This window comes from Silvibacterium sp. (genome assembly GCF_047605705.1).
In the GTDB taxonomy this organism is placed as follows: domain Bacteria; phylum Acidobacteriota; class Terriglobia; order Terriglobales; family Acidobacteriaceae; genus Silvibacterium.
The window spans coordinates 1-57,671 of the sequence record NZ_JASGFD010000032.1 but is presented as its reverse complement, the minus strand read 5'-3'; the positions used below and the strand labels follow the sequence as shown (position 1 = coordinate 57,671).

Annotated in this window: 48 protein-coding genes and 2 pseudogenes (1 of these 50 running past the window's edge); 29 read left to right on the top strand and 21 right to left on the bottom strand. The window is 61.1% G+C overall.

Going from position 1 to position 57,671, the window contains the following annotated elements; all coding sequences use genetic code 11:
- Together QM649_RS12805 and QM649_RS12800 are read left to right on the top strand one after the other, a co-directional pair.
- A protein-coding gene (locus QM649_RS12805) for an efflux RND transporter periplasmic adaptor subunit (RefSeq protein ID WP_415199437.1) crosses the window boundary here: on the top strand, positions 1 to 875 show its 3' portion. The gene continues 232 nt to the left of window position 1, outside the view; only the last 875 of its 1,107 coding nucleotides appear in the window; its start codon lies beyond the left edge, outside the window; its stop codon occupies positions 873 to 875.
- The gene (locus QM649_RS12800) at positions 872 to 4,042 is read left to right on the top strand and encodes an efflux RND transporter permease subunit (RefSeq protein ID WP_415199436.1); all 3,171 of its coding nucleotides are present in this window, start codon (positions 872 to 874) and stop codon (positions 4,040 to 4,042) included. The genes QM649_RS12805 and QM649_RS12800 overlap by 4 nt, the downstream gene beginning before the upstream one ends.
- Before the next feature lie 76 nt (positions 4,043 to 4,118).
- Here QM649_RS12800 and QM649_RS12795 read toward each other — a convergent pair whose 3' ends face one another.
- The 3 genes from QM649_RS12795 to QM649_RS12785 form a co-directional block, all read right to left on the bottom strand.
- Positions 4,119 to 4,673: a DUF1569 domain-containing protein gene (locus tag QM649_RS12795; RefSeq protein WP_415199435.1), complete on the bottom strand. Its 555-nt coding sequence runs from the start codon at positions 4,671 to 4,673 to the stop codon at positions 4,119 to 4,121.
- 19 nt (positions 4,674 to 4,692) lie between these two features.
- The gene (locus tag QM649_RS12790; RefSeq protein WP_415199434.1) at positions 4,693 to 6,096 is read right to left on the bottom strand and encodes an aldehyde dehydrogenase family protein; all 1,404 of its coding nucleotides are present in this window, start codon (positions 6,094 to 6,096) and stop codon (positions 4,693 to 4,695) included.
- A gap of 237 nt (positions 6,097 to 6,333) precedes the next feature.
- On the bottom strand, positions 6,334 to 6,969 hold the full coding sequence (locus tag QM649_RS12785) for a TetR/AcrR family transcriptional regulator (protein ID WP_415199433.1): 636 nt from the start codon (positions 6,967 to 6,969) through the stop codon (positions 6,334 to 6,336).
- Between the two features lie 659 nt (positions 6,970 to 7,628).
- Here QM649_RS12785 and QM649_RS12780 point away from each other — a divergent pair.
- A pseudogene (locus QM649_RS12780) lies at positions 7,629 to 8,019 on the top strand (transposase); the annotation flags it as partial.
- Here QM649_RS12780 and QM649_RS12775 read toward each other — a convergent pair.
- Together QM649_RS12775 and QM649_RS12770 are read right to left on the bottom strand one after the other, a co-directional pair.
- Positions 8,001 to 8,828 carry a TIGR03435 family protein gene (locus QM649_RS12775; RefSeq protein WP_415199432.1) on the bottom strand — a complete coding sequence of 276 codons (828 nt, stop codon included), beginning with the start codon at positions 8,826 to 8,828 and terminating at the stop codon, positions 8,001 to 8,003. The pseudogene QM649_RS12780 and the gene QM649_RS12775 overlap by 19 nt on opposite strands.
- A 166-nt stretch (positions 8,829 to 8,994) precedes the next feature.
- Entirely contained in the window at positions 8,995 to 9,213 is a 219-nt protein-coding gene (locus QM649_RS12770; protein ID WP_415199431.1) for a family 16 glycoside hydrolase, read from the bottom strand.
- A gap of 957 nt (positions 9,214 to 10,170) precedes the next feature.
- Between QM649_RS12770 and QM649_RS12765 the strand changes: the two genes are divergently transcribed.
- From QM649_RS12765 to QM649_RS12710, 12 genes and pseudogenes are all read left to right on the top strand, one after another.
- Positions 10,171 to 13,782, top strand: coding sequence for a carboxypeptidase regulatory-like domain-containing protein (locus QM649_RS12765; RefSeq protein WP_415199430.1), 3,612 nt, complete (start codon positions 10,171 to 10,173; stop codon positions 13,780 to 13,782).
- 739 nt (positions 13,783 to 14,521) lie between these two features.
- Positions 14,522 to 14,764, top strand: coding sequence for a helix-turn-helix transcriptional regulator (locus QM649_RS12760; RefSeq protein WP_415199429.1), 243 nt, complete (start codon positions 14,522 to 14,524; stop codon positions 14,762 to 14,764).
- A gap of 229 nt (positions 14,765 to 14,993) precedes the next feature.
- Positions 14,994 to 15,383, top strand: a pseudogene (locus tag QM649_RS12755) (DUF1738 domain-containing protein); the annotation flags it as partial.
- A 292-nt stretch (positions 15,384 to 15,675) separates the two neighbouring features.
- Positions 15,676 to 16,320 carry a glycerol-3-phosphate 1-O-acyltransferase PlsY gene (gene plsY / locus QM649_RS12750; RefSeq protein WP_415199428.1) on the top strand — a complete coding sequence of 215 codons (645 nt, stop codon included), beginning with the start codon at positions 15,676 to 15,678 and terminating at the stop codon, positions 16,318 to 16,320.
- Positions 16,321 to 17,328 carry an NAD(P)H-dependent glycerol-3-phosphate dehydrogenase gene (locus QM649_RS12745; protein WP_415199427.1) on the top strand — a complete coding sequence of 336 codons (1,008 nt, stop codon included), beginning with the start codon at positions 16,321 to 16,323 and terminating at the stop codon, positions 17,326 to 17,328. It begins immediately after the preceding gene.
- A gap of 171 nt (positions 17,329 to 17,499) precedes the next feature.
- Positions 17,500 to 18,492, top strand: a complete 993-nt coding sequence (locus QM649_RS12740) for an HD-GYP domain-containing protein (protein ID WP_415199439.1) — start codon at positions 17,500 to 17,502, stop codon at positions 18,490 to 18,492.
- Between the two features lie 66 nt (positions 18,493 to 18,558).
- On the top strand, positions 18,559 to 19,512 hold the full coding sequence (gene ftsY / locus QM649_RS12735; protein WP_415199426.1) for a signal recognition particle-docking protein FtsY: 954 nt from the start codon (positions 18,559 to 18,561) through the stop codon (positions 19,510 to 19,512).
- Positions 19,513 to 19,554: 42 nt separating this feature from the next.
- Positions 19,555 to 20,754, top strand: coding sequence for a bifunctional diaminohydroxyphosphoribosylaminopyrimidine deaminase/5-amino-6-(5-phosphoribosylamino)uracil reductase RibD (gene ribD / locus QM649_RS12730; protein WP_415199425.1), 1,200 nt, complete (start codon positions 19,555 to 19,557; stop codon positions 20,752 to 20,754).
- A gap of 4 nt (positions 20,755 to 20,758) precedes the next feature.
- A complete protein-coding gene (locus QM649_RS12725) occupies positions 20,759 to 21,406 on the top strand; it encodes a riboflavin synthase (RefSeq protein ID WP_415199424.1) in 648 nt (215 codons plus the stop codon).
- A 108-nt stretch (positions 21,407 to 21,514) separates the two neighbouring features.
- A complete protein-coding gene (locus QM649_RS12720; protein ID WP_415199423.1) occupies positions 21,515 to 21,874 on the top strand; it encodes a PadR family transcriptional regulator in 360 nt (119 codons plus the stop codon).
- 29 nt (positions 21,875 to 21,903) lie between these two features.
- Entirely contained in the window at positions 21,904 to 24,627 is a 2,724-nt protein-coding gene (locus QM649_RS12715) for an ADOP family duplicated permease (RefSeq protein WP_415199422.1), read from the top strand.
- 23 nt (positions 24,628 to 24,650) lie between these two features.
- Complete coding sequence (locus QM649_RS12710; protein WP_415199421.1) at positions 24,651 to 27,332, top strand: ADOP family duplicated permease; 2,682 nt, start codon at positions 24,651 to 24,653, stop codon at positions 27,330 to 27,332.
- A gap of 76 nt (positions 27,333 to 27,408) precedes the next feature.
- Here the strand turns inward: QM649_RS12710 and QM649_RS12705 are convergent, their stop codons facing one another.
- The 9 genes from QM649_RS12705 to QM649_RS12665 form a co-directional block, all read right to left on the bottom strand.
- On the bottom strand, positions 27,409 to 28,863 hold the full coding sequence (locus tag QM649_RS12705; protein WP_415199420.1) for an ATP-binding protein: 1,455 nt from the start codon (positions 28,861 to 28,863) through the stop codon (positions 27,409 to 27,411).
- A 77-nt stretch (positions 28,864 to 28,940) separates the two neighbouring features.
- Positions 28,941 to 29,441, bottom strand: coding sequence for a DUF4174 domain-containing protein (locus QM649_RS12700; RefSeq protein WP_415199419.1), 501 nt, complete (start codon positions 29,439 to 29,441; stop codon positions 28,941 to 28,943).
- Positions 29,442 to 29,532: 91 nt separating this feature from the next.
- Positions 29,533 to 30,558, bottom strand: coding sequence for a ketol-acid reductoisomerase (gene ilvC, locus QM649_RS12695; protein WP_415199418.1), 1,026 nt, complete (start codon positions 30,556 to 30,558; stop codon positions 29,533 to 29,535).
- 102 nt (positions 30,559 to 30,660) lie between these two features.
- On the bottom strand, positions 30,661 to 31,251 hold the full coding sequence (gene ilvN, locus QM649_RS12690) for an acetolactate synthase small subunit (RefSeq protein ID WP_415199417.1): 591 nt from the start codon (positions 31,249 to 31,251) through the stop codon (positions 30,661 to 30,663).
- A 58-nt stretch (positions 31,252 to 31,309) separates the two neighbouring features.
- Positions 31,310 to 33,052, bottom strand: a complete 1,743-nt coding sequence (ilvB, locus tag QM649_RS12685; protein WP_415199416.1) for a biosynthetic-type acetolactate synthase large subunit — start codon at positions 33,050 to 33,052, stop codon at positions 31,310 to 31,312.
- A 107-nt stretch (positions 33,053 to 33,159) separates the two neighbouring features.
- Entirely contained in the window at positions 33,160 to 33,768 is a 609-nt protein-coding gene (gene leuD, locus QM649_RS12680; RefSeq protein WP_415199415.1) for a 3-isopropylmalate dehydratase small subunit, read from the bottom strand.
- Positions 33,769 to 35,199, bottom strand: coding sequence for a 3-isopropylmalate dehydratase large subunit (gene leuC, locus QM649_RS12675; protein ID WP_415199414.1), 1,431 nt, complete (start codon positions 35,197 to 35,199; stop codon positions 33,769 to 33,771).
- A gap of 79 nt (positions 35,200 to 35,278) precedes the next feature.
- Positions 35,279 to 36,382, bottom strand: coding sequence for a 3-isopropylmalate dehydrogenase (leuB, locus tag QM649_RS12670; protein ID WP_415199413.1), 1,104 nt, complete (start codon positions 36,380 to 36,382; stop codon positions 35,279 to 35,281).
- 76 nt (positions 36,383 to 36,458) lie between these two features.
- Entirely contained in the window at positions 36,459 to 37,658 is a 1,200-nt protein-coding gene (locus QM649_RS12665; protein ID WP_415199412.1) for a 2-isopropylmalate synthase, read from the bottom strand.
- A gap of 124 nt (positions 37,659 to 37,782) precedes the next feature.
- Between QM649_RS12665 and QM649_RS12660 the strand changes: the two genes are divergently transcribed.
- Positions 37,783 to 38,703 carry a LysR family transcriptional regulator gene (locus tag QM649_RS12660; protein WP_415199411.1) on the top strand — a complete coding sequence of 307 codons (921 nt, stop codon included), beginning with the start codon at positions 37,783 to 37,785 and terminating at the stop codon, positions 38,701 to 38,703.
- Between the two features lie 168 nt (positions 38,704 to 38,871).
- On the top strand, positions 38,872 to 39,468 hold the full coding sequence (locus QM649_RS12655; RefSeq protein WP_415199410.1) for an outer membrane protein: 597 nt from the start codon (positions 38,872 to 38,874) through the stop codon (positions 39,466 to 39,468).
- 64 nt (positions 39,469 to 39,532) lie between these two features.
- Here QM649_RS12655 and QM649_RS12650 read toward each other — a convergent pair whose 3' ends face one another.
- The 4 genes from QM649_RS12650 to QM649_RS12635 all read right to left on the bottom strand — a co-directional run bounded on the left by QM649_RS12650 (position 39,533) and on the right by QM649_RS12635 (position 44,065).
- Positions 39,533 to 40,087 (bottom strand): outer membrane beta-barrel protein, encoded by a 555-nt coding sequence (locus tag QM649_RS12650; RefSeq protein WP_415199409.1) that lies wholly within the window; start codon positions 40,085 to 40,087, stop codon positions 39,533 to 39,535.
- Between the two features lie 222 nt (positions 40,088 to 40,309).
- Complete coding sequence (locus QM649_RS12645; protein WP_415199408.1) at positions 40,310 to 40,867, bottom strand: outer membrane beta-barrel protein; 558 nt, start codon at positions 40,865 to 40,867, stop codon at positions 40,310 to 40,312.
- A 145-nt stretch (positions 40,868 to 41,012) separates the two neighbouring features.
- The gene (locus tag QM649_RS12640) at positions 41,013 to 42,815 is read right to left on the bottom strand and encodes a hypothetical protein (RefSeq protein ID WP_415199407.1); all 1,803 of its coding nucleotides are present in this window, start codon (positions 42,813 to 42,815) and stop codon (positions 41,013 to 41,015) included.
- Between the two features lie 176 nt (positions 42,816 to 42,991).
- Positions 42,992 to 44,065 (bottom strand): energy transducer TonB, encoded by a 1,074-nt coding sequence (locus QM649_RS12635; protein ID WP_415199406.1) that lies wholly within the window; start codon positions 44,063 to 44,065, stop codon positions 42,992 to 42,994.
- A gap of 440 nt (positions 44,066 to 44,505) precedes the next feature.
- Here QM649_RS12635 and galE point away from each other — a divergent pair, with 440 nt between their 5' ends.
- On the top strand, positions 44,506 to 45,495 hold the full coding sequence (gene galE / locus QM649_RS12630; protein WP_415199405.1) for a UDP-glucose 4-epimerase GalE: 990 nt from the start codon (positions 44,506 to 44,508) through the stop codon (positions 45,493 to 45,495).
- A gap of 161 nt (positions 45,496 to 45,656) precedes the next feature.
- Positions 45,657 to 45,803: a hypothetical protein gene (locus QM649_RS12625; RefSeq protein ID WP_415199404.1), complete on the top strand. Its 147-nt coding sequence runs from the start codon at positions 45,657 to 45,659 to the stop codon at positions 45,801 to 45,803.
- A 164-nt stretch (positions 45,804 to 45,967) separates the two neighbouring features.
- On the opposite strand, the gene QM649_RS12620 is transcribed toward QM649_RS12625, so the two are convergent.
- Positions 45,968 to 46,987 (bottom strand): lysostaphin resistance A-like protein, encoded by a 1,020-nt coding sequence (locus QM649_RS12620; RefSeq protein ID WP_415199403.1) that lies wholly within the window; start codon positions 46,985 to 46,987, stop codon positions 45,968 to 45,970.
- Positions 46,988 to 47,200: 213 nt separating this feature from the next.
- On the opposite strand from QM649_RS12620, the gene QM649_RS12615 reads away from it, so the two are divergent.
- Complete coding sequence (locus QM649_RS12615) at positions 47,201 to 48,190, top strand: DHH family phosphoesterase (protein WP_415199402.1); 990 nt, start codon at positions 47,201 to 47,203, stop codon at positions 48,188 to 48,190.
- 29 nt (positions 48,191 to 48,219) lie between these two features.
- On the top strand, positions 48,220 to 49,371 hold the full coding sequence (locus QM649_RS12610; RefSeq protein ID WP_415199401.1) for a glycoside hydrolase family 130 protein: 1,152 nt from the start codon (positions 48,220 to 48,222) through the stop codon (positions 49,369 to 49,371).
- Positions 49,372 to 49,443: 72 nt separating this feature from the next.
- On the opposite strand, the gene QM649_RS12605 is transcribed toward QM649_RS12610, so the two are convergent.
- Positions 49,444 to 49,914 carry a metallophosphoesterase family protein gene (locus QM649_RS12605; RefSeq protein WP_415199400.1) on the bottom strand — a complete coding sequence of 157 codons (471 nt, stop codon included), beginning with the start codon at positions 49,912 to 49,914 and terminating at the stop codon, positions 49,444 to 49,446.
- Between the two features lie 4 nt (positions 49,915 to 49,918).
- Positions 49,919 to 50,767: an ABC transporter permease gene (locus QM649_RS12600; protein WP_415199399.1), complete on the bottom strand. Its 849-nt coding sequence runs from the start codon at positions 50,765 to 50,767 to the stop codon at positions 49,919 to 49,921.
- Between the two features lie 195 nt (positions 50,768 to 50,962).
- On the opposite strand from QM649_RS12600, the gene QM649_RS12595 reads away from it, so the two are divergent.
- The 8 genes from QM649_RS12595 to QM649_RS12560 all read left to right on the top strand — a co-directional run.
- The gene (locus QM649_RS12595; protein ID WP_415199398.1) at positions 50,963 to 52,264 is read left to right on the top strand and encodes a glycosyltransferase WbuB; all 1,302 of its coding nucleotides are present in this window, start codon (positions 50,963 to 50,965) and stop codon (positions 52,262 to 52,264) included.
- Between the two features lie 94 nt (positions 52,265 to 52,358).
- A complete protein-coding gene (gene gmd / locus QM649_RS12590; RefSeq protein WP_415199397.1) occupies positions 52,359 to 53,444 on the top strand; it encodes a GDP-mannose 4,6-dehydratase in 1,086 nt (361 codons plus the stop codon).
- A gap of 15 nt (positions 53,445 to 53,459) precedes the next feature.
- The gene (locus tag QM649_RS12585; protein ID WP_415199396.1) at positions 53,460 to 54,428 is read left to right on the top strand and encodes a GDP-L-fucose synthase family protein; all 969 of its coding nucleotides are present in this window, start codon (positions 53,460 to 53,462) and stop codon (positions 54,426 to 54,428) included.
- Between the two features lie 319 nt (positions 54,429 to 54,747).
- Positions 54,748 to 55,425 carry an HAD-IA family hydrolase gene (locus QM649_RS12580; protein ID WP_415199395.1) on the top strand — a complete coding sequence of 226 codons (678 nt, stop codon included), beginning with the start codon at positions 54,748 to 54,750 and terminating at the stop codon, positions 55,423 to 55,425.
- A 78-nt stretch (positions 55,426 to 55,503) separates the two neighbouring features.
- Complete coding sequence (locus QM649_RS12575) at positions 55,504 to 56,067, top strand: glutathione peroxidase (protein WP_415199394.1); 564 nt, start codon at positions 55,504 to 55,506, stop codon at positions 56,065 to 56,067.
- 24 nt (positions 56,068 to 56,091) lie between these two features.
- A complete protein-coding gene (locus tag QM649_RS12570) occupies positions 56,092 to 56,805 on the top strand; it encodes a hypothetical protein (RefSeq protein WP_415199393.1) in 714 nt (237 codons plus the stop codon).
- A gap of 100 nt (positions 56,806 to 56,905) precedes the next feature.
- Positions 56,906 to 57,079 carry a hypothetical protein gene (locus tag QM649_RS12565; protein ID WP_415199392.1) on the top strand — a complete coding sequence of 58 codons (174 nt, stop codon included), beginning with the start codon at positions 56,906 to 56,908 and terminating at the stop codon, positions 57,077 to 57,079.
- Positions 57,080 to 57,247: 168 nt separating this feature from the next.
- On the top strand, positions 57,248 to 57,671 hold a 424-nt coding region (locus tag QM649_RS12560; RefSeq protein ID WP_415199391.1), incomplete at its 3' end, for an ATPase domain-containing protein.

The following is a 57,671-nucleotide window of genomic DNA, read 5'->3' as shown; positions in this document are numbered from 1 at the left end:
TCGATACCGGGCAGTTCGTGCACGCCGGTCAGGTGCTGATGACCATCGACCCGACTGACTACACACACGCGATCACGGCCAGGACGGAGACGGTGGCGGCGGCGAAGGCGAAGGCGGTGCAGGCAGCGGCCGACGAGGCGCGCTATCGCGGGCTGGTGAAGACCGGCGCGATCTCGGCCTCGACCTACGACCAGGTGAAGGCGGCTTCCGATGCCGCGCAGGCGGAGTTGCAGGCCGCCGAGGCGCAGCAGAAGGTGGCCCAGGACGAGGGAGACTATTCCACGCTGACCGCGGATTCGGACGGCATCGTGATGGAGACCTCGGCCGAGCCGGGCCAGGTGGTGGCCGCGGGGCAGACGGTGGTGAAGCTGGCGCATGCGGGTCCGCGCGAGGCCGCCGTAAACCTGCCGGAGACGGTGCGGCCGAAGCTGGGCTCGGTGGCCCAGGCAACGGTCTACGGCGAGAGCGATCCCGTGGTCGCGAAGCTGCGCCAGCTCTCCGATGTGGCCGATCCGCTGACGCGTACCTATGAGGCGCGTTACGTGCTCACGGGCAAGGATGCAAATGCGCCGCTGGGCGCGACGGTCACGATTCGTCTCGACGGCAACAACGCGAGCAGCAATACGGATGACTCCTATGCTGTGCCGATCGCCTCGATCATCGACCTTGGCAAGGGCCCCGGGGTGTGGGCGCTCGACGCGGCGAAGGACACGGTCTCCTTCCATCCGGTGCAGGTGCGCAGCATGACGGAAGAAGACGCGATCCTGACCGGCGGCGTCGAGCCGGGCGAGAAGATCGTGGCACTGGGCGTGCACCTGCTGCATGACGGAGATCGCGTGCGCGTGGAAGAGCAGCACGCGGAGGTGGCGCAATGACCCGGCACGATCACGAGCACAATGAGTTCCATGTCCACGACATCTCCGGCCCCGAGGTGCGGGAGAAGGCGACCGAGACCTTCCTGAATCTCTCAGCAATCGCGGTACGAGAGAAGGCGGTGACGCTCTTCCTACTGCTTGCGGTGCTTGGCGCGGGCGTCTTCGCCTTCTTCAAGCTTGGCCGTGCGGAAGACCCGACCTTCACGGTGAAGGTGTTCACGGTGGTAGCGGTGTGGCCGGGCGCGACCGCGCAGCAGATGCAGGACCTGGTGGCCGAGCCGCTCGAGAAGCGCATGCAGGAGCTGCGCGACTACGACCGCGAGGAGACGTTCACGCGGCCAGGCCTGGCGCTGATGAAGGTCTCGCTCAAAGACAGCATGAGCCCAAAGGACGTGCCCGAGGAGTTCTACCAGGCGCGCAAGAAACTGGGTGACGAGGCGCACAAGCTGCCGCAGGGAGCCTACGGGCCGTTCATCAACGACGAATACTCCGATGTGACCTTTGCGCTCTACTCCGTAGAGGCGCACGGGCTGCCGCTGCGCGTGCTCACGCGCGAGGCCGAGGCGCTGCGGCAGCGGCTGCTACACGTGCCGGGCGTGAAGAAGATCGACATCGTGGGCGAACAGCCGGAGCGCATCTACGTGGAGTTCTCGTATTCGCGGCTGGCGAATTTGGGCGTAAGTCCGCAGCAGATCTTCGATGCGCTGGTGCGCGAGAACGCGGTGACGCCTTCGGGCTCGATCGACACGCAGGATCAGCAGGTTTTCGTGCGCCTCGATGGCGCGCTCAACGATTTACAAAAGGTGCGGGACACGCCGATCGTGGCCGGTGGCCGCACGCTGCGGCTCTCCGACGTGGCGGACGTGAAGCGCGGGTACGAGGATCCGCAGACTTTTCTGATTCGCCACAATGGCGAGAACGCGCTGCTGCTGAGCATCGTGATGCGCGAGGGCTGGAACGGCCTCGACCTCGGCAAGGCGCTCGAGGCGGAGCAGAAGAAGATCTCCTCCGAGCTGCCCGCGGGCATCGTCTTCAGCAAGGTGACCGACCAGGCGGTGAACATCAAGGAAGCCTATGACGAGTTCATGCTGAAGTTCTGCGTGGCGCTCGGCGTGGTGATGATCGTGAGCCTCATCAGCCTGGGCTGGCGCGTGGGCATCGTGGTGGCGGCGGCGGTACCGCTGGTGCTGGCCGCGGTCTTCGTGGTGATGCTAGGCACCGGCCGCGTCTTCGACCGCATCACGCTGGGCGCGCTTATCCTTGCGCTCGGCCTGCTGGTGGACGACGCGATCATCGTGATCGAGAGCATGGTCGTAAAGATGGAAGAGGGCTGGGACCGCATCCAGGCGGCGGGTTATTCATGGGGCCACACCGCCGCGCCGCGACTGGCGGGCGCGCTGGTGACGGCCATCGGCCTGATGCCGGTGGGTTTCGCGAAATCGACGGCCGGCGAGTATGCCGGAAACATCTTCTGGGTGGTGGCCTTCGCGCTGCTGGTTTCCTGGGCGGTGGCGGCGACATTCACGCCGTATCTGGGCGTGCAGCTGCTGCCGAAGATCAAGCCGATCGCCGGCGGACATGAGGCCATTTATGCGACCGCGGGCTACCAACGGCTGCGGCGGCTGGTGCAGGGCGCTGTACGGTGGAAATACCTGGTGGCGGCAGCGGTTGCGGTCATCTTTCTTGCGGCATTTGTCGGCATGGGCTCAGTGCGGCAGCAGTTCTTCCCGGCTTCGGACCGTCCGGAGCTGCTGGTGGAGGTGACGCTACCCCAGGGCAGCAGCATCGAGACGACGAGCCAGGCGAGCGCGAAGGTAGAGGACTGGCTTCGCCATCAGCCGGAGGCAAAGATCGTGACGGCGTACGTGGGCGGAGGCGCGCCGCGCTTCTTCCTCTCCTATAACCCCGAGCTGCCCAACCCGAACTTCGCGAAGATCATCGTGCTGACGCCCAGTCAGGAGCAGCGTGATGCGCTCAAGCTGCGGCTGCGGCAGCAGGTAGCGGCGGGCATTGCGCCCGAGGCGCGCGTGCGCGTCACCCAGCTGGTCTTCGGCCCCTATACCCCGTGGCCGGTGGAGTTCCGCGTGATGGGGCCGGACCTGGAAAAGGTGCGCGTCATCGCCGACCAGGTGCGGCAGGTGATGGTCGCCAATCCGCATACGCGGCAGGCGAATGAGGACTGGGGCGAGAAGGCGCCGACGGTGCACTTCGTGCTCGACCAGGATCGCCTTCATCTCATCGGGCTATCGCCGTCGGAGGCGGGACTGCAGATCCAGTTCCTGCTGACGGGCGTGCCGGTGACGCAGGTGCGCGAGGATATCCGCACGGTCGACCTGGTGGCGCGCAGCGCGGGCTCCGATCGCCTCGATCCGGCGCGGCTCCAGGACATGACGTTAATCAGCCATGATGGCAAGCTGGTGCCGGTGAGCCAGATCGGACATGTGGAGGTGCGGCAGGAGGAGCCTATCCTCAAGCGCCGCGACCGCATGCCGACCATCACGGTGCAGTCGGACATCGAAGAAGGACTACAGCCGCCGCAGGTCTCGGCCGAAATCCTGAAGTCGATCCAGCCGATCGTCGCGGCACTGCCCTCGGGCTACAAGATCGAGGTAGGCGGCAACGTGGAGGAGGCGACCAAGGCGAACGTGGCCCTGCAGGTGGTCTTCCCCATGATGATCGTGCTGATGCTGACGGTGATCATGCTGCAGGTGCGCTCGTTCTCGGCGATGTTCATGGTGGTGCTGACCGCGCCACTGGGGCTCGCGGGCACGGTGCCGACGCTGCTGCTCTTCCACCAGCCCTTCGGCTTCAACGCCATCCTCGGGCTGATCGCGCTGGCCGGCATCATCATGCGCAACACGCTGATCCTGATCGGGCAGATCAAGACCAACCAGGAGGAGGGGCTGGACAGCTACCAGGCGGTGGTGGAGGCCACCGTGCAGCGAGCCCGCCCCGTGCTGCTGACGGCGCTGGCCGCGGTGCTGGCCTTCATCCCACTCACCTACTCGGTCTTCTGGGGTTCGATGGCCTACACGCTGATCGGCGGCACGCTCATCGGCACGGTGCTGACGCTGTTCTTTCTACCGGCGCTCTATGCCATCTGGTACAAGGTAAAGCCCACCGCACAGGCTCCGCGCGAAGAACAGGCAATACTGGTGGAAGCGTAGTCGTGCCGCTTCAAAAAACATGTGGCGGCCCGGATAGCATCCGGACCGCCATTTTTTGTTGAACAGATGAAGCAATTCAAGCGCCGAACTGGCGCAGATGGTAGTCGATATGAATCTGGAGGAGCTTGCCCCATTCGCGCAGTGACATACGGCCAAAGGTGCAGTGCGGTCCCCATGCGTCAGCCGAGCGCTTGTTCCATGCGGCTTCGAGGATGGCGATAAGCTTCGCCTGCTCCTCGAAGAAATCGAAATGCTGGTCGTGCGGAATCTTGAAGCCGGTGGGCAGGCGCAGCCCCTGTGGCTGCTCCGGAAACCAGTCCACGAGGATCCAGCGAAAGACGGTACGCGAGGCAAGATAACTCTCATCGGGAAGCGCGTAAAAGCCGTGCGCATGCCCGCAGGCCAGGTTCAGATGATGTAGCCCCTGGTCGACCGACATGGTGCCCCAGACTGTCTTCGAGTCAGGCGTGAGCGAGGCGATGCGGGCGCGATACTCGGCCAGCTTGGATTTCGTGAAGAAGACGATGCCATCGACCTGAGGCACGCGGAAGGCGCGGGGGATGTAGCGGATCATGGCCAAGCCGGTGCGCCAAAAATCGGGCGTCAAAGAAGCCTTCAGTAAGTTTGTCATCGCTGCTCCATAACAGCCTTTAGTAATCGAACCACATGGTGAGTTCGTTGTTCTTGGCGGCCGTATACGGAGGCAGCAGGTGCTCGATGGCCACGCCGGGCGGCGAAACCAGCATCGACTTGGGGTGGGTGAGCGCGTCGAATCCGTGCTTGCCGTAGTACTGCCCCATGCCCGATGCGCCGATGCCGCCGAAGGGCATCGACTCGATGAAGAGGTGAATGTTGACCTGGTTAACCGGGCCTCCGCCGAAGGAGAGCTCGCTCCAGAAGCGGTCGATGGCTCGCTGATTCCGGGTGAAGATGTACGCCGCGAGCGGCGAAGGCTTGGCCGAGATTCTCTCGAGCACCTCGTCGAAGGTCTTATAGATGAGAATCGGCAGCACGGGCCCGAAGACTTCTTCCTGCATGATCGGGTCGCTCCACTGCGCGGGATACAGGATGGTCGGCGCGAAGTAGCGCTCGACCGGGTCGATCTCGCCTCCGATCACGACGCGCTCCATGTCGAGCAGCGCGGCCAGGCGGTGAACTTCGCCCGCGCTGATGAGCCGAGAGTAATCCGGATTGGCCTTGGGGTCCTCGCCGTAAAGATCGACCAGCGCAGCCACTGACTTCGCGACGAACTCCTCGGCCACCGACTCATGCACGCAGACATATCCGGGCGAGCTGCACCACTGGCCGCCCCAGGACATCGCGCCCCATACGATCTTTCGAGCGGCATCGGCGATGTCGGCGGTTTCATCCACGACAACAGGGTTCTGGCCGCCGAGCTGCAGGATGACTGGGGTCAGGTGCTCGGCCGCGGCGCGCGCGACGACCTTACCTACCGCCGTGCTACCGGTGAAGAAGATGAAGTGGAAGGGTAGCCTGAGCAACTCCAGAGTCTCTTCGCGACCGCCGACGATGGCCGCGACCGAGCAGGGCTCGAAGTACTGGTCGACCAATCTGGCCATGAGCGCAGAAGTCGCGGGCAGCGCCGGGCTCAGCTTGAGAATGCAGCTATTGCCCGCGGCCAGCGCAGCGATGGCAGGCCGTAGCACCAGCAGCAGCGGCCCGTTGAAGGGCCCGATGATGAGCGCCACGCCATGCGGCTCGCGATGGATGTAAGCCTTGTGGCCGGTGACGGCCAGCGCCTTTGGAACCGGCGCCTCGACCGGCGTCATCCAGTCCTTGAGCTGGCTCTGCTGATACATGATCTCACCCAGGCAGGCATAGGTCTCGAAGAGATACTCCTGGCTCGCGGTCTTGAAATCGGTGCGGATGGCGACATGCAGCGTCTCCTCGTTTTCAGACAGCAGCCGCGCCATGCGATCGAGCTGGTCCATGCGCCATTCATAGGCGCGCGTGGCTCCGGAGCGGAAGTGACGCCGCTGTCGTTCGAAGAGATCTTGGAACGGGTCCCGGACCAGTTCCTGCAACAGATGCATGCGTCCTCCGCGCATTGGCCGGGACAGATGCCAGGCCGGGTTGAATCATCGCTACGCCCAGTCTCGAAGCTGCGTTCGCGAGGATCTTGTCTGATCTGTGCAGATTTTGGTTTTCGGGAAGTGATTGGAGTATGGTCATACGCTCATACAGCACCGAGAGAGCGCGAGTGCTCGCGCTCAGGGCGTACCTCGGGTGCTGAGCCAACCGGCAGGTCCGTATGTGGTTCCGAATTCAGGTCAGGGCGCGAGGGAGCGCAGGACAAGGTTCGCTACCGCGATTGCGTCTTCTTCCAGGTGATCGAGATTCTGCTCGAGCAGGATGGGATGGAAGAAGGACTGCATGGTGTGATGGATGGCGCGGCAGGCCTCCTCGAGCGAGGTCTTGCGCTCGAATTCGCCGTTCTCGCGACCGCGCAGCAGCACCTTGCGAATGATGGCGATGAGCGCCTGGTTGTACGCTTCGAGGTTGTTCCACCGCTCCTCGAAGGACGCGGTGATGATGTCGTGCATCTTGCGGTCTTCGAAGAAGAGCTGCGCGCCTTTGAGCGCCAGTGTCTTGTAGATCTTGCGCATGCACTCGACCGGCGATGCCGTCTCTTCGAGGATCTTTTCAAGCGCGGCGGTGCGCTCGCCCAGGCACTGCGCGCAAACGGCCTCGCCAATGGCCTGCTTGGAGACGAAGAAGCGATAGATGTATGCGGGCGAGAGGCCGATAGCCTTGGCTAGATCGGCAACGGCGGTCTTTCTGTAGCCGTAGTGACGGAAGTGTTCGCTTGCAGCCTGCAGGATCTGGTCCCGCCTCTGATGCTCCGCCGGACCGCGCTGACCGGGGAGTACAGGCGTGTGCTCGAGTTCAGTATCTGTCGCCGCCATGATCTCATCATATCCGGGTTGTGCGGATTTTGCTACAGATGACATTTTTCGACATTCGTCACCGCGTGGCAGATCGTGACATGAGACCCGTGACATTTCTCTTTCGCTTCCGCTGCTATTGCTCAAGATAGATCTGTGTGTGCGATCTTCCAATCGCAATGAGACTAACGGCCTCTCATATTTGAGGCTAACCCGAGCATTGTGTCGTTGCTGTAGCGCATGATGTTTATGCGGTCGCGCGTACGCTACTTTTGTTCGTTCTTCATCGGCTCCAGCTCTTAAGCATTCTCTGGCGTTCAGGGATCTCCAAACTTCCGCGCAAACTACGATCCCATGTGCCAGATTCGTAGATGAGCAGAACGCCACGAACGCTAGCATTCATACTCTCGCCTATTGCCCTCCACATTGCGTCAGAGCGACAGCGTTCTGAAGGTGAGAATATTTCGCGGCTCAATTTCCTGAACCGTAGTTTCTCCTATCTGCGCTTCAAATCTGACCTAGCCGCCATGACCGCAGGCCCTGGAGCAGGCGTAGCTTGCTGGAATGCATCGTACGGCTCTCGGTCCCCTACATGCTGACGGCTTGATGCGCTCTAACTGGTCTCCCCAGCCTGATTTTTGCCAGTCGTAATGATAGAGACTGGACATGAGGAGGGTTGTATGACGCGAGGCAAGAATCACACAGCTGAGCAGGTAGTGAATTCTTGCGGGAGATCCAGATATCTGTAGCGAACGGCAAGACGACGGTTCAAGCCTGCAAAGAGTTGTCCATCACGGAACAGACACACTAACGAGTATGGTGGTTTGCAGGTGGACCAGGCGAAGCGGCTAAAGGAGCTGGAGCAGCAGAACGCGAAGCTGAGGCGTCTGATGGCGAACCTGAGCCTGGATAACCTTGTGTTGAACGACTTCACCTCGGGAAACTTCTAAGCACAGAGCGCCAGCGTAAAGCTGTAGATCATGCTGAACAGAAGCATGGCCTGACGGAGCGCCATGTGTGACGGTTGCCGCACAGCCACGCGGCACGCAGCGCTACCGTCCGATGCAAAGGGCATCCATGCTCGGCTTGTCCGCCGACACAATGACGTAAGTTTTCATGGGCACCGTGCGTGGCTCGAACTTGACCCCCAGCGCTTCCTCGATGGTGTGCATGGGGAACTCGTCCTTTTCTTCAGGAAAGGGAATCGAAAAGTCGTAATAGCTGTTCAATCCGGTCTCATCGAGGACTATACGGTCTGCATGAGCATTGGCAGCAATCTGCCCGATTGCGCCGCTGATCTTCACCGCGTGCGCGGTACACTTGTTTCTCGTACACATCATCATGCCCGGATATATGTCGCCGGGGTGCGCGTCCATCCAGTGTTTTTCAGCCTCGTCCGTATCGCCTTTTACCGGCTCCGGCGCTGGAACTTCCTCCACATGCGCTCCGCCCCTGGCTTGCACCAGTGCATACACCGGGGTCATCTGATCCTCGGTTCTGAGCTTGAGGTGAAATCGCTCGTCAAGCAACTGTCGCAGCATGGGCCGGATGACGTCCATACGCTCCTCATAGGAGAGCTTGTCCCAGTCCTTCAAGTCGGCATTGTCAACCTTTGCGTCGATATCGAATTCTGCCGAGTTCACCCAGTCCGGCGCCCTGCGATCCTTTGCCACCTTGTTCTGCTCAGGAGGAGCCATGTAGGCCAGGTAGACAAGCCCGTTCAAAGACTCTTCCGAAGTCTGGAACCGGCCCGAGTTATCCAACTTCATCCCCATCCAATTGCGGCTGTCACCACGGTTCGATGGTCGGATCGTGGCGACTTCAAATGCCGGACTGGTCGTGGGAGAGCTAGTCGTGCCGCCCGCATTGTTTTGAGCCATCAGTGTGGCTCCTGCGAGCAACACGAACATGCCTGCCCATAGCGACGTCTTTCGAATCTGACAAGGCACTCGCATATCCAGTCTCCGCTCTTTCCTGGATGAGACGTGCCGATGCAGATACAGGTGAGCTATGCACCGGAAATCTGCACCCAGCGAGATGCGCCTCTTATTTCAGCGGCGCCAAGGTCATGTTGCGGAAGTAGAGCTCTGTACCTTCGGCCTGAAAGAGGATCCTGCCGTTCGCCGGTGGGGCGTCCGTGCCCTCGTTCGCCAGTTTACCGTTCACGTACTGCCACACTTGTCCGTCGCGATTCGCCAGCTCCACGACGTTCCACTCGCCGTGCGGCTTTTCCAGTTCATTCGCCGGATCCCGATATCCAGTCACATTCTTGTACGGGCCTTTACCTTGTTCTCGCCCTGGATGTTGTAGAGGATGCCTCTGTCGCGCGCCTGCCCATGTCGCTCGCCGAAGGTGCCCTTACCCCACTTGAACTCCGCGCGCAGATGGTAGTTGGAGTAAGACTGCTTCGTGATGAAGTACCCCTCTCCGTACCCGAGACATGCACTGCCCCATGCTCAACGGTAAAGACATGGTTCGGATCGGGTTGAGGCCGTCGTTCTTAAGGAACGTATCGAAGCCGTTGAGATCCTTGCCGTCGAAAAGCTTTACGGAATGTCCATGCTACGGAATACAGGCCGCCTGCGCCGCCGCGGTGCACATACTCCCTGCAAATAAGCTCGTACATGCCAACGCTCGCATTCGCCTGCTCTCCTTGCCTCTGGTTTAGGCCAGCGGGGGAGAGTGTGTCGGGGGCAAACCTTTGCGCTCTCCGGGTCTAGAGGTCTACCGCTCTTGATCTGCGAAAGTTGTCCGGTATTGGCCGGTTACGATATTTTCGCGACGAATCCTTAACTCCCTGTCTCATCAGGATCGCTTCAGGGATCTACGATATTCCGGTTTGTTCGTCTAGCATTCGCTCCTTAAGCATCGAGCAGCGATTTGGACGCCTCCGATCTAGACGGCCAGCTCTTAATGCGACATTCGTCGATCTTATGTTGCTCCAGTGGCCTTCCAGCAGCTATCCACTTAGCATTGCTCGACGGATTCAGAAGTTGGTATGGAATATACCAAATATGAAATCGTCGAGGAGAGGCTTCGATAAATACCCGTCAGATGAGAGGCCAACTGTATATATATGGCAGGTAATGATTTGTGTGAAGGTTATCGCTTATCTAGGGCGAGATACTGAAGGGAACTTATTTTTGGCTACTAACGTGCTATTCGCTGGGCAACCCACATACTCCTCGTTCCTGTCTCGCCTTACGAGGAAAGGATGCCTTGATGAGCCGACGCAACCACGATTTGAGGGCTGCTGCACTGGCCCTATCTTTGTTCGCGGGAGTTTTCACCGTTCTGTCGCCACAGTCCTTGTGGTCGCAGACCGACACAGGTCAGATTGCAGGTAAAGTTACGGATCCCACCGGAGCCTTGATCCCCGGCGGAACCGTAGTCATCAAGAACCTAAGCACCAATGCCGAGCGAACTTTACCTATCTCTCCTACAGGCACTTACATCAGCCCGGGGCTTTTGCCTGGCACCTATCAGATTACGATTACGGCCACGGGTTTCCAGCCCTTCACGGGGAAAGTCGAATTGACCGTCGGTGGACATGCGACCTTGGATGCAGGCCTCTCGGTAACACAGGCCACTTCAGAGGTACGGGTGATTGGTGCGGGCGGCGTCGAGTTGAATAGTCAGACCCAGGAGCTGTCTCAGGTTGTGGATTCTCAGCAGCTTACAAATCTCCCTAGCCTGACGCGCAACCCTTACGACTTCGTCGTTTTGTCCGGCAACGTCAGCGCCGGGGACAACACGACCAACAGTTCGAACAGCGGCCAGAACCTGACCAACCGCGGAGTTGGCGTCGCCATTAACGGGCAGCGTGAGTCCGGAACCGAGATCCTGCTCGACGGCGTGGAGAATGTCAGCATCTTCGGCCTGGCCGTCGGCGAAGACATTCCCATCGATGCTGTCCAGGAATACAGCGTCATCACCAATAACTTTTCGCCGGAATACGGCCGTGCCTCTGGCGGTGTCGTAAACGTGACTACGAAGTCTGGCTCCAACAATTTTCACGGTTCCGCATGGGGATACAACCGTCTTTCGGCCTACACAGCAAATACCTATGCCAATGACGCGGCGAATGCCGCTGCGGGTTCCATTGTCGACCCCAAGGGAAGCTATACCCGCAACCAGTTTGGCTTCCAGGTAGGTGGTCCGATCTTCAAGAACAAGTTGTTCTTTATGGGCAGCAGCGAATGGACACGCGTGCGCAGTTCGGCGACCGAGGCGGAGGAGGTGCTCGACCCAGCCTTCATCGCTCTCTTGCCGAGCAATGCCCAGGCGTACTTCACAACCTACGGCACGGGTGCTGTCGCCTCTTCAGGAGTTGCCGCGACCGCGGGCCAGCTTCAGGCCGCTGGTGTTTCTTCAAGCCTGCTGGTGAACGGAACAACACTCATTCCCGCTGCAACGCCCGTGTTCGATAAAGTCAGCTTTCAGGCCCCCTTCGATGCTGGCGGCGGTGTGCCGGAGAACGCTTATGACCTGGTCATCCGTGGCGATTACCAGCCTACAGACAAAACGCAGATGTTCTTCCGTGCCGGGCGTGAGAATATCAACCAATTTACAGGTTCGGCCTTCTACAGCGCGTATCCGCAGTACGACGCCGGCACAACGTATTTAAATCAGAGCTATCTCTATTCGCTCAGCCACTCCTTTAATGCGTTCCTGTTGAATAACGTAAAGGCCAGCTTCACGCGATATAACGAAAACACGTCCTTTGATACGTCGCTGACCGACACTCCCAGCCTGTTCTTTTCGCCTCCGACCGATCCCGTCACCAGCGGGGACATTCAGTTTCCAGGGCTCGAGAACTCGGGAGATGCGGGGGAAGGCGGACTGCCCTACGGTGGTCCTCAGAACACTATTCAACTCGAGGACGATCTGGCTCTTATCAAAGGAGCGCACAGCTTCAAGTTCGGTGGCCAGTTTACCTATATCCAGCTGAACCAGTCCTATGGCGCCTACGCCCAGGCCAACGAAGTACTGGGCACCACCTTTGCCGACAGCTTTAACGACCTGCTCAACACGGCGGGCGCGGCCGGCGGCAGCACGCTTACAACCTTCGCCGCTCGCGTCGATCCGCAAGGAAAGCTTCCATGCGAAACGGATGTGTACGGCAGCCTCATCGAGACCTCAGCCTGCGCCGTTACACCACCTCTGTCTTCGGCGGCCTACGCTCGCAGCTATCGCTACGATGACTGGGCGCTGTATGCCCAGGACAGCTGGAAGGCGACCCCACGCCTTACCTTGAACTATGGCGTGCGCTATGAACACTACGGTGTTCAGCACAACAACCACCCCGATCTGGATTCCAACTTCTATGAAGGCGCGGGATCGACCCTTGAGGAACAGGTGGCCTCGGGGCAGGTGGATATAGCGAATCAAAGCCCCATTGGCAGCTTTTGGGCCCCGAGCTGGGGGTCGGTGGGGCCGCGTGTGGGCTTTGCCTACGATATCCATGGCGACGGCCGGACGGTGGTCCGCGGCGGCTTCGGTATAAGCTACGAGCGCAACTTCGGCAATGTGACCTACAACGCCAGCTTCAACCCACCCGCCAGCGCGGTGTTGCAGGATCAGTGCACGGCACAGAGCGCTTCCTGCTCTTACAACATCACCAACAACAATCTGGGACCACTGGGAACAGCTGGGCCAACCAGCTATCTGCCGCCGGCAGAGCTGCGGGCCATCAACCCCAATATCCATGTGGCCGCTACGCAATTCTATAGCCTGGCTGTGGGGCAGCAGCTAGGACCGCACAGCATCGTGGAGTTGAGCTACAGTGGCGCGCATGGAGTCCATCTTTACGACATCCAGAATGTCAACGGCATCGGAGCCGCGCAGGCCTACCTGGGTGCGGCACTCGTTACGGAGCCTTCTGCCAGCGGGGAAACCTGCCCGTACGAGAATTTGGCAACCGGTGCGGCAGAATGCCTTACGCGGCCGAACAGCCAATATGCAGCGATTAACAGCCGCGGTAGCGGTGGATCAAGCTCCTATGATGCGCTGAACCTCAAGTTTCAGACCCAGAACATCCTGAACTCCGGTGTGACCATCGTCGCGAACTATACGATGTCGCATTCGCTCGATGACATCAGCTCTACGTTTGGTGACAGCCTGCAAGGCGGTTCGGGAGATATCGGTACGCTGGGCTATACGAGCCTGACCAATCCGATGCTCGACTGGGGATCCTCCGACTTTGATATCCGCCATCGTTTCGTTCTCTCGCCCATCTGGTCTACTCCTTGGTACAAAACCCAGCAAGGCGTGCTTGGGCGGATTCTCGGCGGCTACACGTTTACTACGATCTATACGGCGCGCACGGGCATTCCGTTTTCGATCTACGATTACTCGACGGATGAGTTCGACTACACCGTTCCTCGCCTCATTCCCGCGACACCGATTGTCCACTCGTCGGTGGCCAAGTCTCCCACCGCGGCAGGAGCGAATGTTTTCAATGCGCTCTCCATCCCTCTCCCGGAAAACTTCGACCCTCTGAATTCCACCCTGGGGATTTCGGATTACGGTCCATTCCCGAGCAACATGACGCGCCGCAACTCTTTCCGAGGTCCCGGTGCCTGGAATGACGACGCATCCATAAGTAAGTCGGTTCGGATCACCGAGGGCGTCCGTGGGGAATTTCGCGCCGAAGCTTTCGACCTATTCAACCATCACAACTACTACGTAAACACCACGAACCTCTACTATGACGGCCCGCAGGCAACGCCTCTCCAGGTAACGGAGCTCAAGGGTGGTCTGGGAAGTCTGGCGACTGGCGGTAATCACGACGAGCGCCGCTTCGGACAGTTCTCTCTGGCCGTAAAGTTTTAGAACTCACCACGAGTAGAGAGAGGAACCGCGAGAAGTTGTCCGGCTTCTCGCGGTGATAATGCCATGGGCCGCCTGCACAGGCGGCCCATGATCCTTTATTGCACCGTGACATCGACAGTGGCAGTCTGCCTTGGCGCAGGATTGTCCACAGCGGACGCGGTGACGGTAGCCTATTAGATGAAAGCAGCGAGGCCTGCCATGCCGGCCGCACGTCCCCAGGGATTCGCGGGTACGTTTGCGGGGAGTGCCGGTCTTAGTGCTGCCCAGGATCAGGGTTGCCGTAGTCGTTCTGTAATCCGTGAGATTAGTGGTGCCCGCAGGTTCTGCCGGCTGGTGCTCCCAAGTAGGCTAACGTGATGTGGCCGCCGAAGGTGGCGTTGGCCGGGAGCATGAGGACGACCGTGCTGCTCGCATCGAGCCGTCAAGCGCAAGAACTTGTACTCCGGAGCAAGTGGAAGCTGATCGAAGAATAGCTCCGCAACCTGAACGACGAGTTGAAACGCATCCGTGCAGCCGATGCCCGTTGCACTCGCATCCGGCAGCTCTCTGGAATCGGCCCTGTTGTGGCTACAGCGATTGTTGCTACTATCGGCAACGGCGGACCCTTCCGTAGCGGCCGGATTTTTGACGATTGCCTCAATCCTCATCTCAGACCACTTGCAGCGGTCCGCGTTAGCCATTCTCCTTGACATTCTAGGAAAGCAGCTTCACACATCCTAGATGATCTTGGAGAAACCCCATGGCGACTGAACAATCCGATCTATTGAAGGGCACACTGGACATGATGGTCCTTAAGGCCATCTCGCTTGGTCCCTTACATGGATATGGGATTCTTCTGCGCATTGAGCAGATATCAGGGAATCGCCTGCAAATTCAGCAGGGATCGCTATATCCAGTGCTGTATCGTCTTGAGCACGAAGGGTGGATCGAGAGCGAGTGGGGCAGAGTGAAAAGAATAGGAAAGCCAAATACTATCGCCTGACCTCTGCGGGCCGCCGGCGATTACATGCGGAAACAGAAAAGTGGAACCACATGACCGATGCCATCGGTGCAATTCTTCGCGCGACAGTGGAGAAAGTATGAGCATCGTCAGTCGCTGCAAGACATGGTGGAAGGCCATGAGAAGACGTGAACAGATGAATGGCGAGATTGAAGATGAACTGGAGTTTCATCTGGCCAAGTTATGCCGACGATCTCATACGTAGTGGAGCATCGAGTTGGTCTTCACCGAGCGCATCGCACCTGCGCTGGGCATGAGCTATAGCGGCAAGATTGCAGTTCTGCCCGGCCAATCGAAGGCTGAAAGGTTTTGCACTATGGTGCATGAGCTGGCGCACGAGATGCGGCACAAGGCCGAGCGTCGCATCGCGACAACTAAGGTGGTGCACGAAACCGAGGCAATTGCCTACATCGTGAGCACCGCTGTTGAGCTGGATACCGGCACAAAATCGGCAGACCATATCCAGCTTTATCACGGGAATACATCCTTGCTGGCCGAATCGTTCGAAGTCATTCAGCAAGCCTCCGCCGCAATCCTTGCCACGCTCAAAACTTCGGGCACGGAGGTCGACAGCAAGGCAAACGAATTCGAGGTGGCGTGATTCAAGCTATCTCCAAATTGATTCGGTTGAAGGATGCTGGCCTTGAACAGTGAAGCATAGTTAGACCGCTCGCGTATCAAGGCTGTAGTGGCTGCGGCCTTGATACGCAAACTGTTCGGGCTCGATTTCGCTGACGATTCCGGGGCATGCGAAGAGAGACAGAACTCTGTTCCTGAGGAAATTCTGCTCATAGTTTGTGAAAACGGCGTCACCCGTTCCGAATGACAACTTCATGAAGCGCGACCAAAGGCGATTCGCCCTGCGGGCAGCAGCGGGTTAAACTCGGAAATCGATGCCTGTTCTTACTTACGCTCTGGTTTCGCTCGCGGCCTACCTGCTGGGTTCGATACCGACCGGCTACATCCTTGTGCGGGTCTTCCTCAAAGAAGACATTCGCTCCAAGGGCAGTGGCAACATCGGCGCTACCAATGTCATTCGCTCCGGCGGAAAGAAACTTGGCGCGGCTACCTTCCTGATCGACGCGCTGAAAGGCTTTGTGGCGGTGGCCGTTGCCGCAAAGCTCGCCGCGCTTCCGCAGCTCCAGCCCATTCCTCACCAGGATGCCGAGGCCCTGGCCGCGCTCTTCGCCATTCTCGGCCACGTCTACACAGTCTGGCTCGGCTTTAAGGGCGGCAAGGGTGTGGCGACGGCGCTGGGCGTCTTCATCGCGCTGGCTCCGTGGGCGGCGCTGGTGGGCCTTGGAGTCTTCCTGGTTGCTGTCATCCTCACCCGCTATGTCTCGCTCGGTTCGATCCTGGCGGCGCTGGTATTTCCTCCAGCCGCGCTGCTGCTGCCGCATGCGCCGCGCACGCCATTGCTGACCGGGGTGATCTTCTTCGTGCCGCTGCTGGTCATCCTGAAGCACCACCAGAACATCGCGCGGTTGCTCAAAGGCACGGAAAACAAGTTTGGATCCAAGAAGAAAGCAGGAGCGTAGTTGAGCAGGATTTCTGTAATGGGGAGTGGGGCCTGGGGTACGGCAATTGCACTGAGCCTGGCACGGCGCGGCGATCACGCCATGACGCTGTGGACGCGCTCGGAGCCGACCGCAGCCTCGATTCGCGAGAAGCGCGAGAATGTGGCCTTCCTGCCAGGATTTGCAATTCCCGAGTCGATGACGGTGACGGCCGATCCGGCCGAAGCGCTGAGAGAAGCCGAAATCATTGTCAGCGTGATGCCGTCGCATGCCGTGCGCGATTCCTATACGCGCTTTGCCGAATGGCTGAAGCCGGGGCAGGTTCTGGTCAGCGCGACCAAGGGCGTCGAAGACGGCACCTACCTTCGCGTGAGTGAAGTCATGGCCGAGGTGCTCGCCTCGCGCGGTCTCGACCTGCCCATCGCCGTACTCAGCGGGCCCTCGTTCGCGCAGGAAACAGCGGCGGGGATGCCGACGGCGGTGACGATCGCCTGCTCCGATCTGGAAACGGCGGCGCGGCTTCAGCGAGAATTCTCCAGCAACTCGCTGCGGCTTTATACCAATGACGATGTGGTTGGCGTGGAGCTGGGCGGGGCGCTAAAAAATGTAATCGCCATCGCTTCGGGCGTCGTGACCGGCCTCGGCCTCGGGCACAACAGCACGGCGGCGCTGATCACCCGCGGGATCGCCGAGGTAACCCGGCTGGCCGAGGCCTGCGGCGGACGGCGTGAGACGCTGGCCGGTCTCGCGGGCGTAGGAGACCTGGTGCTCACCTGCACCGGCGGCCTCTCGCGCAATCGCCACGTCGGCGTCGAGCTGGGTAAAGGCCGCACGCTCCCGGAGATTCTCGAGGGGCTGGGCGGCAAGGTGGCCGAAGGCGTTCGGACGACACACGCGGCTTTAGGGCTGGCGCGGCGGCACGGCGTCGAGTTGCCCATCGCCGAACAGGTGGAAGCGGTGCTCGAAGGAGTGAGGAGCGCCCCGCAGGCGATTCAGGAGCTGATGGCCCGGCCCGGCCGGGAAGAGTAAGGCGCTAAATCCGGGAAAACAGGACAGATGTATCCCGAAAGTGGGACGGAGGAAAACTTCGTGCCACTTTCGAGGGAGACCCATCCGGTAGATGGAAACGGTACACTCACGGCACCGGAATCCATCCTGGAGGGAGTCCGTCGGGGCGCTGCCCCGGGTTCGTTTGCTTTGATGAAGTCTGAACATCCATTCCGCTGGCGTCTGTTTCTGGTGATCTTCTGCCGGTACAGCGGAATTGCGCTGGGCGCTTTGTTCCTTGAGCGCATTGCGCACCGCTTGCCGCTGCCGGTCTGGCTGCCGGCAACCCTGCTGGTCACCTTCGCGCTGGCAATTGCCATCTACCTGACCTTGCGTTTCAATCGCATGACCCGCAACCTGGCTGCGTCCATCGACTCGCGTTCGCTGCATTTCGCCGAGCGCCAGGAGGCTGTGCTCCGCGGCACGCCTCTGGCGGAGACGGCCAGGGCCTGGCACAACGCCCTGCAGGCGCTGCAGGATGGCTTCCAGGAGCGGCAGAACGAGGCGCGTCGCAACTACGCGTCACTCGTGGACCTGATCACCATGCTGGCCTGCGCCGTCGACGAGCGTGCTCCGCATATGCGCGGACACTCGGAGCGGGTTGCGTTCTATGCCGGCGAAATTGCGCGCGAGCTGAAGATCGATTCGGCGCAGGTGGAGCGCATCCGGCTGGCCGCCCTGCTGCATGACATCGGCAATGTGGGCATCGAAGACGCGATCCTGGCAAAGGAAAACGCGCTGACGCCCGAAGAGTTCGAAATGGTGAAGGCGCATACCGTGAAGGGCGCGTCGATTCTGCGGCCGATTGAGGCGCTCAACGACCTGATACCCGGCGTGGAGCTGCATCATGAGGCGCTCGATGGCTCGGGCTACCCGTATGGTCTTGTCGGAGACGAGATTCCCGTCATGGCTCGAATCATCGCTGTGGCCGACAGCTTCGACGCGATGACCACCTCGCGGCCGTACCAGGCCGCCATGGATTCACGCTACGTGCTGCAGGTGCTGGGCCGGATGTCCGGCAGCCGCTACGACGCCGATGCCGTGCAGGCGCTGGCCACGCTGGTAAAGCGCGGCACGATCGTGGTGCGAAACCTGCGCCCGGTCATTTCCATCCGCAATCGCAGGCGCGTGGCCGAGGTCGTCTAGTCTCCTTCTCGAGCCGGAATCGTTGCGGTAGTACACTCGGAAGAAGACCCTGAGGATACCGGAAGCATGATTCAAACCCTCTTCGGCAGCCTGGAAGAGCCGCCAAAAAAGAGTATTTTCGACCGTATGAAGCAGGCTGTCTCGCGTACGCGCGAGAGCCTGGAGGACCGCATCGAGACCGTGCTCTCGATGACGCGGACGGTCGACGAAGCGGCGCTGGAAGAGCTGGAGATGTCGCTGATCGCCTCGGATATCGGGGTGAACGTGGCCACCGAAATCGTCGAATCGCTGCGGGAGCGCGCCAAGCGGCAACAGATCCGCGACGGCGAAGAGCTGCGTGGGCTACTGAAGGAGCATCTCAAGGGCATTCTCGATGAACAGGCGCGGCCTCCTCGCACCGTGGCCAATCCGCCTGAGGTCATCCTGATGGTGGGCGTGAACGGCACCGGCAAGACGACCACCAGCGGCAAGATGGCGGCGTACTTTCGCGGCCAGGGCAAATCCGTTCTGCTGTGCGCGGCCGACACCTTCCGCGCCGCGGCCATCGAACAGCTTGAAGTCTGGAGCCAGCGCTCGGGCGTGGAGATGATCCGCTCGAAGCAGGGTGGCGATCCCTCGGCGGTGCTCTTCGACGCACTGCAAGCCGCGACCGCGCGCAAGAAGGATTTCCTGATCGTCGATACCGCCGGGCGCCTGCACACCAAGGCCGGCCTGATGGATGAGCTCGACAAGATGCGTCGCATCACGCAGCGCTTCATCTCCGATGCTCCCCACGAAGTGCTGCTGGTTCTGGATGCGACCACCGGGCAGAACGGCCTGCAACAGGCGCGGCTCTTTACCGAGTCGGCCGGCGTGACGGGTATCGTGCTGACTAAGCTCGATGGCACCGCCAAGGGCGGCATTGCCGTGGCGATTGCCCGCGAGCTGAAGCTGCCGGTGCGCTACATCGGCGTGGGCGAAAAGATTGACGACCTGCTGCCTTTCGACAGCGATGCATTTGTGGAGTCGCTGCTCGGATAGCTGTCCGGCAATGCGCTCCGCAGCTGGTAAGGAAGAACTGCCGTGAACGAGAACGCGCAAACTGTGCCCGATCCTGTGTCAGGTTCGGGGCCGAGTCATGCAGAGGACGTTCGCTGGATGCAGCGCGCGCTCGAACTGGCGCGGCAATCCATTGGGCTGACCTCGCCCAATCCCCGCGTAGGCTGTGTGCTGGTGAAGGATGGGCAGTCCGTCGGCGAAGGCTTTCACTTCTACGATCACCGCGACCATGCCGAGATCGTTGCGCTCAAGGTTGCCGGCGAAGCCGCTCGCGGAGCTACGGCCTATGTGACGCTCGAGCCCTGCGCGCACACCGGCCGTACCGGCCCCTGTGCCGATGCGTTGATCGCCGCCGGAGTGGCGCGCGTTGTCGTCGCAACCGCTGACCCTAATCCTCAGGTGAACGGGCAGGGCATTGCGCGCATCCGTAAGGCAGGCATTCCAGTGGAGAACAATGTGTGCGTCGACGAGGCGCGGGCTTTGAACGAAGGCTTTGCGCGCTCCATCGTGAGCGGGGTTCCATTCGTCACGCTGAAGGCCGGTGTCTCGCTCGACGGCCGTATCGCTCCTGCGCCGAACGTGCGTCCAGCCGGGCCGCCTGCGCCGGTGATGCTGACCGGTGAGGAGTCTCGCGCCGAGGTGCAGCGCATGCGTCACGCCTCGGACGCGATCCTGACCGGTATCCACACTGTGCTCGCCGATGACCCCATGCTTACCGATCGCAGCGGTCTTGCGCGGCGTAAGCCTTTGCTGCGTGTGGTGCTCGATTCCGGGCTGCGGCTGCCGCTCGATTCCAAGCTGGTGCGGACCGCCGAAAACGATGTGCTCGTCTTTTGCACAGTGCCGAACCATGAGCGCCGCAAGGCGCTGGAGGCAATGGGAGTAGAGGTGGAAGTGCTGGCCGGCGGTGGAGTTCGCCTCGATCTGCCTGCGGTCCTGCAGGCATTGGCGCGCCGCGGAGTTCTCTCGCTTCTGCTCGAATGCGGAGGGCAGCTTAACAGTGCATTCCTGCGCGAGGAGCTGGTAGACAAGGCCGTGCTCTTCTATGCCCCGGTCCTTCTAGGCGAAAAGGCGGTACCGTTGGTGGCGCAGAACTCCGATCTGCGATGGAATGCCTTACATACCTCGGTCCAGCGCTTTGGAGCCGATGTTTGCGTGATGATGAGCCTGCGCGATCCCTGGCAGCCAGTGGAAGCCCCCAAAACCGTGCGGGAATTACACTGAATACATGTTCACTGGATTGATTGAGGCCACCGGGAAGATTCTCGGTGTGGAGGAGCGGCAGGGCGCGCGGCGCATTGCTGTCGAAGCGCCTGTGCTGGCGGAGCGGCTGAAGGAAGGCGACAGCATCGCAGTGAGCGGTGTATGCCTCACGGCGCTCGATATCGCCGCCCCGGTGTTCTATGCCGACTTGGCGGCGGAAACCATTGCACGTACCTCGCTGACTGCGCTGGAGGCAGGCGCTGCGGTGAATCTCGAACTGCCTACGCCCGCAGGCTCGCCGCTCGGCGGCCATGTGGTCCAGGGGCATGTCGATGGCACGGGCATACTGCGCACGCTGCGTCCTCTGACGCCGGGCGCAGAGAACACCGACTGGTGGCTCGAGATTGAAGTGCCGGAACATCTGCGCGGCTACATGGTCGAAAAAGGCTCGATCGCGATCGAGGGCATCAGCCTGACGATCGCACGCTGGGATGGCACGGCCGTCTCCGTGGCGATCATTCCTCATACCTACGTGGCCACGAACCTGCACACGCTGACGCCGGGCTCGCCGGTGAATCTCGAAGCGGATGTGCTCATTAAGCACGCGCTGCAGAAGACCAAGGCGCCGACCTTCGAGCTGACGGTCGACTACCTGATCGCAAACGGCTACTAGTCCGCAAGCAGAAAATCAGTCAGAAAGGGCGCACAGCGTGCGCCCTTTTTCTTTTGTCCGCTCACGGATGTAGACGATCTACGTCCATGGGTGTAGATTCTCTACATCATGCCGAAAGAAAAATACCAGAACCGCATCGAGCTGCTGCAGGGAACGCTCGATCTGCTGATCCTCGAGACACTGCGCTGGGGTGCGCAGCATGGCTACGGCATCGGTCAGGCCATCCGCGCACGCTCGGGCGAGGTGCTGCAGGTAGAGACAGGCTCGCTTTATCCGGCGTTGCATCGGCTTGAAAAGCAGAAGTGGATCAAGAGCAAGTGGGGCGTGACCGACCAGAATCAGCGGGCGAAGTTCTACGAGCTGACAAAGGACGGTAAGGCGCAGCTGGTGCGCGACCGCTCGAAGTGGGAAGCGATGGTGCAGGCCATCGCAGGCGTGCTGGGAGCGATGCCGGAAGCAGAAGGCTGATTCGTTCACGAGTTCGGGGAGACGCAGCGATGGCCTGGTTCTTTGGCGAGAAGCGCAAGCGCGAATTGGAAGACGAGCTGGCATCGCATCTGGCGATGGCCTCGGCGGAGCGTCGCGCAGCGGGCGAGAATGTAACCGAATCGGATATAAATGCCCGACGTGAGCTGGGCAATGCTGCACTCGTGCAGGAAGCGACGCGTGCAGCATGGGGATGGATCTGGTTCGAGCGGCTCGCGCAGGATGTGCGTTACGCGCTGCGGCAGATGCGGCGCTCGCCGGGTTTCGCGACATCGGTGGTTGGAACGCTTGCGTTGGGCATTGGCGCAGCGACGGCGATGTTCACGGTAGTCGACCATGTGATGCTGCAGCCGTTGCCGTATAAGGACGCAGGCAGGTTGGTGGAGATCGGTGCGGCGCCCAATCCTGGTGTGCGATCCGTGGAGCCGTATCCGGATATTGCAGCCTGGTGTGAGCGTTCGAAGAGCTTCGAGCAGATCGCGTTCTATGCCGACACACGGCAGCATCATTATTTACAGGCGCATGCAGCGACGCTGGTCAAGATCACGACGGTGAGTGGAAACCTGTTTTCTACGCTGGGTATTGCTCCGCAAATCGGACCGGGACTTGTGAATGGGCCGGACATCGCAGGCCAAAGCGGAAATGCGCAGACTGTGGTGATGAACGACATAGCGTGGCGCACCTTATTTCACGCAGACTCCGGCGTTATTGGCAAAACTATTCAACTGGACGATCACTCCTACACGGTGCTGGGAGTGATGCCGAAGGGCTTTTACTTTCCTGAGCCCACGGAGACAGCGCAGTTCTGGATGCCGGCTGCGCTCACCTCGAAGGACTTCGGGCAGAGTTACGATGCCGCTTATTTCACAACAGTCGGGCGTCTCAAAAACGGTGTTAGCCGTGCAGTGGTTGCGGCGGAGATGCAGACGATCCAGGAGCAGCTTGTGAAAGGCATCCCTGATAAAAATCTGGAGGACAACGGGCGCTACATCTCGATCGTCTCACTGGCGTCTACAGCCACTGACGGAAAAATGAGCAAGGCCCTCCTCTCGTTGATGGGAGCAGCTGGATTGCTGTGGCTGATCGCCTGCGTGAATGCGACAAACCTGCTCCTGGCGAGGGCTTCGGCGCGGCAAAGGGAGATTGCAGTACGTGGAGCGCTGGGCGCCGGACGCAAGGGGCTCATACAGCAACTGGTGGTAGAAGGCGCATTACTGAGCGGCATCGCGGCGGGGTTGGGAACGGCTCTGGCGATGGGCATGATCGTTCTGCTCTCACACATGCCATATGTGGCGCGGCAGCAGTTCAGCAATCCTAACTGGGAGGTGTCGCATCGGCCGTTCACGACACCGGCCATGCCGAATCTGCAGGTGCTGCTGGTTGTTATTGGGCTTACGTTTCTCTCGGCGATCGTGTCGTCCTTGTGGCCTGCGGTGATGGCCTCGTATGTGCCGATTGAAGCGGTACTGCGGCAGGGCGGACAGCAGGGAGGAACATCACGCAGGCAGAACCGGTTGCGTGGTGGCCTTATCGTTGCAGAGATTGCGATGTCGCTCTCACTGCTTGCGGGCTGCGGCCTAATGCTGCGGACACTGTACTCGCTTCGCCATGTGCCGCTGGGCTTCCGCACCGATCACATTCTTGTAGCGAACATGGCAATTCCTACGTATCGCTTTACGAAGATGAATGCGACGAAAGAGGTGTTCGAACCTTTGCTTGAGAAGGTAGAGCACGTGCCGGGAGTAGATGCGGCGGGTCTGGTCACGCAGGTACCGCTAGGGCACACATTCACAATTATGTTTGGCTTGGACACCGGAGACAGGCAGGGGACTCTGCTGGCGCAGTTCAAGGCAGTGAGCCCAGGGCTGCAAAAGGTCTTCGGCTTTGAGGTTAATAAGGGGCGTTACTTTAACGCGAGTGATACTGCAGGTTCGCAGGCGGTTGCGGTAGTAAATAAGGCATTCGCGCAAAAGTTCGATCCCCAGGAAGAGGACCTGGGAAAGCTGATCGGGAAACCACTCGTTCCAATGAAGAAGCCAGATGATACGGATAAATCCTCCGACAGAAGGGCGACGATCATCGGCATTGTGGATGACTTTCACCAACGAGCCGTGGGTGAGGCGCCGCAACCGGAGATCGAGTTATGCCTGCCTCAGCTTTCGCCCGAAACAAGGTATTACGGCGTACTTGAAAGCATGGCGATGGACCTCGCCGTGCGTACGCAGCGGCCACCGGAGGAGATGATTCCAACGCTGCGCCGTCTGCTGCGCGAAGCAAGTCCGGAGCTGGGGGACGCGAATATCGTCACCATGGACCAGATCGTCGAGGACTCCTTCGGCAGCCAGCAGCTTGCAGCGCGGCTTCTCGAAATCTTTGCAGGCGCGGCGCTGCTGCTCTGCGTAACGGGCCTCTATGGACTGCTGGCCTACGTAGTGAGTCAACGCACGCGCGAGATGGGCGTGCGCTTCGCGCTCGGCGCGCAGCGCGGCGATGTGATGTGGCTGGTGATGCGGCAGGCCGGTGTGCTGATCATTGCAGGCCTTGGACTCGGATTGGTGCTGGTCTCTGTCTCCGGCCGTGTGGTGCGGAGTTATCTCTTTGGGGTGTCGGCGCACGATGGCTGGACGTTGCTGGCTGTGATCTTGGCACTCCTCAGTTGCGGTGTGTTTGCGGCGTATCTCCCGGCGAGGCGTGCGGCCGGCGTAAATCCAGTGGATGCTTTGCGGGCGGAATAGCGCGGAACGAAAGGGCGGCAGCGATGAATTGGTTCGGTGGAGAGAAGCGGAAACGGGATCTGGAAGAAGAACTGGCGTCGCATCTGGCCATGGCGTCGGCAGAGCGCCGCGCCGCGGGTGAGAACGTAACCGATGCAGATACAAATGCACGGCGAGAGCTGGGGAACGTCGGGATGGTGCAGGAGGCGACCCGCGCTTCATGGGGAGGGCTGCGCTTCGAACGGATTCTGCGGGACATGCGCTACGCGCTGCGCCAGATCAAGCGTTCACCGGGCTTTGCTGCCTCGGTGATCGGCACTCTGGCCTTAGGCATTGGCGCAGCCACGGCCATGTTCACGGTGGTCGATCACGTGATGCTGCAATCGTCGCCGTACAAAGATCCTGAACGGCTGGTAGCGGTACGCAGCGCCAGCGGAGAGATTCAGTACGGCCTGCTGTATCCGGAGATCACAGCATGGCGGCAGCGCGCAAAGAGCTTTGAGTCGATTGGATTCTCTGATGGCGTGGGTGGCCGCAGCTTCATCGAGACAAGTGGTGCGGCTACCCAGGTCAGCGTGCACGGAGTGAGCGCAAATCTATTTTCGGTGCTTGGTGTGGCGCCGATTATGGGGCCGGGATTGCCTTCTTCGCCGGAAAGCTTCGCAAAAAGCGATCGCGACAACGATGCGGTAATCAGTTTTCAAGCCTGGCAATCGGTTTTCCACGGCGACCGGAATGTGATCGGCAAATATGCGCGGATTAACGGACAGAGCTATGTCGTTGTCGGTGTAATGCCACGCGGATTTTCTTATCCCGAGAGAACGGATTCACCGGCGATATGGACGCCGATCGTGCTGGGTGAGAAAGATCGTGTCTTCGACAATGACAGTCCGCAGTATCAGACGGTCGCGCGGCTGAGCCCAGGCGCGACCATCGATTCGGCGATCGCGGAAACCGAAGTGCTTCATGCTCAGGTGGTCAAGGGGTTGCCCAGGGACAATTGGCAGGTTCATATCACGCAGATTCATATCGAGCGCTATTCTGCCGACATCGTGGACAAAGACAAGAGCCATGCGCTGCTGGCTCTGCTGGGGGCTGCGGCCCTGCTATGGCTTATCGCCTGTGTGAACGCGACGAATCTCCTGCTGGTGCGTGCCTCGGCGCGTCAGCGGGAGATAGCGATGCGCGGTGCTCTCGGCGCGAGTCGCATACGTTTGCTGCAGCAGATGGTTGTCGAAGGGCTGGTGCTGAGCAGTGCAGCTTCATTGCTGGGGGCTGCCCTGGCGATGACAGCTGTGCGCGTCTTTCAGCATGCCATCAAGCAGAGCCTGCCACTCTCCGTGCCGGCTCTTCCATCTGTCACCGTGATGGTTACATTGGCCGGCCTCACGCTGCTTTCGGCGGTTTTAGCCTCGGTTTGGCCTGCTCTGATTGCCGTGCGTGCGCCGATGGAGCCAGCGTTGCGGCAGGGCGGTTTGCAGGGAGGCACCAGCCGTGGCCAGCAGCGTTTGCGCGGAGGTCTGGTGGTTGCGGAAATTGCGATGTCGCTCGCGTTGCTGGCCGCATGCGGACTGCTGCTGCGGACGATCTACGCGCTGCGGCATGTCCCACTGGGCTTCCGTACTGATCACATCTTAGTTACAAGCCTCGATGTGCCGACCTATCGCTATGCCAAGGTGGATGCTGCCACCCAACTATATGAACCTCTGCTGGATCGGGTCGAACACCTGCCCGGGGTGCAGGCTGCGGGCCTCATGACCGTGGTGCCGCTCGATAGAACTTTCGATATGCAGTTCGGTCTCTATATGGACGACACGAAGACGGCAAATAAGAGCAATGTGATTATGGCCAAATTCAAGGCCGTCAGTCCGGATATGCAGGGCGTATATGGCTTCCAGATGCTGCGTGGCCGTTACTTCAATGCGCAGGATACGGCTGCGTCCGATCCGGTGATGGTGGTGAATCGCGCCTTTGCTCTCGCGTTCCTGAAGCAGGATCCCGACATCGGAAAGATTATTGGCAAGGGGATTTTCAGTTTGAACGGCAGCAAGAGTAAGCAGGCGACCATCGTTGGCGTGCTGGACGATTTTCATCAGGCATCGGTAGGTGGGGCGTCAGTGCCGGAGATTGAGGTGGACCTCGCGCAGATGACCACTAAGAGTGGGTTCTACCAGGTGCTCGAAGGCATCACGATGGATCTTGCCGTGCGGACGCAGCGAGATCCGTCATCGATGATCCCGGAACTGCGTGCGGTGCTCAAACAGGCGAGTCCAGAGCTGACGGAGTCGAAGATTACGACCATGAACCAGATCGTCGAAGATTCCTATGGCAGTCAGATGCTAGCGGCTCGGCTGCTTGAAATTTTTGCGGGATCGGCGCTGCTGTTGTGTGCGGCAGGTCTCTACGGACTGCTTGCCTATGTGGTGAGCCAGCGCACGCGCGAGATGGGCGTGCGTTTCGCTCTGGGCGCGAGCAGGAGCAATGTGATGTCGCTGGTGATGCGGCAGGCCGGCGTGCTCGTGATGACGGGCGTGGTGCTCGGCCTGGTGCTGGCCTGGTTTGCGGGCAAGTTGGTGAGCAGCTTCCTCTTCGGAGTGCAGGCCCATGATGGCTGGACGCTGAGTGCCGTCGCTCTCACGCTGACCGCAGCCGCGGCGGTTGCAGCATGGCTCCCGGCGCGCCGAGCCGCGAGTGTGAATCCGGTGGAGGCGCTGCGCGCAGAGTGAGGATGCAAAGAGGGGGAATCCCACGTCTCAGAAGCGAAACGTGGGCACCCGGTTGGGGCTCGGTGCGGCTTGTGGTTCAGTACGCCAGCAGCTGCTCGATCGGCAGACGAATCTGGAAGCATGTCGCCCCAGGTTTCGATTCAACCGTAACGTAGCCGCGGTGGCGGCGGACGATGCGCTGCACCGTGTCGAGTCCGAGCCCGAGGCCGCGTCCCGGTGCCTTGGTGGTGAAGAAAGGTTCGAAGATGCGATCGCGGTTTTCCGGAGGGATGCCGATGCCGTTATCCCACACTTCGATGAGCATCATGTCGCCGGAGGTCTCGACCACCAGGCTGATTTTGCCGTGATCGTCGATGGCGTCGAGCGCATTCTCGAGCAGGGACATCCACACCTGGTTAAGCTCGCTGCCGTATGCGGCGATGCAGGGCAGCTCCTCTGCATAGCGGCGCTCCACTTCCACGTGCGCCAGGCGGGACTGCAGCATCGTCAGCGTATTTTCCAGAGCCTGCCGGACATCGACCTCCTGGATCGGCGCCTGGTCCATGTAGGAGTAATCCTTGATGGCGCGGATCAGGTCGAAGATGCGGGCGGTAGAGTCGAGCATGGCTTCGGCGATACGCTCAGCGCGGATCGACGAGGTGAACTGGCCGAGAACCACGGATAGCGCTTCTGCATTCAGGAAGGCGCCGAGCGGTTCAAGCTGCGCGGCGGTCACGCCAAGTTCGGCAAGCTCAGGCGCAATCTTCCAGCCTTGCTCCACCTTGTGGTTGCTGAGCCAGGTCTGGACCTCGTCTTCGCGCTGGATCTGGTTGAAGTCGTCGGGCCGCCCGGCGCGGGATTGCCGGCGAATCGCATCCTGCCATTTGCCGACCTCATCCATGTGTCCGTTATCGAGACAAAGACTCCCCAGGCGATACTTTTCGTGGCCGTAGACGCGCAGTTCATCGAGCAGGCCGGAGGCGCTGCGCTGCGCGGCCGAGGCCGGATTGTTCATCTCGTGGGCGAGATTCGCGGCCAGCTTGCCGAGCGCGGTGAGCTTCTCCGTCTGCTGTTCCAGGCGCGTGACTTCGCGGACGCGATCCAGCAGCACCGACACGCAGCGCTGCGTCATGGAAGGCACAGCCTGCATCATGGCCGGGAACATGGAGCGGGGATATTCGAGCGCCCAGACGTCGCCGACCGCGTAACCATGGCCGCCGTAGGTCTTCATGCGCGAGAAGGGCAGCAGGCCGGTGATCTGTCCGGAGCGGCCGATGAACAGCGCCGCGGGACCGCCGCGCTCGCGGCGGACGTGGACCTCGCCGCGCAGCACAATGCTCATGGCTTCAGCCGCATCGCCTTCGTGGAAAATCGTCGTTCCACCGGTAATGCAGCGTTCGAGCCCGTGCGTGGCGAGCCAGACGTATTCCGATTCCTCGAGTCCCTGGAGGGGAGTCACACGTTTGAGTGCTTCCACGATCTGTGGGATAGGGGAGCGAGGAGAAGAAGCAGCAGCCCGATCCATCGTAGATGTGGAACTGGCGGTGGTCATAAAAAGCCTCTCCTTGATGGTACAACGAGGGCAATCCCAGGTTGTGAATCTCTCCACAACCCAATATTCAGCAGATTCTAATAAGCGTCTTTTCGCTGGCTTTCGATTTTGCGCGTGGGCATGGTATCGATGAGCGCGTTCAGACGATCGGTGGAGACGGGGGCGGTGCTGCGTAGCTTTACCGAGCCATCTTCGCCCAGCAGCAGGACGAGGAATGTGCCATCAGGCACGTGGAAGCGGCGCCGGGCGGTCGCGCTCTCCGCGCTGGTGAGCTGCGCATGCGGCGCGTCAAGCGGCGGCTGGTAGCCGTGAGTATCCGCGAGCACCGGCGTGAGCAGGACGAAGCGATCCATCATGTCATCGGCATCGTTGTCGAGGATCTTTACCTGGTCCCGCAGAGCGGCTTCGCTGCCGCGAGGACTGAAGACCAGCAGAGGGCGGTAGCAATCGCGCATGGCAGCCAGCGTCTTCGGCTGCGTCTGGCATTTGGAGTTCGCCTGCGCATGCAATACGGTCGGGGTAAGAGAACCGAAGGCGGCAATGGCCGCAAGCGATAGGAAACGACGGGGGAGGGTCATATCCTGCCTTTGAAAGAAGTGCATGTCCTGATAGACACCGGCGGCCGCGGCAGGGATGCGCGCGGCCGCCGATTCTTGCTTCGGGTTAAGACTACGCCTTGACGGGCGAGCCGTTCTCGATCTTGACCGGATCGAGGAAGGGCATGGCGGCGCGGAGCTTGCCGCCGACTTCTTCGATCAGTTCACCGGCCTCTTCCTTACGGATCTGGTCGAACCACTTCTTGCCGGTGTTGTTCTCTTCGATGAACTTCTTGGCGAAGGTGCCGTCCTGGATGTCCTTCAGGATCTTCTTCATCGCCGCGCGGGTCTCATCGGTCACGATCTGCGGACCGGCAGTGTAGTCGCCATATTCGGCGGTGTTCGAGATGGAGTGACGCATGTAGGCCAGGCCGCCGCGGTACATCAGGTCGACGATCAGCTTGAGCTCGTGCAGGCACTCGAAGTAGGCGATCTCAGGCTGATAACCAGCCTCGACCAGTGTGTTGAAGCCGGCCTTGACCAGCGCAGCGGTGCCGCCGCAGAGGACAGCCTGCTCGCCGAAGAGATCGGTCTCGGTCTCTTCCTTGAAGGTGGTCTCAAGCACGCCGGCACGGGTGCAGCCGATGCCCTTGGCATAGGAGAGGCCGAGCTTCAGCGCGTGGCCGGTCGCATCCTGATATACGGCTACGAGGCCCGGAACGCCGCCGCCCTCGGTGAAGACCTCGCGCACGCGATGGCCGGGGGCCTTCGGTGCGGCGAGGAAGACGTCCACGTCAGCCGGGGGCTGGATGGTGCCGTAGCGGATGTTGAAGCCGTGCGCGAAAACCAGGGCCTTGCCGGCCTTCAGGTGCTTGGCGATGTGGTCGGCGTAGACCTTGCCCTGCGTCTCGTCCGGGGTCAGGATCATGATGACGTCTGCCCACTCGGCGGCCTCATCGATCGAGGTGACCTCGAGGCCGGCCTTCTTGGCCTTCTCGATGGACTTGCTGCTCTCGGGCAGGCCGATGTGAACTTCGACGCCGGAGTCCTTGAGGTTCAGGGCGTGCGCGTGGCCCTGCGAGCCGTAACCGATGATGGCGACCTTCTTGCCCTGGATAAGGGAGAGGTCCGCGTCCTGATCGTAATAAGTCTTCGCCATGGTGCTTCCTTTTCTGTTTTGAATGAACCTGTTCGGGCGTCGGCGCGCCCTGTCTACAGCATAGTGTCTGCCGCATGCTCAGGGCGCCGCTGCGTTTTTGATTTAGATAACCGGGGGAATCCCGGTTTCTTCCTCGGCAAGGTCGCGCACCGCGTCATCGTCCTCGGCTTCTGGCCGGGGAACGCGCATGGCATCGAGGACGCGGCTGGTGTGCTGGCCGCGGCGCATAGTCATGCGGCCGGTGCGGGAGATTTCGAGAATGCGGTCTTCGCTCTCGTTGAGAACCTGGACGAGCCCTTCGATCTTGCTCTCCACGCCGGTGATCTCGATCATCAGCGATTCGGGAGCGAGGTCGACGATGCGCGCACGGAAAACCTCGACCAGTTCGAAGATGTGCGAGCGGGTCTTGGGCGTGGCCGCGACCTTGATGAGCGCGAGTTCGCGGGAGACCGAGGGCGACTGGCTGACGTCATCGACTTCGATGACGTTCTCAAGCTTGTAAAGGCTGGCCATGATGCGGTGGCCGGCCGTGGGCGAGGCTTCCGAGACGATCGTCATGCGCGAGACGCCGGACTTCTCCGAGCGGCCGACGGTGAGCGAGACGATGTTCACGTTGAGCCTGCGGAAGAGCGAGGCGACGCGGGTGAGCACGCCGGGCTTGTCTTCAACGAGTGCGACAAATGTGTGCAGCATACGGTGGCAAATCTTTCCTGTGTCTGTGCTTCTGTTGCGGTCGCGGTTACAGATTCAGCTAGATGTCCTGTGCGGTCTCGATCAGCGGATTGTTGTCCGGTCTGCGGATCATCTCGTGCAGGGCCGAGCCCGCCGGGATCATCGGGTAAACCGAGTCTTCCTTCTCGACGTGGAAGTGCACCAGGAACGGGCCCTTGTGCTTGCGTGCGGCCTCGACCGCGGGTGCGACTTCCGCGCGCGTGCGGACGGTGATGCCGGGGATGCCGTGCGCCTCGGCCAGCTTTACAAAGTCCGGGCTGAGGATCGGCGAGGACTGGTAGTTCTTCTCATAGAAGAACTCCTGCCACTGGCGCACCATGCCGAGGAAGCCGTTGTTGACCACGGCGATGTTGATGTCCACGTTCTCCTGCGCGATGGTCGAGAGCTCGCAGGCGGTCATCTGGAAGCCGCCGTCGCCGGCGATGACCCACACTTCCTTCTCCGGCGCGCCGAACTTGGCGCCGATGCCCGCAGGCAGCGCGAAGCCCATGGTGCCGAGGCCGCCCGAGGTGATGAGCGAGCGCGGATCTTCGTGCTTGTAATACTGCGCTTCCCACATCTGGTGCTGGCCTACGTCCGTGGCCACGACCGCGTGACCGCCGGTGGCGTGCCAAAGGTCGTGCATCACGTGCGCCGCGTAGAGATGGCCAGTGTCGGGCAGATTCTGGATGTCGCGTACCGCGTCCTCGCCCTTCATCGCATTCACCTCGCGCACCCATGCGGACTCACCGCTGACAGGGGACAGGTGCGGGAGCAGGATGTCGAGCATCTCGGCGAGATCGCCGATGAGCGCGACATCGACCTTCACGTTCTTGTTGATCTCGGCCGGGTCGATCTCGATGTGAATCTTCTTCGCATCCGGCGCATAGGTGGCCAGCGTGCCGGTCACGCGATCGTCGAAGCGCATGCCGCAGGCGATGAGCAGGTCCGACGATTGGATAGCGTTGTTGACCCACGCCTCACCGTGCATGCCCATCATGCCGAGCTGCAGCGGATGCGTCGCGGGTACGCCGCCGAGTCCGAGCAGGGTCGTGGCAATGGGAATCTGCAGCCGTTCTGCGAGGGCAAGCACCTGTTCGCGTGCACCCGACTGGATGATGCCATGGCCTGCGAGGATGATGGGGCGTTTCGCATTGCGAAGCAGCTCTACGGCCTGCACGACCGACTCATTGTCCGAGCGGAGCATGGGGTGTGGGCGATAGGCCTTGGGCGCAGCTGCGGCGAAGTCGAAGTCCGCGGTGTTCTGCTGCGCGTCCTTGGTGATATCGACGAGCACCGGGCCGGGACGGCCGGAAAGCGCCACCTGGATCGCCTCACGCAGGGTCGAAGCAATATCCTCGGCGCGCGTCACCAGGTAGTTGTGCTTGGTGACAGGCAGCGTGATACCGGTGATGTCGACTTCCTGGAAGGCATCGGTGCCGAGCGCCTTGCTGCCGACCTGGCCGGTGATACAGAGCATCGGCACGGAGTCGAGCATGGCGGTGGCAATGCCGGTGACGAGGTTCGTCGCGCCGGGGCCGGAGGTGGCGATGGCCACGCCGATCTTGCCAGAGGCGCGCGCGAAGCCGTCAGCCATGTGCGCGGCGCCCTGTTCGTGGCGAACGAGAATGTGGCGGATAGGGAACTTGCGCAGCGCGTCGTAGACGGGCAGGATGGCTCCGCCGGGATAGCCGAAGACCTCGCGGACGCCCTCACCTTCGAGGGTGGCCCACACAATCTCGGCGCCGGTTAAGCGCGTACCTGCGATTTTCGCTTCGCTCATCTCATGCTCCTTGGACTTCACAGAGTCCTGTGCTGCGGTACCTGTTTCCTGTGTTGCGGAGAACTGCTGCGGGGCCTATGTCTCGTGGCCCCGCGATGTGACTTCTATTACTGTGCGACGACGGGCCGCACTGCGGTCCAGACGTCGGCGTCATGCTCGACTTCGAACTTGTCGAGTGCATCCGTGTGACGCAGCGTGAGGCCGATGTCATCGAGGCCTTCCAGTAGGCAGTAGCGGCGGAAAGCATCGATGGCGAAGCTGGCCGAGAAGCCCTGATCGTCCTGGATGGTGTTCTCTTCGAGGGAGACCGTCAGCGTGTAGCCTTCGTTTTTCGCAGCGCGATCCAGCAGCAGTTGCACCTGCTCTTCGGGCAGTGTGATGAGCAGGATGCCGTTTTTGCCGGCGTTCGAGTGGAAGATATCGGCGAAGGTAGAGGAGATCACGCAGCGGAAGCCGTAATCACCCAGAGCCCAAGCCGCGTGTTCGCGCGACGAGCCGCAGCCGAAGTTCTTGCCGGCGACCAGAATCTCTCCGCCTTGGTAGCGCGGCTGGTTCAGCTCGAAGTTCGCGTCCTTGCGCCAGTCGAAGAAGAGAAAGTCGCCGTAGCCGGTGCGCTCAATGCGCTTGAGAAACTGCTTGGGAATGATCTGGTCCGTATCGACGTTGATGCGGTCGAGCGGAACTACCTTCGAGGTAAGCGTGCGAAATGCCTTCATTTAGACCAGTACCTCCGTCTTGCGGAATTCCCATGTCCTGACGTCGGTAAAGTGTCCGGTAATGGCGGCTGCCGCGGCCATCATGGGGCTGACGAGATGCGTGCGGCTGCCCGCACCCTGGCGGCCTTCAAAATTGCGGTTGCTCGTCGAGGCGCAGCGTTCGCCGGGCTTCAGCGTGTCGGGATTCATGCCCAGGCACATGGAGCAGCCAGGTTCGCGCCACTCAAAGCCTGCTTCGCGGAAGATTGCGTCGAGGCCTTCCTGCTCGGCCTGCGTCTTCACCTGCTGCGAACCGGGGACGACCATCGCGCTCACGTGAGCATTCACATGATGTCCGGCAACAACCTTGGCGGCTGCGCGCAGATCTTCAATGCGGGAGTTGGTGCAGGAGCCGATAAATACGCGATCGATGGTGACCTCTTCGATCGGCGTGCCAGGCTTGAGAGCCATGTACTCGAGCGCGCGCTCAAAGCCCTTGCGGTCCGCATCGGACTGCGCATTGGCCGGATCTGGCACCGTCTCGGTTACAGATATCACCATGCCCGGGCTCGTGCCCCAGGTCACGTAAGGAGCAAGCTCGATCGCAGGGATTACCAGTTCGCGGTCGAACTTCGCGCCGGGATCGGTGGCCAGCTGCTTCCACGTTGAGACCGACTTCTCCCACGCTTCGCCCTGCGGCGCATAAGGCCGGCCCTTCAGGTATGCAAAGGTCGTCTCATCGGGAGCGATCATGCCGGCGCGTGCGCCCGCTTCAATGCTCATGTTGCACAGCGTCATGCGGCCTTCCATGCTCAGCGAGCGGATAGCCGAGCCGGCGAATTCGAGCACATAGCCTGTCGCGCCATCAGTGCCGATACGGCCGATGATGCCGAGTGCCACATCCTTCGCGCCAACGCCCTCCGGCAGTTCGCCCTCGACGGAGATGCGGAAGGTCTTGGCCTTATTCTGCGGCAGGGTCTGCGTGGCCATCACGTGCTCGACCTCGGAGGTACCGATGCCGAAAGCCAGCGCTCCGAATGCGCCGTGCGTCGACGTATGCGAGTCGCCGCAGACGATCGTCATGCCCGGCTTGGTGAAGCCCTGTTCCGGTCCGATGACGTGCACGATGCCCTGCTTGGGCGACTGCACATCGTAAAGCTCCACGCCGAAGTCGGCGCAGTTCTTGCGCAGCGTGTCGATCTGCTTGGCGGCGATGGCGTCCTCGATGATGAGGCGATTCGCCGTGGTGGGCACATTGTGATCGACGGTGGCCACGGTGCGGTCCGGGCGGCGCAGCTTGCGGCCCGCGATGCGCAGGCCCTCAAAGGCCTGCGGCGAGGTCACTTCATGTACGAGATGCAGGTCGATGTAGAGGATCGCCGGCTCGTTCGCCGGCTCAGCCACCAGGTGCTGCTCCCAGACCTTCTCGAAGAGTGTTTTCGGTGTCGACATAATCTGTAACTCCAACTGCTACAAAACTTGCTTCTGCGCCGAAGGCGCGTGTGCCTGGACGGCCAGTCCCGGTAAGTCCCTAGACAGCGTGCAGGGCCTGGCTGCGGTCGATGATCTCGTTCAGCGCCTCGAAGACCTTCTGGCCCATCTCCTGCGTCGTGAGCTTCTGCTTGCTCTCGCCACGGACGAGGTCGGCGGTGCGATAACCGGCTTCGAGCACCTTGCGGACCGCAGTCTCAATGGCCTGCGCGTCCTGATCGAGTCCCGCGGAGTGGCGCAGCAGCATCGCGCCGGTCAGGATCGCGCCAAGAGGATTGGCGAGGCCCTTGCCTGCGATGTCCGGAGCCGAGCCGTGGACCGGCTCATAGAGGTTCACCTTGCCGCCGACAGTGGCCGAAGGCAGCATGCCGAGCGAGCCGGTGATGACCGCGGCTTCGTCGGAGAGAATGTCGCCGAAGAGGTTTTCGGTCAGCACAACGTCGAAGTTGCGCGGGATGTTCATCAGGTGCATCGCGAAGGAATCGACATACTGATGGTCGAGCGCGATGCCGGGGTAATCCTTGGCGACTTCGGTCACCGTCGCGCGCCACAGCTGCGAGGTCTCGAGCACATTGGCCTTATCGACCGAGGTGACCTTCTGGCGGCGCGATCCGGCCAGCTCAAAGGCGACGCGAGCGACGCGGACGATCTCATCCCGCGTGTAGCGCATGGTGTTGTAGGCCGAATTGGTCTCGCGATTCCACTCACGGGGCTGGCCGAAGTAGAGGCCGCCGAGAAGCTCGCGCACAAAGATGATGTCCGCGCCGTCGGTGACTTCCGGCTTCAGCGGCGAGTTCACCGCGAGCGAGGGCCAGGCAAAGGCGGGGCGCAGGTTGCCGTAGCCGCCCAGCGCCTGGCGAATCTGCAACAGGCCGGCCTCGGGACGCTTATCCGGGGGAAGCGCGTTGAATTCGTTGCTGCCGACTGCGCCGAGCAGGACCGCATCGCTCTCGAGAGCCGCTTCCAGCGTGGATTCGGGCAGCGGGGTGCCGTGTGCCTTGATGGCCGCGCCGCCGATGACGGCTTCGCGGAACTCGAAATCGTGGCCGCCGAGCTCAGCTACCGAGCGGAGGATGCGTACTGCTTCAGCGGTAACTTCGGGACCAATGCCATCGCCGGCAACTACCAGCACCTTCAACTTCATCGTCTTCTCCAGAGTCGTTCTTTCGGAATCGTGTCGTTCGGCAGAGCCGAAGGTTATGAGGCGGAACTCCGCGGCTTTAGTGGGCCGCGGGCTCTTCGGCGATCAGGTCCTGATGCCGCTCGTGGTGCGCGACCAGATTGATGAGGTCCTGGTCGTAGATGTTCTTCTTGCGGTCGGCAACCTCGGTAAAGGCGCGATAGGCGACTTCGAGGTCTTCCGGCGAGAGCTTGTAACCGAGCTCAATGAGCCGCGCGCGCAGGGCGTGGCGTCCCGAGTGCTTACCCAGCACCAGGCGATTAACCGGCGCGCCGACAGAAGCCGGGGTCATGATTTCGTAGGTCAGCGGGTTCGAGAGCATGCCGTGCTGGTGGATGCCCGACTCGTGCGCGAAGGCGTTGGCACCGACGATCGCCTTGTTCGGCGCAGGACCGAAGCTGATGATCTTCGAGAGCAACTGGCTCACGCCCCACAGGTGATCCATCTTGATGTTGTTGGTCACACCGTAATGGTCGGCTCGGACATACAGCGCCGCGGCCACTTCTTCGAGAGCCGAGTTGCCGGCACGTTCGCCGATGCCGTTGATGGTGCATTCCACCTGGCGCGCTCCGCCTTCAATCGCAGCCAGCGAGTTGGCGACGGCCATACCCAGATCGTCGTGGCAGTGTGTCGAGAAAATGACCTTGTCGGATCCGGGAACGCGCGCGCGCACATCTTCGAACATCTGGCGATACTCAGACGGCGTGCCGTAGCCAACGGTGTCGGGCATGTTGATGATGGTCGCGCCGGCTTCGATCGCCACGCCGACCATCGTGCACAGGAAATCGCGATCGCTGCGGAAGGCGTCTTCCGGCGAGAACTCCACCTCATCGGCATATTGCACCGCTTGCTTCACGGACGCCGCCGCGCGCTCGAGCGCCTGCTCGCGCGTCATCTTGAGCTTGTACTGAAGGTGCAGGTCGGAGCTGGCCAGAAAGACGTGGATCCGCTTGCGCTCGGCATACTCAAGCGAACGGGCGGCGCGCTCGATGTCCTCGGCCTTGGCGCGGGCAAGCGAGCAGATCACCGGTCCGCGAATCTCGCGGGCGATAGCGGTGATGGCTTCAAAGTCGCCATCGGAGGCGATGGCGAAGCCGGCCTCGAGGATATCCACACCCAGGTCGGCGAGGCCGCGAGCCATCTCGAGCTTTTCCGGTTGAGTCATGCTGCAGCCCGGCGATTGCTCGCCATCGCGCAGCGTTGTATCGAAGAAATGTACGGTATCGGGGAGTTTCGACATGATCGCCTGCCTTGATCTTGATTCTGCCAAACCAGACTGTATTATTCAAATTTATAATTTCTACTGAATTGATAAATGTCATTAATACTGCTGGCGATCTCGCTCTAGGGTAAAGATTTTATTTATGGACCTTTCGCAGCTTGAAACCTTTCTTGCCGTGGTCGAAGAACGCGGGTTTTCCCGCGCCGCGAGCCGGCTGCACCGCACCCAGCCAGCGGTAAGCCTGGCGATCCGGAAGCTGGAGGACGAAATCGGCGAGCCGCTCTTCGAGCGTAGCTCGCGCGAAGGCACGCTGACCGCCTCCGGTGAGCTGTTGCGGAACTATGCGGAGCGTCTGCTGGGGCTCCGCAGGGAGGCCACCAGCGCTCTCGAGCAGCTGCGGTCGCTCGAACGGGGCCGGCTGCATATCGCGGCCAATGAATACACCTGCCTCTACCTGCTGCCGGTGCTGGACGAATTCCGGCGGCTCTGCCCGCACGTGAGCGTCATGGTGGAGCGGGCGCTGGCCAGCCGTATTCCCGACCAGCTGATGGACCGCTCCGTGGAGCTGGGAGTGGTGACCTTCGCGCCCCAGGATGCCGCGATCGAGGCGGTGAGTGTCTACACAGACTCGGTAGTCTTCGTGGTAAACCCCCGCCATCCGCTGGCGCGGGAGAAGGAAGTCAGCATCCGGCAGCTGGGGGCGGAGAGTTTCATCGCGCACAACGTGGTTTCACCACTGCGGCGGCGGGTCATCGCCCTGTTCGAGCAGCACCAGACCCCGCTCAATATGTATGTCGAGCTGCCCAGCCTCGAGGCGATCAAGCGTTTCGTGGCCATGGGGAACGGGGTGGCTCTGGTGCCGGGGCTCACCGTGCAACAGGAGCTGGCGCGAGGGGAGCTGGTGCAGGTAGCCGTGCCCGAGCTCAAGATCGAGCGGCAGCTGCTGCTGGCCAGGCGGCGGCAGGGGAGTCTTTCCTACGCGGCCCAGGCTTTTTTGAAGGTCCTGGAGGCCGTTGCGGAAGAACGCGGCGCACCTTTTTGCTACCGCCCGGCGGGGTCGTGAAGTCCAATGCATGAGTTTGATTGGGAAAGGCCTTCCATCCTGCTGTCGAAAGCCGGATGGACAGGTACAATGGCCAGAGTGGACCGGGGACATTCGCGGCGCCACATATCTTTATCACCAGCCGCAGAGGCATAGGCCCGCAGCCGCGGGTCCGAGGTTCACGAACGAATGAAGAAACGTCTGTTGATGTTGTTGCTGCTTCCGCTGATGGCGGCAGCGTGCTTTGCCCAGGAGAGCCGCCAGGACATCAGCGTAAGCGGCACGGCCCTGATTCCTCCCTACATCGCCGGTAACTCTGTACTGATGCATGCAAACACCGGCTACGGAGCTCTGATCAGCTACCGCTACCTGCTCACCCCGCGCAGCGGCCTCGAGCTGAATTACCAGTATGGCCAGGAAGTTCTGCACTTCACGAACCCGACGAACAACATCATGATCGACAGCCGGTTTCAGGAAGTTTCGGGCGCGTACGTCTACAGCTTCAACTACCGGAACTTCAATCCGTTCCTGGAAGGCGGCGCTGCCGGCTTCATCTTTGGGCCGATTGATAATTCGACCACGACGCTCCAGGGTCTCAGCAAGAACACGAACATCGGCGGCATCTATGGCGCAGGTGTGGCGTATGAGATCAGCCCCAGCTTCGACATCCGTACCGAGTATCGTGGCCTGGTGATGAAGACCCCGACCTTCGGACTGGAGAATCTGAAGACCGGCCGCTACTACAACATCTTCCAGCCCACGATCGGTATCGCGTACCACTTCTAAACGAAGCCCGATCCAGCAACCCAAGCCGCCGGCCAGTCCGGCGGCTTTTGCTTGTCATGAGAGGCTAGCGGGCTCCGAGCAGACGGTAGGAGACGCCGATGCTGAAGCCGTTCGGCGAGAGGCCGTTACTTGCCTGGCCGGGAAAGCCCGGAGCCGAAGGCAGGATGTGGTACTCGTAGTCGCCGCGCACGGCCCAGTGGCGGTTGACGCGGTAATCGACAAAGCCGCCCGGAGCGTAGGTAAAGTAGCTGCCCGTGCCGATGTGAAGCGGATAGTTGATCCAGTCGCCACCCAGCAGGAACTTCGCGTCGAAGGAGAAGCGGCGGTAGCGGTAGAGGCGGTACTTTACGCCGCCGAGGTAATTCTTCTGTGTCTCGCCGCCGTTGCCATTCCAGTCCATAAAGCGGGCTTCGCCTTCGATTCCCAGCTTCTGGTTGAGGTTGTAGTCGAAGAAGAGGCCGGGGCCGACGACGCGGGACTGCGGATCGTAGTCTGGGTTGAAGCTGGAGAACTCTCCTCCGACCCAAAGGCTGGCGTTGCCCCCCTGAGAAGAAGGCGCGACCTGGGCAAAGGCGGTTGAACTGAGGAGAACGCCACATACAAGAGCTTTTCTTAGCACGTGAGAATGCACTCCGGTCCTATATTTGGCGTTTTCACATCTGCCCCACAGGAATCTGCGGGGCAGATGGCACCTGCGGCGGTGGAAATAACACGCTCTGGAAATAAGACGCAAACCGCCATGATGGCGTTTGGCCGGGAACCTGTAGAAGAGTACAGATTCCCGATGGCAGGGCTGGAAAACGTGCCACAGTGAAACTCCAAACGGGCCGCCCGGGAGGCGTTACCGTGCGCCGAGCAGGCGATACGCCACACCGATGCTGAATCCATTCGGCGTCATCCCGTGGCTGGGGTTGCCGTCATCCAGGCCCGGAGCGGCGGGTAGAAAGTGGTACTCATAATCGCCGCGGACGGCCCAATGCCTGTTCACGCGATAGTCGACGAATCCACCGGGCGTGAAGGCAAAATAGCTGCCGTTGCCGATGTGCTCCGGGTAGGTGATCCAGTCGCCGCCGAGCAGGAACTTGGCGTGCAGCGAGAACCTGTTGTAGCGATAGAGCCGGTACTTCACGCCGCCCAGGTAGTTGCTTTCCTTTTCGCCGGAGTCTCCATGCCAGTTCATGAAACGGGCTTCGCCCTCAAAGCCCAGCTTCGGAGTGAGATTGAAATCGGCAAAGACGCCGGGGCCGACCACGCGGGATGAAAAATAATCGGGATTAAACGAAGAAAACTCTCCGCCGACCCACAGGGTGGCGTTGCCGCCCTGGGCCGAAGGCGCAGATTGAGCCAGTGCAGCAGCGGTGCTCAACAGCACGCCGCATACAAGAAGTTTTTTAAGCACGTTAGGAATGACTCCAGTTCCGGAAGCTTTTGCAATTTTCTCATCCGCACGTGAGCCGGCGGACAGTCCGCACAAACAAAACCGCCGGTACAGGTCGGGCCTGCACCGGCGGTCTTGCTATGCCTTGGAACGACTGAGACGCAGGCTACTGCTGGGGCGTCTGCGGCGCCGGCTGGTTGGCCGGGGGAGCCGCATTGCCTCCGTTGTCTGCCGGAGCCTGCTGCTGGGCCGGAGCCGCTGCTCCGCCGTTGTCAGCCGGAGCGGGTGCCGGGGCTGCGGGCGGCGTGTAGCGCATCAGGCGGTAGTAGATCGGCGTCACCTCGAACGGCATCTTGTCCCGGGCGCTGAGCAGCGCGGCAGGCTTGACGTTCAGGCCGTAGACCTTGTCGTCCCACGAGTCGGTGCGCAGGCGGCTGTTGAGCGGCAGGGCAGCAACCTGGGTCAGATCGTTGATGTTGAGCTTCGGCGCGCCCTGGGCCAGGCCGGCAAGCCATGGGGTGCCGTCAGCCTTGAGGAGCGAGTCGCCGAGGCGCGGGGTCAGCAGTGCGGTGAGCGACTTCTGACGCACGGCAAGCTGCTGGAAGAAGAGACCGACCGAGCCGGACTGGGCGTTCTTGTCCTTGTAGATCGAGTTGTTGAACAGCTCGACTGCCTTCTTGGCGGCCGCGTCGTTATCCGCCGCGGTGTGGTTCATATTGATGCGCTGGAAGGCGGCTTCGTCCGGGAAGAGCAGGCGGTCGTTAAACGCATAGCGGGTATCGGTGTGGTGGCCGAGGACGATATGCGCAAGCTGGAAGGTAAGGATCGCAGCCAGGCCCTCTTCCGAAGGCAGCGTGTCGATCAGGCCCTTGCTGACCAGGATGGTGTTGCCGATCGACAGCGACTCCAGCGTCGAGGAGAGCAGCACGCGGCAATGGATGTCATCAGGCAGCTCGATCTTGTTGCCGATGATGACGTTGTTGGTGACGGTCTCGAGAACCTTGTCGAAATCGCTCGGCGGAGCGAGCAGACCGGCCTGGGTGAGGCGGTCGAGCACGTTCTGCTCAGCCTGCGAAACCCACTGGCGCTGGGCCTGCAGCGGGCTCATATCCTGCGACTGGCCGCTCTGGTCCTGCGCGCCTTCGATCTGGATCGACTCGTTATCGCTCTCGTTCTGCGGCAGCTTGAGCGAGTAGCCCCAGAAGTAGGTCTGGGCGCGGAAGCCGAAGTTCTTCCGGGAATCGCCGGTCTGGGACTCTTCGACATAGATGGCGGTGGGCAGCCAGGCGCCGGGCTGCACGTTGGTGCGCCAGCTGTCGAAGTGGTAGTAGTGAGCGACCTCGTCGTCCTTGCCGCCGGTGTAGGAGCCGTTGAAGCGGACGACGTGGCCGTCCTGATCCTCAACCCAGATACGGCCGAAGAAGCGGCCGGCGCCCTTCACCTCGGGCTTGGGACGGACGTCGAAGACCATGGTGCGGACCGAACCGAGGAAGTCGCGGCGCACATAGGTGAAGACGTAGTGCTGCTGATCGAAGCCGGTCGGATCGATGAACATCATGTCCATGAAGCCGGTGGCCGAGTAGGTGATGTGGAAGCTCTTGGTCAGGCCGGCCAGGTAGCCGATGCTGCCCTTGAAGAAGCCCTTGCCGCTGCCCTTGCGCGAATCGTACGGATTGGCCGAAAAGGTCTTGCCGAAATCGACGCGGGCGATGCTGTACTCGTCCGAGAGGGGTACGGAGTAGAGAGCCGGATCCGGGCGCAGGTTCTGGATATAGGTCTGGACGAGCGGGGTGCTCTTCTCGATCTGTTTGACCGTGTCCTTTTCGTCGGCGACAGCCTTTTCGATCAGGGCAGACTGCTCAGGCGTGAGCGGCACTGGGGGAGGATACTTCGGGGCTTTCTTGGCCTGGGCGGCGGAGACACCCAGCAGCAAAGCCAGACCCATGGTCGAAAACTTGCGCAAATACATTTACAGGCTCCTCATGAAAACTTTCGAATCTGCGAAACCGAGATTACCCGGCCGGGAACAGCCTTGTTTCCTTGCGGATGCGTTTCCCGGAAAAAGGGTTGAACCGAATGCCATATTACCGATCGCAAATGTCTGGTCGAAGAAGGCGGCTTCCCGGTGAGGAGAAGCCGTCAGACTCAGGCCAGCTGGAACGTTACGTGAATGACCGTTACTTCATCCACTGGATGACCGTCCTTGGTCGCGGGCTTGAAGCGGATACCCTGGGCAACGGCGCGGGCCTGTTCGTCCAGACCATGGCCAAGACCGCTGATGACCTGCAGAACTTCCACCCGGCCGTCGGCGCTGAAACGGACCTGAAGGGCGACATCCCCTTCCACGCGCGCCTGGCGGGCTTCGGCAGTGTAGGTAGCGCGGGGTTTGGAGATGACCACGATCGGGGTGGACTGGGCCTGCTGCGGAGCTGCCGCGGCGCGGGGGCCAGCCGATCCGAGTCCGGTACCGCCGAAGCCGCTCTGGGCAACCTGGCCGGTGCCGCCGGGACGTCCGGTGCCGCCAACCACGCCCGAGCCGAAGCCGGCCGAGGCGACAGTGCCATGATCATGTCCGCCGGCCACGCCGCCGGCTACACCCGAGCCGAAGGCCACGCCCTGCACGGTGCCACGGCGGGCAGCGCCAGCGCCGGAGTTCGTGCCGGGAGCCGCGTCGAAGGAGCCGACCGCCTGGATCGTCTGGCGGGTCGAGTTCGGGTTCGGATGCGCGCCATTCGGATCGCCGAAGCCGCCGGTTTTGACCGTGGGAGCTGCCTGGTTATTGGCGACGGCCGTGGGCTTGGCGCTCTCAAAGAGGCCGACCTTGGGCTGCGGCGGAGGAGCAACGGCCTTCGGCGGCGCCGGGGCTATATTCGGAAGCTTGGGCTCGACATGAACCTCCGCCACCTTGGGCGGCTCGACCACGGGCTTGGGCGGCTCAACCTTGATCTTGGGCGGTTCCACTACCGGCTTGGGCGGAGGAGGAACGATATGGACCTTGGGGACCGGGGGAATATAAGGCTTGGGCGGCGGTGGAGGGAAAACCAGGGTAGTGGAGTTGTATTTCTCCACCTTGACCTCGTGAACCTTGGCTGCGGCAAAGAGCAGGAGCAGGGCGCCGATCGTAGCATTGACGACCATGCTGACGCCGAAAGAGCCAAATCGAGACTTGGGCTCGGGCAGAAGTCCAAAAGAGGAGTCGTTCTCGGGTGTGCTGACCATAGGTTCCTTGAAGAAATCACTCGTTAGATGACGAAAGTGCGCAGACTGTCGTCACCGCAACTTGTGCATGCGAAATGCCATTTTTCCGGGGAAAGGAAGCCACTCGTACCCTGTACCCCGAAATCGAGGCGTCTGCTCCGCCTCGTTCCTTTCTCTGCACCGGTTTCGGGGCAGGAGGGACGAAGGTTCTTGCTACCAGCGTAACGCGAAAGTACACGGTAGATCGATATTGTTACTTTTGTAATGGGGGATGGCGGAAATTTGTAATCCGAGTACAGGTTACTAATCTGTGGCCGCTCGTGTCGAGATATTTTCGGGTAATTTTTTCGTTCCTGTGAGAAGACGAATAAATAGTACCGGGATGCCAATAAGGAGGGAATCACCCATGAAGCCTGCTCCCAACATAGAATGGGGGCTACTACGCACCAAGGAGACACGCTTTGCGAATTTTGGTTACGGGCGGCGCCGGATATATCGGCGGAACGGTCGCCCAGTTGCTGCTCGACTCCGGACATCAGGTCGTTGTGTATGACAACCTCAGCCACGGTCATCGTTCGATGATTCCGGCGGCGGCCGAGTTCGTCGAGGGCGAACTGGCGGACCGGGAAAAACTCGAACGTGTCTTGCATAGCTCTATAGACGGTGTCATGCACTTTGCAGCTCTCATTGAAGCGGGCGAAAGCATGAAAAAACCGGAGCTTTATTTCCGCAATAACAGCGCGTCAACGCTCACACTCTTCGAGGCGATGCTGGCGACCGGCGTGAAGCGGCTGGTTTTCTCCTCGACGGCTGCTGTGTATGGGGAGCCGGAGTCGACGCCGATCCTTGAGGACGCAAAGCTGCAGCCGACCAATCCTTACGGCGAGTCGAAGCTGGTGGTGGAGCAGATGCTGAAGTGGCTCAACCACGCGCACGATTTCCGCTATGCCAGCCTGCGCTACTTCAACGTGGCCGGCGCGATCGAGGGCCGTGGCGAAGCGCACGAGCCGGAATCGCACATCATTCCGCTGATCCTCGATGTGGCTCTGGGCAAGCGCGAGAGCATCAAGATCTTCGGCAAGGATTACCCCACCAAGGACGGCACCTGCGTCCGCGACTACATTCATGTGCAGGACCTGGCGAAGGCTCACCTGCTCGCCTTCAACGCGCTCAAGGACCACAGCCGCCTGATCTACAACATCGGTAACGGTGTGGGTTTCACGGTGCGTGAGGTGGTCGAGTCGGCGCGCCGCGTGACCGGTCATGCCATTCCCGTCGTGGAAGAGCCGCGGCGTCCGGGCGATCCGGCGGTGCTGATCGCGAGCTCGGAGAAGATCGGCAAGGAGCTCGGCTGGAAGCCCGAATACGCGGAGCTGGACGGCATCATCGCCAGCGCGTGGAAGTGGCACCAGGAGCGCTATGCCAAAACCGGTGGCTCGCACTCCCACTAAGAACGGATTCCGCAGCAAAAACGGCATCGCCCTTCAAGGCGATGCCGTTTTGCTTTGCCTCCGTTCTCTAGCGCAACTGAGGCAAAGAAACCTGTGACCGCGATCACAGACGATGGCTCGGGAAGCGAGGAGACTGGGCTTAGAGGTTGGAGGGAATGAGCATGGCCACGGCTTTCGGCGCGTCTTCACAAAAGAGCTGCAAGGACTATTGCGTGCATTGCGAGAACTGCAATCACAACATCCCGCTGATTGTGCTGGCAGTGCATATGACCACGCAGCGCAAGCCCTGCCTGGTCCAAATCCGCTAGACATCTTCTTTCGAGTATTTCGGCAGCGCTGCCGCTGGGTGTCCCCTCATGCAGCGCAGCTGGAATGTGGCCTGCACTGATAGGCCATGGTCCCGGCCTGCCCGCGATCGGGCCGGGACCATTTCTTTTTTGTCCTACTGCTTTGCGTTCCTCTATGGATTCCGTTATTCCGCCGAGGCCGCCAGGCGCTTCTCGCGCAGCCATGCCGGCTGCCAGCCCTGTCCGGCGAATGCCGCCGGACCGCGGCGTCCCCACCAGAGTGCGATCAGCAGCGCGATAAGCAGGAGCAGCGGCAAGCCGAAGAGGCTGCCTTCCGGGCCGGTAAGCCCTCCGCTCAGGAGGATATTGCCGACCGGATGTTCGGAAAACAGGCGTCCCTGGGAGACCAGGCCGCTGTCCGAGGTGCCATAGAAGTAGGACTCACCCCAGTCCCACGCCGCGTGGAAGCCGATCGCCCACCACAGCGAGCCGGTGTACCAGAGGCTCAGGCAGAAGACGAGGCCGATGGCTCCGGCCTGAAAGAGGCCGACCGGCGATTCGCCGGGGTTGCCGGTGTGGACGAAGCCGAAGAGCACCGAGAACAGCAGCGCTCCCCACCAGAAGCCGACGCCGCGCGTCATCGTGTACTGCACATAGCCGCGCAGGATCGACTCCTCGCAGAGGCCGGTGCCGAGAAACGACAATCCCCAGCCCAGCCCGTAAGTAAGGATGGCGCTGCCATGCAGCGTCTGTCCGTCGAAGACCAGGTAGCCGCTCTTCCAGAGCACGAGCACCAGGGCGCTGATGGCGGCAAAGCCACAGACGAGGCCGGCGAGGAAGCGTGGCAGGCGATGCGTCCCCTGTAGACCATAAGAGAGCGGCGAGCGCCGTTCGATGAGGGCGAGGATGACCGTGGCCGCGGCTACGGCAAAGAGCTGCAGTCCTTCGTTCACCAGGCCCGTGCTCACGGTGAACTGCTTCGGCATCGGCTTCCAGTGGAAGACGGCGTGAATCGCCATGCCGCCCGCAATCAGCGCAATCAGGAAGAGCACCACGAAGGCGGCGATACCCCAGCCGGCGCGCAGGCCGCTGCGCCCCCAGAGGATCCACTCGATGCCGTGATCCTCGTTGCGGGCGGGTGGAGGCGTCGGAGCTGGTCCGGAAGGTGAAACGGGCAGAGAGGGCTGCAGGGTGGGGTCGCTCACTCGATCATCCTACTTTCACAATGCAGATTTTGAGGCGCTTTCCTGAAAAATACGTGGCGCCGAAAGCCGGGGTTCCCTTGCCCGGTCACACCCCGGAAGCCGGCGAGCTCCCACCGGAGAGCGATTCGCGCGGATGCCTTGACAACGCGGCCAGTCCCGGCAATCCTAAACATTTCCTGATTCAGAAATTTTGTTGCAGTGGAGCAAGCCCGTTTGAAGGTTCGCGTTTTCTATCACGATAAGTGTTTCGATGGGGCCTGCTCGGCTTCTCTGTTCACCCGGTTTCATCGCGAATGCATCGCGAAGGACGCCGAGTACGAATATCACGGGCTGGTGCACCGCGCCGGTGCGCTGTTCAACGAGGCCGACTTCATCGGCGACGAGAATGCGATCGTCGACTTCAAGTATTCCGCATCGCCCGAGATCACCTGGTGGTTCGATCATCACCTCAGCGCGTTCCTGACTCCGGCCGATCAGCAGGACTTTGTGAAGGGCGTGGAAGATGGCCATTACGCAATGCGCCGCTTCTACGACCCGACATACACCTCCTGCACCAGCTTCCTCGCGCACATTGCATCGACGAAGTTCGGCTTCGATGCGGCGCCGGTGGCCGACCTGGTGAAGTGGGCGGACATCGTGGATGGCGCGCTGTATGAGAGCCCCGAGGCCGCGGTCGAGATGGCTGCGCCTGCGATGAAGCTGACGCTGGTGATCGAGTCGATCCAGGACCCGACCTTTATTCCGCGCCTGATTCCGCTGCTCACCTCGATGCCGCTCGGCGAGATTCTCAAGCAGCCTTTCGTGGCCGAGCTGCTGCCGCCGCTGCTCGAGCGCCACGAGGAGTCGGTGAAGCTGATCCGCGAGCGCTCGGCGGAGAACAACGGCACGATTTACTTCGACGTCTCGGACCATCAGCTTGAGGGCTACAACAAATTCATCCCGTACTACCTGCATCCGCAGGCGACCTATTCGGTAGGGCTCTCGAAGTCGAGCTTCCGGACCAAGGTTTCGGTTGGCTCGAATCCGTGGACGAAGGCCGATCCGGCCAAGATGCTGAACCTGGCGACGATCTGCGAGCGCTATGGCGGCGGCGGTCATGCCCGCGTGGGTGCGATCTCGTTCCCGCCGGATCGTTCCGATGAGGCGCGTGCAGCGGCGGCGGAGATTCTGACCGAACTGCGAGCCCACAACCCGTTCGCATAAGCGATCGACCAAACTCACAGGAACAGGCGATGCGTGCTGCTGCTCTTGCTCTCACACTGACGGTGTTTGCGGGGGCAGCAGCTCTCGCTCAAGTCTCTTCCGGAGAGACCACTCCGCAATCCTCCTCGCTGCCGGGCTGGGCGATCGGCCCATTCACGCGCCCCGCGGAGGGCAATCCGGTGATCACACCGGACGCAAAGCCGACATTCGAAGACCCCATTTCGCACCAGCCGGTGCGCTGGGAGGCGCTGCATACCTTCAATCCGTCAGCGGTGGTGAAGGACGGCAAGGTCTACGTGCTCTATCGCGCCGAGGATGATTCGGGGGGCATGTATATCGGCGGCCACACCTCGCGGCTGGGGCTTGCGGTGAGCGACGACGGCATTCATTTTCATCGTGAGGCAACGCCGGTCTTCTATCCCGCCGAGGATAGCCAGAAGGAGCTCGAATGGCCGGGCGGTGTCGAAGACCCGAGGCTGGTCGAGTCGCCGGATGCCGATCCCGCTCACCGTTACGTGCTCACTTACACCCAGTGGAATCGCAAGACCTACGCGGTCGGCATCGCGACCTCGCCCGATCTTGTTCATTGGACCAAGCACGGTCCTGCCTTCAAGGGCGCTGCCGGCGGAAAATATGACAGCTTCCGTTACAAATCTGCGGGAATCCTCACCGGAATCGTGGACGGCAGGCTAAAAGCTGTAAAGATCGACGGCAAATTCTGGATGTACTGGGGCGAAGGCGCGATCCACCTCGCAACGTCGCCGGATCTGATCCACTGGACTCCGCTGGAAGATGGCAAGGGAGCTCCGGAAGAGCTGCTGAAGCCTCGTGCCGGGCGCTTCGATTCCTTCTTTCCCGAGACCGGTCCGCCTCCGGTGGTGACGGGGCAGGGGATCGTCGTCCTCTACAACGGCAAGAATGCAGCCGACGGCGGCGATCCGAAGCTGGGTGCTGGTGCGTACGCGGCGGGCGAGGCGTTATTCGATGCGGCGAATCCGTCACAGTGGAAGGCACAATTGGACGCGCCGGTGCTCAAGCCGGAGCTGCCATACGAGAAGACCGGCCAATACGCGGCAGGCACGACCTTCGCCGAGGGGCTGGTGCTCTTCCATGACAAGTGGTTTCTCTACTACGGTTGCGCGGATTCGCTGGTCGCGGTGGCCGTCGCTCCGTACAAATAGGGTGTAGGAGGAGGGTATAGAGCATCGCGAGATGCAGGGCTCTAGACTTTTCTATCCTCTAAACCCTCACGTTCACCCCAGCGTCACCAGCTGCGGCTCGATCCTGTCGTCTTCAATCAGCAGAAATCCAAGCGAGATAGGCAGAGAAAAGCGGCGAGGTCCTGCGCTTCCGGGATTGAAATAAAGCACATCCTTCTTCCACTCGATCAAGGGCTGATGCGAGTGTCCGCTGATGACCGCGGCGATGCCGGCGGCCGTGGGATCGAGGTCGAGCTCATGACGGTCATGCAGCATGTAGATCGACTTGCCCCCGAGCTCGACGAGTTCGATCGCGGGCAATTCGGAGCAGGGGCCCTTGCGGTCGATGTTGCCGCGAATCGCCGTGACGGGCGCGATGGCGGCGAGCACATCCAGAATGGCCGGATTGCCGATGGCCGGATCGCCGATGTCCCCGGCATGGAGGATCGCCTCTGCGCCACTGAGCGCGGCGAGTGCTTCGGGGCGAAGCAGGCCGTGAGTGTCCGAGATTACGCCGATGCGCATGCGGCTACAGCCCCATGCCGATGCGGGTACGTGGATCGAGATAGTCGCGGAGCGCGTCGCCCAGGAAGTTGAAGCAGAGCACGCAGAGCATGACGGCGAGCGCAGGAAAGACAACCAGGTGCGGGGCGTCGAAGAGGTGCGAGCGGGCCTCGTCGAGCATGGAGCCCCAGCTGGGTGTAGGCGGCGGAACGCCGAGTCCGAGAAAGCTGAGAGTCGCCTCGGCCAGTACCGCTCCGGCCATGCCGATAGCCGACTGCACGATCAGCGGTTGCAGGATATTCGGCAGGATATGTTTCAGGAAAATGCGCAGGTGGCTGGCGCCGAGGGCGCGGGCGGCTTCGACGAATTCACGCTCCCGGACGGCAAGCACCTGGGCGCGGACCAGGCGCGCGTAACCGACCCATCCTCCAATGGATAAAGCGAGTACGAGGTTCGTCATGCCGGGGCCGAGGAAAGCCACAAAGGCGATGGCCAGCAGGATGCCGGGCATCGCCATGAATGCGTTCATCAGAAATGTGTTGATGGCGATGTCGATAAGACCGCCGCAGTACCCTGCAAGGCCGCCGAGCACAATACCAGCGGAAAGCGAGCAGGCGACCACCAGGACGGCAACGCCCAGCGAAAGGCGCGCGCCGAAGAGGACGCGGGCAAAGATGTCCCGCCCCAGTTCGTCGGTGCCGAACCAGTGCGCCGTTGAAGGGGAGGACAATCGATGAGCCAGATCAATGGCCGCAGGATTTTCACGGGCTGCCCAGGGCGCCAGGAGCGCGAGGCCGAGCAGGATCGTGAGGATGAAAAGTCCTGTCCATGCAAGCGGTTGTTGCAGGATTTTCCGGTTGGCGGCTAGGCTCATGAGTCCCATGGTAGAGCAGGTTGCAGGGATGGAAAAAAGGGGGACAGGAACCGCCCGGCAATTTATTACACCGATAATTGCAAATTCTGCAAACGGCTATAGGCCACGAGCAGAAAAACTGGCATCATAGCCGCAGACCACGGCCGAAGAGAAAAACGCAGGTCTCCGGACAAGATAGGAGATCAGACACCGCCAGTGTGCCGCTGGCTGAGGTTGAAAGGGCGCGAAGTGCGAATACTTCTCTTGGGGCTCAATTACTCTCCAGAACTGACCGGCATCGGAAAGTATTCAGGAGAGATGATGGAGTGGCTCGCGGAACAGGGCCACGAGGTGCGGGTGGTCACGGCGCCTCCTTACTACCCTGAATGGCGTATCCGGGAGGACTACGGATGGTGGGAATACCGCCGAGAGCAGTCGCCGGCGGGGGCCACCATCTATCGCTGTCCTCTCTATGTTCCCAGCCGGCCCAATGGCCTGCGGCGCATGCTTCACCTCGGATCGTTCGCGGCCAGCACCCTTCCGGTGATGTTGAGTCAGGCCTTCTGGCGGCCGGACGTAGTGATGACGATCGAGCCAGCCCTTTTCTGTGCGCCCACGGTTGCGCTCATTGCCGCGATGTGCGCTGCGCCGGCGTGGCTGCATGTCCAGGATTTCGAAATCGATGCGGCCTTTGACCTGGAGTTGCTGCCCGCCGGAGGCATGATCCATCGTTTCGCGCTGTTTTATGAGCGCACGGTCATGCAGACCTTCGACCGCGTGTCGAGCATTTCACCGAACATGGTGCGGCGGCTGGGTTCGAAAGGCATCGAGAAAGAAAAGACGGTTCTGTTTCCCAACTGGGTCGACGTGGACGAAGTGATGGCCTCTGCGCCGGGTACGCAGGCAAATGCCTATCGTCGCGAACTCGGCATCCGTGACGACCAGATCGTTCTGCTCTACTCCGGAAATCTCGGGCACAAGCAGGGGCTGGAGATTCTGCCCATGGTTGCCGAGGCCCTCAAGGATCGCGAGGATCTGCACTTTATTTTCTGCGGAGACGGAGCCTATCGCCGGCCGATCGAGCAACTGACGGTCGATCTCCCGAATGTCTCCCTGCTGCATCTCCAACCGAAGGAACGTCTGAATGAGCTTCTCAATGCCGCGGACATCCATCTGCTTCCTCAGCGCGCCGACGCGGCCGACCTGGTGATGCCGTCGAAGCTCACCGGCATGATGGCCAGCGGACGTCCGGTGCTTACGACCGCCGCCCGGGGTACGCAGCTGGCTGAGGCCGTAGAGGGCTGCGGCGTGGTGGTGCCTCCGGGCGACGCCAATGCCTTTATCGCTGCGGTCTCTCATCTCGCTGCTGACCGGGAGCTGCGCCTGGAGCTGGGATTGGCTGCGCGCCGCTATGCCGAGGAGCACATGGGGCGGGATTACGTCCTGCGCCGCTTCGAGAAAGAGATGCTCAGCCTGCTGGCCTCCGAGCCTGCTCTCAAGGTCTTCGAGCGGCCGTAGGCGAAGAGCGACAGTGGTTTCAGAGGGAAGTCATGGAATCCGTGCAGGGCGCCCATAGAATGAACGCTATCGTGAAAGACAGGGGTTTCTCCGTTTGAAAAAAGCTCTCATCACCGGGATTACCGGCCAGGATGGCGCATATTTAGCGGAACTGTTACTGAAGAAGGGATACGAGGTGCACGGCATCAAGCGCCGCTCCTCGCTCTTCAATACCAACCGCATCGATCACCTGTATGAAGATCCCCACGTGGAGAGCCGCAGGCTGATCCTGCACTACGGCGATCTCACGGACTCGAGCAGCCTGATCCATATCGTGCAGAAGGTGCAGCCGGACGAGATTTACAATCTCGCGGCGCAGAGCCACGTGAAGGTGTCCTTCGAGGAGCCGGAATACACGGCGAACTCCGATGCGATCGGGCCGTTGCGTCTGCTGGAGGCGATCCGCATTCTGGGCCTCGAGAAGAGTACGCGTTTCTATCAGGCCTCTACCTCCGAGCTCTACGGTCTTGTGCAGGAGATTCCGCAGAAGGAGACGACGCCGTTTTATCCGCGCTCGCCCTATGCGGTGGCCAAGCTCTACGCCTACTGGATCACGGTGAACTATCGTGAGGCCTACGGAATCTACGCCTGCAATGGCATCCTCTTCAATCACGAGTCGCCGATGCGAGGCGAGACCTTCGTCACGCGCAAGATCACGCGCGCCCTCTCCCGCATCAAAACCGGCCTGCAGGAAACGCTCTGGATCGGCAACCTGGATGCGTTGCGCGACTGGGGCCATGCACGAGATTACGTCGAAATGCAGTGGCTGATGCTGCAGCAGGATGAGCCGAAGGACTACGTGATCGCGACCGGCGAACAACACAGCGTGCGTGACTTCGTGAACCTCACGGCCGAGCTGCTGGAGATGCCGCTGCGCTGGGATGGTTCCGGCGTGGACGAGCGCGCCTACGATGAAAAGGGGCAGCTGGCGGTCGCAGTCGATCCGCGGTATTTCCGTCCGACTGAGGTGGAGACGCTGCTGGGCGATCCCTCGAAGGCCAAGCGCGAGCTCGGCTGGGTGCCTCGCACCACGTTTCAAGAGTTGGTGCGGGAGATGGTGGATGCCGACTACGAGGCAGCCAAGCGCGACGCGCTGGTGAAGAGCCACGGCTACACGGCTTACAACTTTCACGAGTCTTAACCAACGGAGCAGGGCTTGGAAAAGACGAGCAGAATCTTTATCGCCGGTCATCGCGGGCTGGTGGGCAGCGCGATTCGGCGCGGACTCGAACAGCAGGGCTATACAAACCTGTTGCTGCGCAGCCGCGCAGAGCTGGACCTGACGGACAAAGCCGCGGTGCTGGCCTTCTTTGAGCAGGAACAGCCGGAGTATGTCTTCCTCGCTGCAGCGAAGGTGGGTGGGATCGTCGCGAACGATACGTACCCGGCAGACTTCATCCGCGAGAATCTCGAGATCCAGACCAACGTGATCGATGCCGCCTATCGCAGCGGCGTAAAGCGGCTGCTCTTTCTCGGCTCGAGCTGCATCTATCCAAAGCTCTGCCCGCAGCCGATCAAGGAAGAGTATCTGCTGACGGGGCCACTCGAGCCGACCAACCGCGCCTATGCGCTGGCGAAGATCGCGGGCATCGAGATGTGCTGGTCCTATAACCGGCAGTACGGCACACAGTTCCTCGCAGCGATGCCGACGAATCTCTACGGGCCGAATGACAACTTCGATCTGAAAAACTCGCACGTGCTGCCCGCGCTCATCCGCAAAGCCGCAGAGGCGAAGGCTGCGGGTGCGAAGAGCATCACGGTGTGGGGTACAGGCACGCCTCGCCGCGAGCTGCTCTATTCGGATGATCTCGCCGAGGCCTGCCTCTATCTGATAAGCCTGCCGGAGGCGGAGTTCGCCAAGCTGCTCACCGCCGACGAGCCGCCGCTGATCAACATCGGCACGGGGGAAGACCTCACGATCCGCGAGCTGGCGGAGCTGGTGTGCAGGGTGGTGGGCTTTGAAGGCGAACTGCTCTTCGACACCACGCGTCCCGACGGCACACCGCGCAAGCTGATGGATGTAAGCCGCATCAAGGCTCTCGGCTGGCAGGCAACGACGCCGCTCGAGGAAGGCATCCGGCGCGTCTACGAGAATGTGAAAGAGATGTTTCTCACCAGTGTGTAGAGGCTGATTGTCCGAAACAACATTGTCATTTCGACCGGAGCAGGACGGCTTTTTGTCCTGCGGAGTGGAGAAACCTGCGTTTGAACCTGCACATAGAAAATCGCAGGTCCCTCCACTTCGCTTCGCCCTTCGGGCTTCGCTTCGGTCGGGATGACAGATTGATTGGGAAGAGGAGCTACCTACTGCACCTACGCAAGCCCTGGCCACACTCTCTGAACCGTGAAGCGCGACCAGCGGGAGCGGGTGCCGAAGGCGAATCGCTCCACGCGCAGTGGGGCCTGGACGGCCAGTCCCGTGAAGCGGCTGGTAGGCTGGAAGTATGAAGACAAAGGTTCGCGGCATTCTCTTCGATATGGATGGAATCCTCGTAAGCTCGCTGGGCTCGGTGGAGCGCAGCTGGGCCAAGTGGGGCGAAATGCGTGGGGTAGACGCCGCGACGGCGATCAAGACGGCGCATGGTCAGCGGGCCATCGACACCATCAGGCTCCTGCGCCCGGATCTCGATGCACAGGCAGAACTCGATGTGATCGAGGAGATCGAGATCGAGGATAAGGACGACATCCAGGTGCTGCCCGGCGTGAAAGCATTGCTCACGTTGTTGCCGAAAGACCGTTGGACGATCGCGACCTCGGCGACGAAGAAGCTGGCAAAAGCCCGCCTGGGTTACGCCGGTCTCACACCGCCGGAGGAGTTCATCTCCGCCGACATGGTGACGCACGGCAAGCCGAATCCTGAACCCTACCTGCGCGGTGCCGCTTTGCTCAGCTTCAAGCCCGAAGAGTGCCTGGTGATCGAAGATGCTCCTGCCGGCGCGAAGGCCGGTCACGCCGCGGGATGCAAGGTCCTGACGACGCTCTTTTCCCACTCGGTCGAGCAGCTGGAGTTTGCCAACTGGATCGTGACCGATCTTACCGCCGTGAATTTCACGGTCGAGAGCGACGGCATTTCGCTCGAGTTCGAGCCGGTGTCGCGAGAAGTGGCCGAACAGGCGCTGTAACCCGGCCCTTCTGTACTGTATCGGCGATCCGCTATGATCGCTGTGCCTTCGCTTCTGCGACGGAAAAGAGAGGGAACGATGCGCAAGCCTTCGTTGTTGGGAATGGTGTGTCTTTCGGTATTGATGAGCGCGGGTGCGGCCATGGGTGTTGCTCGCAGCATTTATGACTTCAAGCTGACGACGCTCGAGGGCGCACCTGCAAACCTGCATGCCTACAAAGGCAAGGTGGTGATGCTGGTGAACGTGGCCAGCAAGTGCGGTTACACGCCGCAGTACGGCGCGCTCGAAGCTCTCTATAAGAAGTACGAGTCGCAGGGGCTGGTGATCGTGGGCATCCCGGCGAACAACTTCGCCAGCCAGGAGCCGGGCACAGCGGTCGAGATCCGCAGCTTCTGCACGCGCACTTATGGCGTGACTTTCCCGATGATGTCCAAGGTCTCGGTGAAGGGCGACGATGAAGCTCCGCTCTATCACTTCCTGACCGACAAGAGCACCGATCCGCAGTTTGCGGGCGACATTCAGTGGAACTTCACCAAGTTTCTCTTCGACCGCAGTGGCAAGCCGGTGGCTCGCTTTGAGCCTGCGGTCAAGCCGGACTCGCCCGAGGTGACCTCGGCGATTGAAGCGGCGCTGAAGCAGTAAGAGCATCTGGCAACAGGGAGCGGCATGGCATTCACGGTTGAGCCGGAGATTTTCGACGAGCGCAAGATGCGCACGCGCAATAAGAAGCACTACCGCGTGTCGCACTGGCCTATCTGGATCTGGGTGTTTTTTCTCGCACCTGGACCGATGACCTTCAGCCTCTTCGCCCATGGCGGAAGCCGCGGCAACCTGATCTGGCTGGGCGTGGTGCTGGTGTGCACGGGCATCGCGCTGCTGGCCGGTCAGCTGCCGGGCTGCGAACCCGCTCCCTACATCCTGCGCTTCAATGAAGACCGTCCCAACCCGCTCTATCGCAAGGTCTGTTACAGCTTTGCCTGGAACGCGCTCCTCAACTTCATGCTGCTGAACCTCATCGGCCTCGCCGTGGCTGTGGCGACGGGCAAGTGGTACCTGCAGCAGATCTACTGGAAGGGCTACACGCCCATCTGCGTGGTGGTGCTGCTGCTGGGAGCCTTCGGGCTGCTGCCGCGTGTGGGCAAATCGACGCGTGGCGAAGGCACGGAGCGGCGCTACTTCTACGGTGCCGTATGGTCGATCACCGCAGCGCAGACGACGCTGCTGGTTCTATGGAAGACCCTGCCGAAGAATCACACGACGGATATCGTAAAGTTGGTCATCTATTCGGGAGTGCTGGTTCTTATGGGCACGCTCTCGGCCTATGGCAAGCTGCCGCGCACACGGCCGATTCAGCCGGGCGAACTGATCGTCGCGGATTGATGGCTGGCCGGTTCTCGGGATAGGCCAGCCTTAGAACTTCCTTATATCTTCCTTGCGCCAGCCTTGCGACGCGTCATGTCCACTCTGTATGGAGGGTGGTGTGCTCGGTCGCTGGCTGGCATTGGCCGTTTTGGGAGGATGCTCCGTGCTGGGAATCGCGTTTCTGTTCTGGGTGCTGGTGATGCTGGTCCGGGAGAGCCGGCGTCAGCCGTCGGCGACGCCCTGCACCCGGATGCGGCGGCGGATTGCCGAGCTGCGCGATTTTGGCAGGTGAGCCTCGACGCTGTGCTTTGTTGAAGATACGAAGCAGGCATTACCTAAGTTTTTGGTTTTTCTTCGCCCCTCGCAGATTCGATGCTAAGATGACCTCAAGCCGCACTGTCCCGTTTCAAAACACCTCCCGAAACGAGCTGAGTGCGCGGCCTGACTGGAGATTTTAGACGTGGCAGATGACCGTTCCCGCGCCGTAGAACTGGCGCTTTCGCAGATCGAAAAGCAATTTGGCAAGGGCTCCATCATGCGCCTGGGCAGCAAAGAGGCGGTGGTGCCGATTTCGACGATCTCGACCGGGTCGATCTCCTTTGACGCAGCCCTCGGCGTGGGCGGCGTGCCGCGTGGCCGCGTGATCGAGATCTTCGGACCGGAATCCTCGGGTAAGACCACCATTACGCTGCAGATCATCGCCGAGGCCCAGAAGATGGGCGGCATGGCAGCCTTTGTGGATGCCGAGCACGCGCTCGATCCGATCTACGCGAAGAAGCTGGGCGTGGACGTGGACAACCTGCTGGTTTCGCAGCCGGATTACGGCGAGCAGGCACTTGAGATCACCGAAGCGCTGGTGCGCTCGGGCGCGATCGACGTGCTGG

Bases quoted from the DNA above. Each gene is read 5' to 3' on its own strand.
- QM649_RS12720 (WP_415199423.1), top strand. From the start codon at position 21,515: ATGCCGAAAGAAAAATACCAGAACCGCATCGAGCTGCTGCAGGGAACG.
- QM649_RS12575 (WP_415199394.1), top strand. From the start codon at position 55,504: ATGCGCAAGCCTTCGTTGTTGGGAATGGTGTGTCTTTCGGTATTGATG.
- QM649_RS12625 (WP_415199404.1), top strand. From the start codon at position 45,657: ATGGCCACGGCTTTCGGCGCGTCTTCACAAAAGAGCTGCAAGGACTAT.
- QM649_RS12760 (WP_415199429.1), top strand. From the start codon at position 14,522: ATGGCGACTGAACAATCCGATCTATTGAAGGGCACACTGGACATGATG.
- QM649_RS12700 (WP_415199419.1), bottom strand. From the start codon at position 29,441: ATGACCCTCCCCCGTCGTTTCCTATCGCTTGCGGCCATTGCCGCCTTC.
- QM649_RS12600 (WP_415199399.1), bottom strand. From the start codon at position 50,767: ATGAGCCTAGCCGCCAACCGGAAAATCCTGCAACAACCGCTTGCATGG.
- QM649_RS12580 (WP_415199395.1), top strand. From the start codon at position 54,748: ATGAAGACAAAGGTTCGCGGCATTCTCTTCGATATGGATGGAATCCTC.
- QM649_RS12570 (WP_415199393.1), top strand. From the start codon at position 56,092: ATGGCATTCACGGTTGAGCCGGAGATTTTCGACGAGCGCAAGATGCGC.
- leuB (WP_415199413.1), bottom strand. From the start codon at position 36,382: ATGAAGTTGAAGGTGCTGGTAGTTGCCGGCGATGGCATTGGTCCCGAA.
- QM649_RS12725 (WP_415199424.1), top strand. From the start codon at position 20,759: ATGTTCACTGGATTGATTGAGGCCACCGGGAAGATTCTCGGTGTGGAG.
- QM649_RS12705 (WP_415199420.1), bottom strand. From the start codon at position 28,863: ATGACCACCGCCAGTTCCACATCTACGATGGATCGGGCTGCTGCTTCT.
- plsY (WP_415199428.1), top strand. From the start codon at position 15,676: ATGCCTGTTCTTACTTACGCTCTGGTTTCGCTCGCGGCCTACCTGCTG.
- QM649_RS12800 (WP_415199436.1), top strand. From the start codon at position 872: ATGACCCGGCACGATCACGAGCACAATGAGTTCCATGTCCACGACATC.
- QM649_RS12660 (WP_415199411.1), top strand. From the start codon at position 37,783: ATGGACCTTTCGCAGCTTGAAACCTTTCTTGCCGTGGTCGAAGAACGC.
- ilvC (WP_415199418.1), bottom strand. From the start codon at position 30,558: ATGGCGAAGACTTATTACGATCAGGACGCGGACCTCTCCCTTATCCAG.
- QM649_RS12665 (WP_415199412.1), bottom strand. From the start codon at position 37,658: ATGTCGAAACTCCCCGATACCGTACATTTCTTCGATACAACGCTGCGC.
- QM649_RS12795 (WP_415199435.1), bottom strand. From the start codon at position 4,673: ATGACAAACTTACTGAAGGCTTCTTTGACGCCCGATTTTTGGCGCACC.
- leuC (WP_415199414.1), bottom strand. From the start codon at position 35,199: ATGTCGACACCGAAAACACTCTTCGAGAAGGTCTGGGAGCAGCACCTG.
- QM649_RS12775 (WP_415199432.1), bottom strand. From the start codon at position 8,828: ATGGCTCAAAACAATGCGGGCGGCACGACTAGCTCTCCCACGACCAGT.
- QM649_RS12790 (WP_415199434.1), bottom strand. From the start codon at position 6,096: ATGCATCTGTTGCAGGAACTGGTCCGGGACCCGTTCCAAGATCTCTTC.
- QM649_RS12740 (WP_415199439.1), top strand. From the start codon at position 17,500: ATGAAGTCTGAACATCCATTCCGCTGGCGTCTGTTTCTGGTGATCTTC.
- QM649_RS12715 (WP_415199422.1), top strand. From the start codon at position 21,904: ATGGCCTGGTTCTTTGGCGAGAAGCGCAAGCGCGAATTGGAAGACGAG.
- QM649_RS12785 (WP_415199433.1), bottom strand. From the start codon at position 6,969: ATGGCGGCGACAGATACTGAACTCGAGCACACGCCTGTACTCCCCGGT.
- QM649_RS12710 (WP_415199421.1), top strand. From the start codon at position 24,651: ATGAATTGGTTCGGTGGAGAGAAGCGGAAACGGGATCTGGAAGAAGAA.
- leuD (WP_415199415.1), bottom strand. From the start codon at position 33,768: ATGAAGGCATTTCGCACGCTTACCTCGAAGGTAGTTCCGCTCGACCGC.
- QM649_RS12610 (WP_415199401.1), top strand. From the start codon at position 48,220: ATGCGTGCTGCTGCTCTTGCTCTCACACTGACGGTGTTTGCGGGGGCA.
- ilvN (WP_415199417.1), bottom strand. From the start codon at position 31,251: ATGCTGCACACATTTGTCGCACTCGTTGAAGACAAGCCCGGCGTGCTC.
- ilvB (WP_415199416.1), bottom strand. From the start codon at position 33,052: ATGAGCGAAGCGAAAATCGCAGGTACGCGCTTAACCGGCGCCGAGATT.
- QM649_RS12640 (WP_415199407.1), bottom strand. From the start codon at position 42,815: ATGTATTTGCGCAAGTTTTCGACCATGGGTCTGGCTTTGCTGCTGGGT.
- QM649_RS12655 (WP_415199410.1), top strand. From the start codon at position 38,872: ATGAAGAAACGTCTGTTGATGTTGTTGCTGCTTCCGCTGATGGCGGCA.
- QM649_RS12605 (WP_415199400.1), bottom strand. From the start codon at position 49,914: ATGCGCATCGGCGTAATCTCGGACACTCACGGCCTGCTTCGCCCCGAA.
- ftsY (WP_415199426.1), top strand. From the start codon at position 18,559: ATGATTCAAACCCTCTTCGGCAGCCTGGAAGAGCCGCCAAAAAAGAGT.
- QM649_RS12765 (WP_415199430.1), top strand. From the start codon at position 10,171: ATGAGCCGACGCAACCACGATTTGAGGGCTGCTGCACTGGCCCTATCT.
- QM649_RS12635 (WP_415199406.1), bottom strand. From the start codon at position 44,065: ATGGTCAGCACACCCGAGAACGACTCCTCTTTTGGACTTCTGCCCGAG.